The 57,030-nt window shown below is 73.8% G+C and carries 50 protein-coding genes, 2 tRNA genes and 1 pseudogene (2 of these 53 only partly in view); 21 read left to right on the forward strand and 32 right to left on the reverse strand.

Annotated features, from left to right (window positions below):
* Positions 1-138 carry the 5' end (the start) of a formate/nitrite transporter family protein gene (locus ACWIYF_RS20790; protein WP_448624721.1) on the reverse strand. Its footprint begins 711 nt before the window's first position, so only the first 138 of its 849 coding nucleotides appear in the window; it begins with the start codon at positions 136-138; its stop codon lies beyond the left edge, outside the window.
* A 221-nt stretch (positions 139-359) separates the two neighbouring features.
* On the opposite strand from ACWIYF_RS20790, the gene ACWIYF_RS20795 reads away from it, so the two are divergent.
* Complete coding sequence (locus ACWIYF_RS20795) at positions 360-665, forward strand: hypothetical protein (protein WP_448624722.1); 306 nt, start codon at positions 360-362, stop codon at positions 663-665.
* A 43-nt stretch (positions 666-708) separates the two neighbouring features.
* Here ACWIYF_RS20795 and ACWIYF_RS20800 read toward each other — a convergent pair whose 3' ends face one another.
* The 7 genes from ACWIYF_RS20800 to ACWIYF_RS20830 are packed head-to-tail and all read right to left on the reverse strand — an operon-like array spanning position 709 to position 9,708.
* Complete coding sequence (locus ACWIYF_RS20800; RefSeq protein ID WP_448624723.1) at positions 709-1,539, reverse strand: HAD-IIA family hydrolase; 831 nt, start codon at positions 1,537-1,539, stop codon at positions 709-711.
* On the reverse strand, positions 1,532-2,989 hold the full coding sequence (locus ACWIYF_RS20805) for a biotin carboxyl carrier protein (RefSeq protein ID WP_448624724.1): 1,458 nt from the start codon (positions 2,987-2,989) through the stop codon (positions 1,532-1,534). Before ACWIYF_RS20805 ends, ACWIYF_RS20800 begins: the two co-directional genes overlap by 8 nt.
* Entirely contained in the window at positions 2,989-4,338 is a 1,350-nt protein-coding gene (locus tag ACWIYF_RS20810) for an acetyl-CoA carboxylase biotin carboxylase subunit (protein ID WP_448624725.1), read from the reverse strand. Before ACWIYF_RS20810 ends, ACWIYF_RS20805 begins: the two co-directional genes overlap by 1 nt.
* On the reverse strand, positions 4,335-4,802 hold the full coding sequence (locus ACWIYF_RS20815) for an acetyl-CoA carboxylase biotin carboxyl carrier protein (protein ID WP_448624726.1): 468 nt from the start codon (positions 4,800-4,802) through the stop codon (positions 4,335-4,337). The genes ACWIYF_RS20810 and ACWIYF_RS20815 overlap by 4 nt, the downstream gene beginning before the upstream one ends.
* 1 nt (position 4,803) lies before the next feature.
* Positions 4,804-5,886, reverse strand: a complete 1,083-nt coding sequence (locus ACWIYF_RS20820) for a PEP/pyruvate-binding domain-containing protein (RefSeq protein ID WP_448624727.1) — start codon at positions 5,884-5,886, stop codon at positions 4,804-4,806.
* A complete protein-coding gene (locus ACWIYF_RS20825; RefSeq protein WP_448624728.1) occupies positions 5,886-7,694 on the reverse strand; it encodes a PEP-utilizing enzyme in 1,809 nt (602 codons plus the stop codon). The genes ACWIYF_RS20820 and ACWIYF_RS20825 overlap by 1 nt, the downstream gene beginning before the upstream one ends.
* A 13-nt stretch (positions 7,695-7,707) precedes the next feature.
* Entirely contained in the window at positions 7,708-9,708 is a 2,001-nt protein-coding gene (locus tag ACWIYF_RS20830) for an acetoacetate--CoA ligase (protein WP_448624729.1), read from the reverse strand.
* Positions 9,709-9,931: 223 nt separating this feature from the next.
* On the opposite strand from ACWIYF_RS20830, the gene ACWIYF_RS20835 reads away from it, so the two are divergent.
* Positions 9,932-11,827: a hypothetical protein gene (locus ACWIYF_RS20835; RefSeq protein WP_448624730.1), complete on the forward strand. Its 1,896-nt coding sequence runs from the start codon at positions 9,932-9,934 to the stop codon at positions 11,825-11,827.
* Positions 11,828-11,932: 105 nt separating this feature from the next.
* Entirely contained in the window at positions 11,933-12,751 is an 819-nt protein-coding gene (locus ACWIYF_RS20840) for a helix-turn-helix domain-containing protein (protein ID WP_448624731.1), read from the forward strand.
* Positions 12,752-12,757: 6 nt separating this feature from the next.
* On the opposite strand, the gene ACWIYF_RS20845 is transcribed toward ACWIYF_RS20840, so the two are convergent.
* Both ACWIYF_RS20845 and ACWIYF_RS20850 read right to left on the reverse strand, forming a co-directional pair.
* The gene (locus ACWIYF_RS20845) at positions 12,758-13,081 is read right to left on the reverse strand and encodes a DMT family transporter (protein ID WP_448624732.1); all 324 of its coding nucleotides are present in this window, start codon (positions 13,079-13,081) and stop codon (positions 12,758-12,760) included.
* A gap of 36 nt (positions 13,082-13,117) precedes the next feature.
* Entirely contained in the window at positions 13,118-14,428 is a 1,311-nt protein-coding gene (locus tag ACWIYF_RS20850) for a hypothetical protein (RefSeq protein WP_448624733.1), read from the reverse strand.
* 100 nt (positions 14,429-14,528) lie between these two features.
* Between ACWIYF_RS20850 and ACWIYF_RS20855 the strand changes: the two genes are divergently transcribed.
* Positions 14,529-15,176: a haloacid dehalogenase-like hydrolase gene (locus ACWIYF_RS20855; protein ID WP_448624734.1), complete on the forward strand. Its 648-nt coding sequence runs from the start codon at positions 14,529-14,531 to the stop codon at positions 15,174-15,176.
* Positions 15,177-15,179: 3 nt separating this feature from the next.
* Here the strand turns inward: ACWIYF_RS20855 and ACWIYF_RS20860 are convergent, their stop codons facing one another.
* Complete coding sequence (locus tag ACWIYF_RS20860; RefSeq protein ID WP_448624735.1) at positions 15,180-15,665, reverse strand: SRPBCC family protein; 486 nt, start codon at positions 15,663-15,665, stop codon at positions 15,180-15,182.
* Positions 15,662-16,024, reverse strand: coding sequence for an ArsR/SmtB family transcription factor (locus tag ACWIYF_RS20865; protein WP_448624736.1), 363 nt, complete (start codon positions 16,022-16,024; stop codon positions 15,662-15,664). Before ACWIYF_RS20865 ends, ACWIYF_RS20860 begins: the two co-directional genes overlap by 4 nt.
* 102 nt (positions 16,025-16,126) lie before the next feature.
* On the opposite strand from ACWIYF_RS20865, the gene ACWIYF_RS20870 reads away from it, so the two are divergent.
* Genes ACWIYF_RS20870 through ACWIYF_RS20880 form a run of 3 tightly spaced genes read left to right on the forward strand, consistent with a single transcriptional unit; the run spans position 16,127 to position 19,201 of the window.
* The gene (locus ACWIYF_RS20870; protein WP_448624737.1) at positions 16,127-17,803 is read left to right on the forward strand and encodes a DUF885 domain-containing protein; all 1,677 of its coding nucleotides are present in this window, start codon (positions 16,127-16,129) and stop codon (positions 17,801-17,803) included.
* Positions 17,804-17,823: 20 nt separating this feature from the next.
* Entirely contained in the window at positions 17,824-18,177 is a 354-nt protein-coding gene (locus ACWIYF_RS20875; protein ID WP_448624738.1) for a LuxR family transcriptional regulator, read from the forward strand.
* 10 nt (positions 18,178-18,187) lie between these two features.
* Complete coding sequence (locus tag ACWIYF_RS20880) at positions 18,188-19,201, forward strand: NADPH:quinone reductase (protein ID WP_448624739.1); 1,014 nt, start codon at positions 18,188-18,190, stop codon at positions 19,199-19,201.
* A gap of 42 nt (positions 19,202-19,243) precedes the next feature.
* Here ACWIYF_RS20880 and ACWIYF_RS20885 read toward each other — a convergent pair whose 3' ends face one another.
* From ACWIYF_RS20885 to ACWIYF_RS20895, 3 genes are read right to left on the reverse strand one after another with little or no spacing between them, the layout of a single operon-like run.
* The gene (locus ACWIYF_RS20885; protein ID WP_448624740.1) at positions 19,244-20,395 is read right to left on the reverse strand and encodes an acyl-CoA dehydrogenase family protein; all 1,152 of its coding nucleotides are present in this window, start codon (positions 20,393-20,395) and stop codon (positions 19,244-19,246) included.
* Between the two features lie 4 nt (positions 20,396-20,399).
* Entirely contained in the window at positions 20,400-22,403 is a 2,004-nt protein-coding gene (locus tag ACWIYF_RS20890) for an ATP-binding protein (protein WP_448624741.1), read from the reverse strand.
* Positions 22,404-22,414: 11 nt separating this feature from the next.
* Positions 22,415-24,028: a carboxyl transferase domain-containing protein gene (locus ACWIYF_RS20895; RefSeq protein WP_448624742.1), complete on the reverse strand. Its 1,614-nt coding sequence runs from the start codon at positions 24,026-24,028 to the stop codon at positions 22,415-22,417.
* A 90-nt stretch (positions 24,029-24,118) separates the two neighbouring features.
* On the opposite strand from ACWIYF_RS20895, the gene ACWIYF_RS20900 reads away from it, so the two are divergent.
* Positions 24,119-24,721, forward strand: coding sequence for an SACE_7040 family transcriptional regulator (locus ACWIYF_RS20900; protein ID WP_448624743.1), 603 nt, complete (start codon positions 24,119-24,121; stop codon positions 24,719-24,721).
* Between the two features lie 25 nt (positions 24,722-24,746).
* Here ACWIYF_RS20900 and ACWIYF_RS20905 read toward each other — a convergent pair whose 3' ends face one another.
* Together ACWIYF_RS20905 and ACWIYF_RS20910 are read right to left on the reverse strand one after the other, a co-directional pair.
* Positions 24,747-26,582 (reverse strand): hypothetical protein, encoded by a 1,836-nt coding sequence (locus ACWIYF_RS20905; protein ID WP_448624744.1) that lies wholly within the window; start codon positions 26,580-26,582, stop codon positions 24,747-24,749.
* 140 nt (positions 26,583-26,722) lie between these two features.
* The gene (locus ACWIYF_RS20910) at positions 26,723-27,934 is read right to left on the reverse strand and encodes a hypothetical protein (RefSeq protein WP_448624745.1); all 1,212 of its coding nucleotides are present in this window, start codon (positions 27,932-27,934) and stop codon (positions 26,723-26,725) included.
* Between the two features lie 152 nt (positions 27,935-28,086).
* On the opposite strand from ACWIYF_RS20910, the gene orn reads away from it, so the two are divergent.
* Both orn and ACWIYF_RS20920 read left to right on the forward strand, forming a co-directional pair.
* Entirely contained in the window at positions 28,087-28,755 is a 669-nt protein-coding gene (gene orn, locus ACWIYF_RS20915) for an oligoribonuclease (RefSeq protein WP_448624746.1), read from the forward strand.
* Positions 28,756-28,814: 59 nt separating this feature from the next.
* Positions 28,815-28,890, forward strand: a tRNA-His gene (locus ACWIYF_RS20920).
* A gap of 112 nt (positions 28,891-29,002) precedes the next feature.
* Here the strand turns inward: ACWIYF_RS20920 and ACWIYF_RS20925 are convergent.
* Positions 29,003-30,181 carry a heparan-alpha-glucosaminide N-acetyltransferase domain-containing protein gene (locus tag ACWIYF_RS20925; RefSeq protein ID WP_448624747.1) on the reverse strand — a complete coding sequence of 393 codons (1,179 nt, stop codon included), beginning with the start codon at positions 30,179-30,181 and terminating at the stop codon, positions 29,003-29,005.
* 136 nt (positions 30,182-30,317) lie between these two features.
* Complete coding sequence (locus ACWIYF_RS20930; protein ID WP_448624748.1) at positions 30,318-33,035, reverse strand: AAA family ATPase; 2,718 nt, start codon at positions 33,033-33,035, stop codon at positions 30,318-30,320.
* Between the two features lie 325 nt (positions 33,036-33,360).
* On the opposite strand from ACWIYF_RS20930, the gene ACWIYF_RS20935 reads away from it, so the two are divergent.
* The 3 genes from ACWIYF_RS20935 (at position 33,361) to ACWIYF_RS20945 (ending at position 35,834) form a co-directional block, all read left to right on the forward strand.
* Complete coding sequence (locus ACWIYF_RS20935) at positions 33,361-34,029, forward strand: response regulator (RefSeq protein ID WP_448624749.1); 669 nt, start codon at positions 33,361-33,363, stop codon at positions 34,027-34,029.
* Positions 34,026-35,153: a sensor histidine kinase gene (locus tag ACWIYF_RS20940; protein WP_448624750.1), complete on the forward strand. Its 1,128-nt coding sequence runs from the start codon at positions 34,026-34,028 to the stop codon at positions 35,151-35,153. Before ACWIYF_RS20935 ends, ACWIYF_RS20940 begins: the two co-directional genes overlap by 4 nt.
* 165 nt (positions 35,154-35,318) lie before the next feature.
* A complete protein-coding gene (locus tag ACWIYF_RS20945; RefSeq protein ID WP_448624751.1) occupies positions 35,319-35,834 on the forward strand; it encodes a hypothetical protein in 516 nt (171 codons plus the stop codon).
* A gap of 10 nt (positions 35,835-35,844) precedes the next feature.
* On the opposite strand, the gene ACWIYF_RS20950 is transcribed toward ACWIYF_RS20945, so the two are convergent.
* The 7 genes from ACWIYF_RS20950 to ACWIYF_RS20980 all read right to left on the reverse strand — a co-directional run bounded on the left by ACWIYF_RS20950 (position 35,845) and on the right by ACWIYF_RS20980 (position 45,714).
* Positions 35,845-39,219, reverse strand: coding sequence for a pyruvate carboxylase (locus tag ACWIYF_RS20950; RefSeq protein WP_448624752.1), 3,375 nt, complete (start codon positions 39,217-39,219; stop codon positions 35,845-35,847).
* Between the two features lie 106 nt (positions 39,220-39,325).
* Entirely contained in the window at positions 39,326-40,087 is a 762-nt protein-coding gene (locus ACWIYF_RS20955) for an SDR family NAD(P)-dependent oxidoreductase (RefSeq protein ID WP_448624753.1), read from the reverse strand.
* Between the two features lie 32 nt (positions 40,088-40,119).
* Positions 40,120-41,163 (reverse strand): transketolase family protein, encoded by a 1,044-nt coding sequence (locus ACWIYF_RS20960; RefSeq protein ID WP_448624754.1) that lies wholly within the window; start codon positions 41,161-41,163, stop codon positions 40,120-40,122.
* Entirely contained in the window at positions 41,160-42,038 is an 879-nt protein-coding gene (locus ACWIYF_RS20965) for a transketolase (protein ID WP_448624755.1), read from the reverse strand. The genes ACWIYF_RS20960 and ACWIYF_RS20965 overlap by 4 nt, the downstream gene beginning before the upstream one ends.
* Positions 42,039-42,059: 21 nt before the next feature.
* Positions 42,060-43,490, reverse strand: a complete 1,431-nt coding sequence (locus ACWIYF_RS20970; protein ID WP_448624756.1) for an MFS transporter — start codon at positions 43,488-43,490, stop codon at positions 42,060-42,062.
* A gap of 169 nt (positions 43,491-43,659) precedes the next feature.
* Positions 43,660-44,322, reverse strand: a complete 663-nt coding sequence (locus ACWIYF_RS20975; RefSeq protein WP_448624757.1) for a GntR family transcriptional regulator — start codon at positions 44,320-44,322, stop codon at positions 43,660-43,662.
* A 78-nt stretch (positions 44,323-44,400) separates the two neighbouring features.
* A complete protein-coding gene (locus tag ACWIYF_RS20980; RefSeq protein ID WP_448624758.1) occupies positions 44,401-45,714 on the reverse strand; it encodes a methyl-accepting chemotaxis protein in 1,314 nt (437 codons plus the stop codon).
* A 219-nt stretch (positions 45,715-45,933) separates the two neighbouring features.
* Between ACWIYF_RS20980 and ACWIYF_RS20985 the strand changes: the two genes are divergently transcribed.
* The gene (locus ACWIYF_RS20985; protein WP_448624759.1) at positions 45,934-46,176 is read left to right on the forward strand and encodes a hypothetical protein; all 243 of its coding nucleotides are present in this window, start codon (positions 45,934-45,936) and stop codon (positions 46,174-46,176) included.
* 6 nt (positions 46,177-46,182) lie between these two features.
* On the opposite strand, the gene ACWIYF_RS20990 is transcribed toward ACWIYF_RS20985, so the two are convergent.
* The 5 genes from ACWIYF_RS20990 to ACWIYF_RS21010 form a co-directional block, all read right to left on the reverse strand.
* Positions 46,183-46,464: a ubiquitin-like small modifier protein 1 gene (locus tag ACWIYF_RS20990; protein ID WP_448624760.1), complete on the reverse strand. Its 282-nt coding sequence runs from the start codon at positions 46,462-46,464 to the stop codon at positions 46,183-46,185.
* Positions 46,461-47,540, reverse strand: coding sequence for an exo-alpha-sialidase (locus ACWIYF_RS20995; RefSeq protein WP_448624761.1), 1,080 nt, complete (start codon positions 47,538-47,540; stop codon positions 46,461-46,463). The genes ACWIYF_RS20990 and ACWIYF_RS20995 overlap by 4 nt, the downstream gene beginning before the upstream one ends.
* 118 nt (positions 47,541-47,658) lie before the next feature.
* On the reverse strand, positions 47,659-48,123 hold the full coding sequence (locus ACWIYF_RS21000) for a hypothetical protein (protein WP_448624762.1): 465 nt from the start codon (positions 48,121-48,123) through the stop codon (positions 47,659-47,661).
* Positions 48,124-48,180: 57 nt separating this feature from the next.
* Positions 48,181-49,002 (reverse strand): N-acyl homoserine lactonase family protein, encoded by an 822-nt coding sequence (locus ACWIYF_RS21005; protein WP_448624763.1) that lies wholly within the window; start codon positions 49,000-49,002, stop codon positions 48,181-48,183.
* On the reverse strand, positions 48,999-50,201 hold the full coding sequence (locus ACWIYF_RS21010) for an Ig-like domain-containing protein (protein ID WP_448624764.1): 1,203 nt from the start codon (positions 50,199-50,201) through the stop codon (positions 48,999-49,001). The genes ACWIYF_RS21005 and ACWIYF_RS21010 overlap by 4 nt, the downstream gene beginning before the upstream one ends.
* A gap of 181 nt (positions 50,202-50,382) precedes the next feature.
* Here ACWIYF_RS21010 and ACWIYF_RS21015 point away from each other — a divergent pair.
* Positions 50,383-50,455 (forward strand) — tRNA-Lys (locus ACWIYF_RS21015).
* 142 nt (positions 50,456-50,597) lie between these two features.
* A complete protein-coding gene (locus ACWIYF_RS21020) occupies positions 50,598-50,822 on the forward strand; it encodes a hypothetical protein (RefSeq protein ID WP_448624765.1) in 225 nt (74 codons plus the stop codon).
* 71 nt (positions 50,823-50,893) lie between these two features.
* Here ACWIYF_RS21020 and ACWIYF_RS21025 read toward each other — a convergent pair whose 3' ends face one another.
* The gene (locus tag ACWIYF_RS21025) at positions 50,894-51,109 is read right to left on the reverse strand and encodes a helix-turn-helix domain-containing protein (RefSeq protein WP_448624766.1); all 216 of its coding nucleotides are present in this window, start codon (positions 51,107-51,109) and stop codon (positions 50,894-50,896) included.
* An 899-nt stretch (positions 51,110-52,008) separates the two neighbouring features.
* On the opposite strand from ACWIYF_RS21025, the gene ACWIYF_RS21030 reads away from it, so the two are divergent.
* The 5 genes and pseudogenes from ACWIYF_RS21030 to ACWIYF_RS21050 all read left to right on the forward strand — a co-directional run.
* On the forward strand, positions 52,009-52,773 hold the full coding sequence (locus tag ACWIYF_RS21030) for an ATP-binding protein (RefSeq protein ID WP_448624767.1): 765 nt from the start codon (positions 52,009-52,011) through the stop codon (positions 52,771-52,773).
* 58 nt (positions 52,774-52,831) lie between these two features.
* Positions 52,832-53,536, forward strand: a complete 705-nt coding sequence (locus ACWIYF_RS21035; RefSeq protein WP_448624768.1) for a GAF and ANTAR domain-containing protein — start codon at positions 52,832-52,834, stop codon at positions 53,534-53,536.
* 61 nt (positions 53,537-53,597) lie between these two features.
* Positions 53,598-54,329 (forward strand): GAF and ANTAR domain-containing protein, encoded by a 732-nt coding sequence (locus ACWIYF_RS21040; protein WP_448624769.1) that lies wholly within the window; start codon positions 53,598-53,600, stop codon positions 54,327-54,329.
* Positions 54,330-54,888: 559 nt separating this feature from the next.
* Positions 54,889-55,752 (forward strand): annotated as a pseudogene (gene istA, locus ACWIYF_RS21045) (IS21 family transposase); the annotation flags it as partial.
* 766 nt (positions 55,753-56,518) lie between these two features.
* Positions 56,519-57,030 carry the 5' end (the start) of a PP2C family protein-serine/threonine phosphatase gene (locus ACWIYF_RS21050; protein WP_448624770.1) on the forward strand. Its footprint extends 583 nt past the window's final position, so the window shows 512 of its 1,095 coding nt (coding positions 1-512); the start codon lies at positions 56,519-56,521; its stop codon lies beyond the right edge, outside the window.

A 57,030-nucleotide genomic window follows, 5' to 3' on the forward strand; every position in this document is an offset into this window, starting at 1 on the left:
CGCGACCAGCCCCCCGAAGGAGATGTACGCGCCGGCCAGGAAGGAGCTGACCAGCACCCGGTCCCACGTGCGGTGGACCTTCTTGGCCCCGACATCGGTGGCGACCTGCGCCATCTCCTGCGGTTCCCGAGCGGTCATCGACGCCTCCCCGGCCTCGGCGGCAGCGCCAGTATGGGTGGCCGGTCCGGTTCCGGCTCGGCGACGGGCTCCCCACCCCTGACGCCTTCGCCGCGGCTACATGACGCGGCGGTGCGGGCATTCCGGGCACGGGCGCCGCACCTGCGCCACGTCATCCCCGTCGCCGTCCGTCGTCTTCATCTGCGAAAGGCCCGAGAACCCCCTGCGAAAGGGCGCCCACGGTGATTCCCACCCGCCTCGTCGAGCTGACGCCGCACGCGCGGGACCACGGCGCACCCCCGCCGCCCGAGGTTGCGTCCGCGAGGCACCTCGGACCGGCGCGCCACGAGATCCTCGACAACCTGCGGCGCCTCGCCGTGCACCTCGAGACGGCGGCCCTGCTGGACCGCCGCGCGGACCGCTCGCCCAACCCGGCGCTGGCCGCGGTGTTCCGCGAACGAGCGGAGCACCGCCGCAGGATCGCCGCGCAACTGCGCGAGCACCTGGCCGGCAACGGCCTCCCCACGTCCCTCAGGCCCGGGGACTGAGGCTGCGCCCGTGGCGGTTTCCCCCGACACCGCCACGGGCGCCCTACCGGGCGCGGACCAGCTCGGCGAGGGCCCCCACGTCGGGCAGGTCGAGGTGCGGGCGCACGTCCGCGGGCAGGTCGGCGAAGGACTCCGCGTGCCCGATCCCGGTGTGGACGGCGACGGCGAACGCCCCGCCCTCGTGCGCCATCGGCACCTCGAGCTCGGGGTCGTCACCCACCACCGCCAGCTCCCCCGCCGGCACACCCAGGTGCCGCGACGCCGCGCGCAGCGCCTGCAGCGACGGCTTGCCGACGACGGTGACCCGCGCCCCGGTGAGGTCCTTGACCACCGCGCTGATCGCCCGGGAGGAGCCGAGGGTGCGACCCTCCGACGTGGCGAAGTACGGCGACTGGGAGGCGCTGTAGTACGGGGCCCCGCCCTCGACGGCGTCGATGGCGGCCTCCAGCGCCTCCATCGTCAGCTCCTGGCGGTACCAACCGGCGAACACGGCGTCGCACGCCGTCCCGCGCAGCGGCGGCAGCGCCTCGATCCCGGCCTGCTCCAGCACTTCCGTGATGCCCTTGACCCCGAGCACCATGACCCGTCGATAGCCGCGCTCGTGGAAGACCTCGACCGCAGAGGAGGCCGGGGTGAGCACGGCGTCCGACGGCACCGGCAGGCCCGCCTCCTGCAGCGCGTCGGCGCACTGCGCCGGCGTCTTCACCGTGCCGTTGGTGAAGACGCAGTACGGGAGGCCGAGGTCGGTCAGCGTGGTGAGGAACTCCAGCGCCCCCGGCAGCGGGGTGAGCCCCTTGTTGTTGCGGTCTCCCAGCACCAGCGTGCCGTCCATGTCGAGCACGAAGCCGCGCACCTGGGCCAGCGATTCAGCCACGGCGCACCGCCAGCGAGAAGCCCGGCTTCGACACCGCCAGGTCGTGGACCGAGGTCCGCGACCCCAGCCCCGACAGCAGCGACAGCACCGGCGCGAGCGACGCGTTGTAGTGCCGCGGCGCGGGGCCGGCGGCGACCATCGCGTCCACCTGCTCGGCCGGCATGTGCGCCCGCAGCAGCAGCTCCTCGTCGGAGACGCCGGGGAACCGGCGACGCAGCTCCTCCGGCGAGGGCGGCGGCGGTTCCGACGCCAGCTCGCGGGCCCTCGGCCGGTCGAGGATCCGGTCCAGCACCTCCGGCTCGATCGGCGCCGTCGGGCGACCGAAGCTGCCCAGCGCGTAGCGGATCACCTGGTCGGGCACGTTCGCGTACCGCTCCCCCATGACGTTGAACAGCGCCTGCGAGACGACCATCTGCGGGAACGGCGTGACCATGATCGGGTAGCCCAGCTCCGCCCGGACCCGGCCGACCTCCTCGATGAGGCTCTCGAACCGGTCCTCCATGCCGATCTCGCGCAGCTGCCGCCGCGTCGTCGTCATGACCCCGCCGGCGATCTGGTGGTGCAGGAACGCCGCGTCGAAGTCCTGCGGCCGGCCCACCGGCAGCTGCTCGGCGGCCGCGTGCTCGTCGAAGAACCGGCAGGCGAGCTCCAGCGCCCGGTCGTCGATGTCGACCGTGTGCCCCATCTCGCGCAGGTTGGCCACCGTCCGCTGCGCCTCCGGCAGCGACGAGCCGTTGCCCAGCGCCCCGCAGCCGACCTGCACCACCTCGACGCCGAGATCCGGCGCGATCGAGTAGGTCTGCGGGGAGAGCCCGATGGTCGCGTGGGAGTGCAGCTCCAGCGGGGTGCCGTGCAGCTCCGCGACGATCGCGGGGATCAGCGTGCGCGCCCGGTCGGCGGACAGAATCCCGGCCGGGTCCTTGACGTAGACCCGGTCGATGTCGGGGCACTCGCGCATCTGCCGGGCCAGGTCGGCGTAGAAGGCGTCGTCGTGCACCGCGCTGATCGTGAACGTGAGCGCCCCGACCACCTCGTCGATGCCGGCCTTCTTCAGCCGGCGGGCGGTCTCGCGGGCGGCGTCCATGTCGTGCATGGGGTCGAGGACGACGACCCGGTCGATGCCGTTGACCGCCAGCCGGTCGTAGACCAGCTGCATCGTCTCCGGGTGCGAGTTCTCCCAGGAGATGAACCGGAACCCGGTGCCGATCAGCTGCAGCTTCGTCGTCGGCATCAGCGCGCGGGTCAGCCGGATCCGCTCCCACGGGTCCTGGCGGTGGTTGCGCACCGAGACCCCCATCGCCGTGCTCGACGTGAAGTCCAGCGCACGGAAGCCGACCCGCTCCAGCACCGGCGCGATCTGCAGCACGTGCTCGGTGCGCAGCCCGGTCGCGCCCCAGAGGCTCTGGTTGCCGTCGCGGATCGAGACGTCGACGAGGCCCACATCTGCCATCAGGCCACCCCCGCCAGGAACCGCTCGAAGTACGCGGTGTCCACCCCGCCGGCCGAGAACTCCGGGTCCGCGAGCAGCGCCTGGTGCACCGGCACCGTCGTCGTCACCCCGTCGATGCGCATCAGTTCCAGCGCTGCCCGCGCCCGGGCCAGCGCGTCGGCGCGGTCGGCCCCGTGGACGATCAGCTTGGCGAGCAGCGAGTCGTAGTACGGCGGGACGACGGAGCCGCCCTGCACGTGCGTGTCGACGCGGATCCCGTCGCCGACGGGCAGCACCACCCGGTCGATCCGCCCCGGCGAGGGCCGGAAGCCGTGCGCCCAGTCCTCGGCGTTGATCCGGCACTCCACCGCGTGCCCGGTGAGGACGACGTCCTCCTGGCGCAGCCGCAGCGGCAGCCCCTCGGCGACGGCGAGCTGCTCGGCGACCAGGTCCAGGCCGGTGACCAGCTCGGTGACCGGGTGCTCGACCTGGATGCGGGCGTTCATCTCGAGGAAGTAGAAGGTCTCCCGCTCCCGGTCGTAGAGCAGCTCGACCGTGCCCAGCCCGCGGTAGCCCAGGTGGACGGCGAGGGCGAGCGCGGCGTCGGCCATCTCGGCGCGCACGCGCTCGGGGATCTGCGGCGCCGGCGCCTCCTCGAACAGCTTCTGGTAGCGGCGCTGCACCGAGCAGTCGCGGTCCCCCAGGGCCACGGCGGACACCCCGTCGCCGAGCACCTGCACCTCGACGTGCCGGCCGGACTCCACGAACCGCTCCAGGTACACCCGCGGATCGCCGAAGGCGGCGGCCGCCTCGCTCACCGCCAGGTCGAGCGTGTGCGGCAGCTCGGCCGCCGAGCGCACCCGCTTCATGCCGCGCCCGCCGCCCCCGCCGACGGCCTTGACCAGCAGCGGGAAGCCGACCTCGGCCGCGACCGCCTGCGCCGCGGCCAGGTCGGCGGCCTCCCCGCCCGGCACGACCGGCAGCCCGGCGGCCAGGGCGTGCTCGCGGGCGGTGAGCTTGTCGCCGACGGCGTGCAGCGACTCGATGCTCGGCCCGACGAAGATCACGCCTGCGTCCGCGCAGGCCTGCGCGAGCGCCGGGTTCTCGGAGAGGAACCCGTACCCGGGGTGCACGGCGTCGGCGCCGACCGACACCGCGGCGCGCACCACCGCCGCCGGGTCGAGGTAGGACTGCGCGGCCGGCGCCGGGCCCAGCCGCACGACGCGGTCGGCCAGCCGGGCCGGCAGCGAGTCGAGGTCGGCGTCGGAGGCGGCGAGCACCGACTCGATGCCCAGCCGGGCGCAGGTGCGGATCACCCGCGCGGCGATCTCCCCGCGGTTGGCGACCAGCAGCCGGTGGATGCGCCTCATGCGGGCTTCACCACCAGGAGCACGGCGTCCTTCTCCGCGAACTCGCCGTTCCCGAGACGGAACTCCACGACCGTCCCCCGGACGCCGGCGTGCACCGGCGTCATCATCTTCATGGTCTCGACGATCCCGACGACCGTGTCCTCGTCGACCTCGTCGCCGACGTCGACGAACGGCGGCGCGCCCGGCTGCGGCGCGCGGTAGAAGGTGCCGAGCAGCGGCGGGTGGACGGCGATCAGCCCCTGGGGGATCTCCGCTCCGGCCGAGGAGGTCTCGTCGACGTCCACCACCGGCTCGGCCCGCTCCACCACCGGCGCCCGCCGCACCTGCTGCTCCGCCGTCCACCCGGTCGCGCCCTCGCGGCGCACGGTCAGCGTGAGGTCCGCCGTCTCCAGGTGCAGCTCGGCCAGTTCGCTGGAGTCCAGCACCCGCAGGACGTCGCGGACGTCGTCCGGTGTCAGGTCCACCTCATGCCCCCGGCTTCTTGCCGCCGAGCAGGTTGAAGACGTGGTCGAACGGCCGCGCGGTCGGGGCGGTGACCTTCGCCGCGGCGTCCTTCTCGGCCCACACCGTCTCCGGCCGGCTCTGCAGCAGGTAGACCAGGCCGTCGGACTCGGCGACCGCCCACTCGATGTCCTGCGGGCAGCCGTAGTGCGCCTCGACCCGGCGGGCCGTCGCCACCAGCTCGGCGAGCTCCGCGTCGGAGATCGACGGGCGGTCCTGCAGCTCGGCCGGCACGTCGATCTCGACCACGCCGTAGCCGGACGGGTCGGGCCGGTGCCAGCGGGTCTTGGTCGCGATCGTGCGCTTGGCCACCTCACCGGTCACCTTGCTGACGACGAACGAGTCGGGCGTGACGTCGCCGCTGACCACGGCCGAGCCCAGCCCCCAGCTGGCGTCGACGGCGACGACCGACCGGTCGCCGGTGAGCGGGCTGCGGGTGAACATCACGCCGGAGCTGCGGGCACCGACCATCCGCTGGACGACGACGGCCATGCCGAGGTCGGTCTCCGGGATGCCGCGCCGCCGCCGGTAGGTCACCGACTCGACGCTGTACAGGCTGGCCCAGCAGCGGCGCACGTGCGCGACCACCGAGTCGGCGCCGCGGACCCACAGGTAGGTGTCCTGCAACCCGGCGAAGCTGTCCTCGGCGCGGTCCTCGCTGGTCGCGCTGGAGCGGACGGCGACCGGCTGGTCCGGGTCGCCGCACTCCTCGCCCAGCGCGGTGTAGGCGGCGCGGATCGCGTCGGCGACGTCCACGGGCAGCGGCGCGGACTCCACCACCGCACGCACCCGGGCGGTGGTCGCGGCCAGCGCCTCGGGCTCGGCCGGGTCGAGCGCCGCGACGAGGTCGGCGATCGGGGCGCCGTCCAGCTCGAGGTGCTCGACGGTCCGGGCGAACGCCGCCGTCGTCACCGCGTAGCCGGTGGGCACCCGGATCCCGGCGCGGAGCAGCTCGCCGAGGCTGGCGCCCTTCCCGCCGACGCGCGGGACGTCGTCCATGCCGACCTCGGAGAAGTGCAGGACGGGACGGGTGTCGGTCGTGATCATCACCGCAGCACCGTCACGATGCCGCGGTCGCCGTCCACCCGGACGCGGTCGCCGGTGCGGATCTTCGCCGTGGCCTGGCCGGTGCCGACGACCGCCGGCATGCCGTACTCGCGGGCGACGATCGCCGCGTGCGACATCGTGCCCCCGATGTCGGACACCGCCGCGGCGATCTTGCCGAACACCGGGCCCCAGCTGGGCGCGGTCACCGGGCAGACGAGGACCTCACCCTCGCGGATCGAGCCGATCTCGTTGACGTTCATCAGCACCCGGGCGACGCCCTCGACGACGCCCGGCGAGGCGGCGTAGCCGCGGACGACGTTCTCGTCGAGCTCCTCGTCGCCGAGCCAGGTCTCGATCGTCTCGTCGGTGATGCCCCAGAGCATCTTCACCGCGGGGTCGTTGAGCGCCGGGGGCACCGGGCCCAGCGCCGGCGGCGGCGACCAGGCCGACAGCGCCTCGACGATCTCCTTGCGGCGGGCCACGATCGGCTGCCAGTGGCGGGCGCCGAGCTCCGTGCCGCCGCCGGCCCAGGCCAGCATCACGTCGGCGAGGGCGTCCTCGACCTCGACGTGCCGCAGGTGGAACACGTCGTCGGCCTCGCCCAGCACGCCCCGGTCGGCCAGCAGCTGACCGAACGCGCGGATCTTCTGGAAGAACCGGGTGGTGAACCAGTGCTCGCAGTAGAACTTGTGCGACTCGATGTAGGGGAAGACCTGCCGGCACAGGGCGAGCATCTGGTCGAAGGCGGCCTTCTCGTCGTCGCTGCCGAGCAGCCCGCGGTACTCGTTCGCGATCCGGTCGCGCTCCTCGGCGAGCCGCTCGGTGGGCCGGGTGAGGTCCTCGCCGGCGCGGATCTGCTCGACGTAACGGGGCAGCGCCGCGAACGGGACGGTCAGGTCGTCGGCCCAGGACAGGTGGTGGTGGTAGAAGCCGTCACCGACCGAGACGTTGAACCAGGGGTCCTTGGCCTCCTCGAACGCGGCCAGCCAGCGGGCGCCGTTCTGGCCCCGCTCACCCAGCGCGGCGAGGACCTTGTTCGGCTCGGCGCCCTCCACGAACAGGTCGGCGAGGTCGAGCTCGACGGCGAGGGCGGCCAGCTTCTTCAGCTCGTCGTCCGGCCGGTACATGGTGACGTCCATGCCGGCGACCATCCGGGCGACCATCTGGTCGCCCATCTCCGGGAAGGCCTGCTTGCAGAACTCGAAGAAGACGACGTAGGCGCCGTAGCCGAGCTGCAGCATCTCGGTGTGGTAGTGCCACATCTTCGAGTACAGGTCGATGCAGCGGTGGTAGTTCTCGCGGAGGTAGTGGTTGGACGCGATGCCGCGGCCACTGGTGACCACCGAGAGGTCGTCGAGGTCGCCGAGCACGGGCACTTCGACCGCCTCGATCTCGGCGATCAGCGCGTCCATCCGCTGCTGCCACTCGCCGTAGATGCGGTCCCAGTTCGCGTAGTAGTGGCCGGCGCGCTCCTGGAAGTGCGGCAGCCGCTGCTCCACCTGCGCCGGGTCCAGCACCGGGTTGGCGGTGATGTAGACCCGGCCGTTGAGGATGCGGTACTCGATGCCGAGCGTGGTCGGGAAGGAGAACAGGCGGGCGAGATTGGCGCCGATCGCCGTGTAGGGGATCTCCGAGGTGATGCCGTCGAAGGCCGGGATCACCTCGGGGAAGTGCATCGAGTTGTAGAACCAGAACCGCTGGTCGTCCTCCGGCTGGAACCGGGTGAAGTACGGGTACATCTGCTCCCAGCCCTCGGCGCCGGGGACGTCGGCGATCTGGGACGGCAGCGGGAACGAGCGCTCGGTCATGGCTCTCTTCTCCTCAGAGGGTGTAGTCCCGCTGCGTGCGGGCGTACTCGACGAAGTCGGCCAGGGCCTCGGGATCGGCCATGGCGCTGGGGTCGGCGACGGACGCCGCGTCGGCGCCGAGGAGGAGCCGGCGGACCGGGACCTCCATCTTCTTGCCGCTGCGGGTCAGCGGGACGGCGCGGACGGCGATGATCCGGTCCGGCACGTGCCGGGGGCTGTACTCCTGTCGCAGGCTGCGGCGCAGCCGCGCCTCCAACTCCTCGGTGAGTTCCTGCCCCTCGGCCAGGACGACGAACAGCGGCATGAAGAACCCGCCGCCCGGCAGGTCGAGGTTGACCACGAGCGAGGTGAGGACGGCGGGGTCGTCCTCGACCACGCGGTAGATCTCTGCGGTGCCGATCCGCACCCCCTGCCGGTTGAGCACGGCGTCGGAGCGGCCCCGGACGAAGCAGCCGCCGCGCTCGTTGACCTCGAAGAAGTCGCCGTGCCGCCAGACGCCGGGGAACGTCTCGAAGTAGCTGGCACGGTAGCGGGCGCCGTCCTCGTCGCCCCAGAAGAACAGCGGCATCGAGGGCATCGGCTGCGTGATGACCAGCTCCCCCACCTGGCCGACGACCGGCTGCCCGGCGTCGTCCCACGCCTCGGCGGCCACGCCGAGCGAGCGGCCCTGGATCTCCCCGGCCCGCACCGGCAGCGTCGGCACGCCGCCGACCAGGCCGGTGCAGACGTCGGTGCCGCCGGATCCGGTGGCGATCCAGAGGTCGGCCTTGACGTCGCTGTAGAACCACGCGGTGATCGCCGGCGCCACCGGGGAGCCGGCCGGCATGATCGTGTCCAGGGCGGAGAGGTCGAAGCGCTCCCGCGGGACGACCCCGGCCTTCTGCATGAGCTCGACGAACGTGGGGCTGGCTCCGAACAGGCGGGCGCGGGTGTCCTGGGCGACCCGCCAGAGGACGTCGACGTCCGGGTGGCTGGGGTTGCCGTCGTAGAGCACCGGCGCGACCCCGGAGAGCAGGGTGGCGACCAGGAAATTCCACATCATCCAGCCGGTGGTGGTGAAGAAGAACGCCCGGTCGCCGGCGTGCAGGTCCATGTGGAAGGCCTGCGCCTTGAGCTGCTCGAGCAGGATCCCGCCGTGACCGTGCACGATCGCCTTCGGCAGCCCGGTCGTGCCCGAGGAGAACAGCACCCACAGCGGGTGGTCGAAGGGCACCTGCTCGCAGGCGAAGTCGTCGACGTCCGGGCCGGCCTGGATCTGCGCCCACGGCGTCCCGGTGCTCTCCAGGCCGAGGACGGGGACGGCGACGACCTCCCGCAGGCTCGGCAGGCCCGCGACGATCTCGGCCACCTCTGACCGCCGGTCGAACTCGCGCCCGCCGTAGCGGTAGCCGTCGGCGGCGAGCAGCACCGTGGGGGCCAGCTGGCCGAGCCGGTCCAGGGCACCGCGAGCGCCGAAGTCGGGCGAGCAGGCCGCCCACACCGCGCCGACGCTCGCGCTCGCCACCATCGCGACGATGGCTTCGGGCACGTTGGGCAGGTAGGCGACCACGCGGTCACCGGGCCGGACCCCGGCCGCGCGCAGGTGGGCGGCGAACCGGCGGACCTGGCCGGCGAACTCCTCCCACGGCAGCTCGCGCACCGGCGAGGTCTCGTCGACGAACAGCAGCGCGGGCTCCCCTGGGCGCTCCTGCCGCAGCACGTGCTCGGCGAAGTTCAGCCGCGCGCCGGGGAACCACCGCGCGCCCGGCATGGCCCGCTCGGCCAGGACGGCGGTCGGCGGCTCGGAGGCCTGCACGCCGAAGAAGTCCCAGATCGCCGACCAGAACTCCTCCAGCTCGGTGGTGGACCACCGCCACAGCGCCTCGTAGTCGCCGAAGTCGCGCCCGGTGCGCGCGGCGGCGAAGCGCGTGAACTCGGTCAACCGGGTCCGCTCGATCCGCTCGGCCGAGGGCGTCCACAGCAGGTCGCCCTCCCGGACCGCGAGCCCGCTCCCCTGCGACGCCGTCGTCCCCATGGCCGGAAACCCTGACTCCCGGCGGGTGTGATCGGCAACACTCTTCGGCCGAGATTTCACTGTGCGAAAAGCGGCATCCCGCGAGTAGGGCCTAACGACTCCGTCCCACTTTGGGGACTCTCCAACCCCCCAACGCGGCTCATAGCGTCTCCGCCCATCGAGCGCAACCCCATCCCGCGCGGGGTGCGCCGATCCGACACTGCACCGCCACTGCGGAGGAATCATGCCTAGGTATCTGATTGCGGCAGGCGCGTTCGCCGCCCTGCTGGGAAGCGCGACGGCCGCGCACGCCCACGACGATCCATCCGACCGGAACGACATCGGCGCCCGGGTCGTCGCGGACCACCTGGACAACCCGCGCCAGCTCGCCTGGGCGGGGGACACCCTCCTGGTGGCCGAGGCGGGCTCGGGCGGCGACGACTGCGCAGCCGCGTCGCCCGGTACCGCCACCGCGCCGACCACCGCCGGGTCCGACGACGGCACCGCCGACCAGGGCAGCGGCGACGTGGCCACGGCTCCCGACTCCGGCTCCACGCCGGAGCAGACCGCAGCGGCGGACCAGTCCTGCAGTGGGGACACCGGTGCGGTCACCGCGATCCGCGACGGTGGCCGAGGTTCCGACCGAGGCGCCGAGGAGGTCGTCACCGGCCTGTTCTCCGTCGCCGGAACGGACGGCGCCGAGGCGACCGGCCCCGGGGGCGTCGCGGCCACCGAGTCCGGCGCCCTGATCATCGCCCAGGGCGCCCCTGCGACCGACCCGCTCGCCGCCGATTCCGGCACCCCGGGGACGGATACGGCGGGGCAGCTGCTGGTCAGCGCCGACGGCGTCACCGTCCCGTGGGTGGACCTCGCCGCCCAGTCGACCACCAGCACGTCGGACGACGGCACCGCTGACCAGGGCAGCGGCGACGTCCTCACCACACCCACGGACGGCACCGCGTCGGACGACGGCACCGCCGACCAGGGCAACGGCGACGTCACCACCACGCCCACCGACGGCACCACGCCCACCGACGGCACCGCGCCCACCGACAGCACCACGTCGGACGACGGCACCGCCGACCAGGGCAACGGCGACGTCACCACCACGCCCACCGACGGCACCGCGCCCACCGACGGCACCGTGCCCAGCTACGGCGCCGCGCCCAGCGGTACGTCCGAGAGCAACCCGACATCCGTCCTCCTCGTCGACCCCACGCCGGGCGAGGAGCCTGGGAGCGACGAGTACGTGCTCGTGACCGACTCCGGCTCCGGGACGGTCTGGAAGGTGACCCCCGACTTCTCCGCGGCCCTGCCGGAGGACTGCGCCGACGGCCGCGTGGCGGCCGAGTGCCTGCCGCCGGCGACGGTGGCGGCCTTCACGCCCTCCGTGGCGGAGGCGGGGCCTGCCGAGTCCACGCCCAGCGCGCTGGCCGAGGACGGCCAGGGCAACGTCTACGTGGCCGACGGCACGTCGCTCGTGCGCTTCGACGAGACCGGCCAGGAGACCGGTCGGTGGAAGGGCCTCGGGGAGGCCAACGGTCTGGCCGTGGACTCCGACGGCCGGTACGCCTACGTCTCGCTGGCCACGGGCGGCAGCGAGGGTCCGGGGGCCGGCACGGGCAGCGTCGTCCGCATCGACCTCGAGCACAGCACCTGGACGGCGGTGGCCGTGCCGGCGCCCGGCGGTGTCACGCTCGGGCACAACGACCGGGTCTTCGTCTCGGCCTACAGCACGTCGCCAGCCGAGGGACGCAGTGATGACCCGGCCACGACCGACGTCGACGAGAGCAGCCCCGGCGGGCAGGTGTGGCGGTTCCGCTTCGACCGCCACGCGGTGGAGTCGCCGCTCCCGGAGGTGCCGACGTCGTCCACCAGTGATGACGGCACGGCCGACCAGGGCAGCGGCGACGTCGGCACCACGACGGACCCGGCGACCACCGGTTCCGACGACGGCACGATCGACCAGGGCACCGGGGACGTCGGCGTCACGACGGACCCGGCGACCACCGGTTCCGACGACGGCACGATCGACCAGGGCACCGGGGACGTCGGCGTCACCACGGACCCGGCGACCACCGGTTCCGACGACGGCACGATCGACCAGGGCAGCGGCGACGCGAGCACGCCCGCCGCGTAACGGGACAGGTGCGGTGCCGCCGGCCACGGGACGGCGGCACCGCACCACCCTCCCGTGGCACGCTCCGGAGGACCCGGTGGGTGCGGCGGCTGTCGGAGGTGGGGCGTGCGCGAGTACCGCGTCAAGCCGATCGACTCCCTGTCGCGCGGCCTGCAGGTGCTGGAGGTGCTGCAGGAGGTGCGCGCCGCGAGCCTGCACGACCTGCATCTCGCGACCGGCATCCCCAAGCCGACGCTGACCCGGATCCTCAAGACCGTCCACCAGCACGGCCTGGTCTGGCAGCGGATGGTCGACGGCGCCTTCCTCCCGAGCCACACCCTGCAGCGGCGGGCCGAGAGCGACGACGACGCGTGGCTGGTGGAGATCGCCTCGCCGGTGCTGGAGGAGCTCTCCTCGCGGGTGCGCTGGCCGTCGGTGCTGTCGGTGCCGCGGCTGGACCACATGGTGACGCTGGAGACCAACAGCTCACGGACGTACTTCGACGGGCTGCCGCCGCGGCCGCACGGGTACCGGGTGAACATGCTCGGGTCGGCGTCCGGGCGGGCCTATCTCTCGTTCTGCCCCGAGCCGGAGCTCGAGGCGGTGCTGGCCCGGCTCCGGCTCAAGGAGGGTCCGGCGTACCGGCTGGCGAGGGACGACGCCGCGGTGCGCAAGCTGGTCGCGACCACGCGGCGGCGCGGCTACGCCGTCCGCGCGCCCGACTTCGGCGGCGACCACGACCGCCCGCGCTCGGAGGTGGACGACGGACGCGAGTCGATCGCGATGCCGATCCGGCTGGGCGACCGGGTCGTCGGTTGCATCAATCTGACCTGGCGGCGGCAGATCATGTCGCTCACCGGGATGGTGCAGCTGCACCTGGCGGACCTGGAGACCGCCGTCCGCACCGTCGAGGAGCGTGCCCGGGCGGCCGGGTTCGCGGCCTGAGCGAGGTCAGTGGACGGGACCGCCGACGTTGATGAGGACGACGCCGGCGACGACCAGCGCCACCCCGACGCCCTGCCACACCGTCAGCGGCTGGCCGAGCAGGGTGACGCCGATGCCGACGACGGCCAGCGTGCCCACCCCCGACCAGATCGCGTACGCGATGCCCACGGACATCGTCTTCACGACGATCGAGAGCAGGAAGAACGAGATCGCGTACCCGGCCAGGACGACGACGCTGGGCAGCAGGACCGTGAAGCCGTTCGTGCGACCGAGCAGCGAGGTGGCCAGCACCTCCGTCGCGATGGCGCAGGCGAGCAGCAGGTAGGCCACCGTCGGAATCCTAGGAACGGCGCCGGCCGTCGACGCTCAGCCGCCGGCCTGCCCGGGGCCGCGGATCCGGTCCAGCGGTTGCTCCCTCCTCGTGCTCGTCCGCCACGCCCAGCCGAAGAAGATCCATGCGAGGGCTGCAGCCACCAGCGTCACCAGGGCGCTGAGCCATTGGAAAGGGTCGAAGCTCTTCTGGGTGAAATCCCAGACGGTCAGGACGAACGTGGCGAGGCTGAGGCAGGTCACCCCGAGCACCACCCGGTTGAGGAACCGGGCCTGCCGCGCCGACATGGCCGTCGTCAGGTGGCCGTAGACGTGTTCGATCGCGGTGAGCTTCGTGTCCATCGCCATGAGCTGCTGCCCGAGTCCCCACACGGTGCTGACCCACTCCCAGACCGCTCTGTCCGGCGCTCCGAGGTGCAGCGGCAACATCTCGACGCCGGCCCGGAACTGCTGGACTTGCTCGAACTCGACCAGCAGCTCGGTCGACCGGGCCTCGAGTGCGTCGAGAGAACAGCGACGCGCCTCCTGACCACCTCTGCTCAGCAGGCCGCCGAGGTTCCGATCCATGTCGATGGCCGCCGCCCACGCGGCCGACTGGGTCGCGAGCACGCGCCCGACCGCGTCGGCCAACTCCGGCTCCGTCGCCGTCGACACGGTGCACGCCGCGGTGCCCAGCCGCACCGCGTCCTGCGGCCAGTCACCGCGCGGCTGGAGGCAGTCGCCTCGCTCGCTCAATTCGCAGGCCACGGTATCGAGCGCCGCGCCGTCGGATCCCCGGTCGGCCTGCACCACGAAGTACGCCTGGACCCACAGCGACGTCCATGGCGCACCTGCCGCCGCGGGACACCCCTCAGCGAAGAGGCGCTCGGTGGCGCTCAGGAGACCGGACTTCTCGCTCGTTCCCATCACGCTGTCCCGGATCTCCGCCCACGTCACCTGCCCGCAGTCCACCAGCCGGTAGATCAACGCAACCATGCCGACCTCCGCGGTCCAGGTCTCGACCGTGCCGCCGACCGGCTCCCACCGGCCGCGGCCGAGCGGCAGGGCCGGGAGCAGGCCCGGGGCGAGATCGTCACTGCTGAGGCGATGCGGCAGGAACTCGCGGAGCGTCTCGTTGACGTGCTCGGAGTACCCCCACAGCCGGAGATGGTCGAGAAGTCCCCGGAACGGCTGGAGTCCGGGGGTCGGGCCGTCCTGCGCGTGCGTGGCGTCGTCGAGAGCGGGCTCCTGCCGTTCCGTCCTCACCGGCGGTGAATCGGCAGGACGGTCCTCTCGGAGCAACGGCACGAACACGACCACGGAGACCGCGCAGTCGCGGGGCGCGAGAACCGCCGACGGCGTCAGCACGGCAGCGTTGCTACTCATGGCGGAACGGTCCCAGGGTCGCCTGGCGCGGTCCACCAGTCGGCGAGCGCATCGTTTTCCCCGCCGGCGGTATGTAGCTCCCATGCCGCCGACCGTTGTCTTCGACCTCGACAAGGTGCTGCTCGGCGGCGACGCGTCGACGCTGTTCCTGCACGGCCGGCTGCGCCGGGCCCCGGTCCGCCTGCTGCCGCTGCTGCTCGCCGCGCCGCTGCTCCTGCCGGGCTCCGCGGTGCCGCAGCTGCGCCCGCTGGCCGCACGGGCGATGACCCGGCTGGCGGTCGGCGGCCGCGCGGAGTCCGACGTCGAGGCGGTCGCCGAGGCCTACGGCGAGGCCCTCATCGGAAAGCCCGAGGCCGCGGTCGCCGACGCGATCGCCTGCGTGCGCCGGCATCAGGCCGAGGGCGACCGGGTCGTCGTCGCCACCGGCTGCGAGGAGGTGCTGGCCCGCGGGTTCCTGCGCGCCATCGGGCTCGGCGAGCTCGACGTCGTCGGGTCGACCGGCTCGGTGCGCCCGCCGCGGGTGCGCCGGGCGATGGGCGAGGAGAAGGTGCGGATGCTCACCGAGCGCGGCTATCCCCCGCCGTGGCGCGCCGTGTACAGCGACAGCACCTCCGACGTGCCGCTGTTCGCCGGCACGCCACGCCCGGTGCTGGTGAACGCCGGCGAGAAGGACGCCCGGAAGGTCGAGCGGCTCCTCGGCCGGCGTCCCGAGACGGTCACCTGGCGCTGAGGGTCAGGACCCGGCCAGCACCTCGTCCAGCTGCTCGTAGCCCTCGATGACGCCGGTCTCCATGCCGGTCGCGACGAAGGCGTCCCGGTCCTCGAACGAGTCGACCAGCGAGGTGGCGACCAGCCGGGTGCGGCCGTCGCCGAGGTCCTCGAAGGCGATCTTCTCCAGCGCGACCCCGTCGGGCATGCCCTCGAAGGTGAACGTCTGCACGATGAGCTCGTTCGGCCGCAGCTCGTGGAAGGTGCCGCGGAAGCGGTACTCCTCGTCGCCCCGCCGGTGGACGAAGCGGTACTCGCCCCCGGTCCGGGCGTCCCAGGTCTCGACCGTCATCTGCAGGTCGCGGGGGCCGTTCCAGCGGACGACCAGCTCCGGGTCGACGTGTGCGCGGTAGACCTTCTCCGGAGGCGCATCGAACTCGCGGGTGATGCGCACGAGCGGGACCTTCTGGTCGACCTCGATCTGCGTCTCGTGCGTGCGGGCGGCGGTCATGACGGTGCTCCTCTCTCGGGTGGTGCGCTGGTGGTCTCCTCGTCCGGCAGGGCGGCGAGGACGTCGTCGAGGCGGCGGTAGCGCTCCTCGGCCTCGCGGCGGTAGCGCTCGATCCACTTGGTCATCAGGTCGAACACCTCCGCCTCGAGGTGCACGGGGCGGCGCTGGGCCTCCCGGCTGCGGCTGACCAGTCCGGCGTCCTCGAGCACCTTGAGGTGCTTGGAGACCGCCTGGACGGTGACGTCGTAGGGCGCGGCGAGCTCGTTGACCGTGGCGTCGCCGGAGGCCAGCCGGGCGACCATGTCGCGCCGGATCGGATCGGCGAGCGCCGAGAACACCCGGGACAGCGGATCGGCCATTCCGGTCTCCTTTCTCAACCGCTCGGTTGAAAATGACCGTAGACCTCCGCCACCGCTTCGTCAACCGTTCGGTTGAAGACGATCGCGGGCTACGTTGCGCCGGTGACCGCACCCCGTCCGCCGTCCGCCCTCGACCGGCTGGCCGACCGGTTCGTCGACGAGTACGCCGCCGCGCAGCCGACGGTGGCCACCTACATCGGCGTCCCCGGCCACGAGGACCGCTGGCCGGACCTCTCCCCCGACGGGCACGCGGCCGTCGCCGAGCTGCTGCGCCGCACCCGGGCGGAGATCGCGACGGTGACGCCGGTCGACCGGCGGGACGACGTCGCCCGGGCCGCGATGCTGGAGCGGCTCGGCGCGGAGCTGGACCGCTACGAGGCGGGGCTGGCGCAGTCGGAGCTCAACAGCTCGATCAGCCCTCTGCAGCAGTTCCGGATGATGTTCGACCTGATGCCCACCGACACCGCCGAGCAGTGGGCGACGATCGGCCGCCGCCTGGCCGCCCTCCCCGCGGCTCTGGCCGGCTACGCCACGGGGCTCGAGACCGCCGCCGCCGGCGGGCACGCCCCGGCCGCGCGCCAGGTCCGGCTGGCCGCCGGCCTGGCCCGGCACTGGGCCGGCACGCCCGACCGGCCGGGCGTCTTCGCCGAGCTGGTCGCGGGCGCACCGGACGGCGACGCGCTGCGGAGGGACCTGGACCGCGCCGCCGGCGAGGCGGCCGCGGCGCTGCGCACCTTCGCCGACCGCCTGGAGCGCGACCTGCTGCCGCGCGCGCCCGAGCGCGACGCCGCGGGCCGGGAGCGCTACGCCGTCGAGTCGCGCTGGTTCACCGGCGTGGACCTCGACCTCGAGGAGACCTACGCGTGGGGCTGGGAGGAACTGGCCCGCATCGTGGCGGAGAAGGAGGCGGTCGCCGAGCTGATCGCGCCGGGCCAGGGGGTCGCCGGCGCGATGGCGGCGCTCGACGCGGACCCCACCCGGCTGGTGCGCGGCCGCCCGGCCCTGCAGGCGTGGCTGCAGGAGACCGCCGACCGCGCGCTGGACGCCCTGCACGGCGTGCACTTCGACATCCCCGAGCCGGTGCGGCGGATCGAGGGACGGGTCATCGGCGCCTCCGGCCTGGGCGTCTACTACAGCGGCCCGACCGAGGACTTCAGCCGGCCGGGCCGGATGTGGTGGTCGCTGCCCGACGGCGTCGACGGCATGACGACCTGGCGGGAGACGACGACGGTGTACCACGAGGGCGCGCCCGGCCATCACCTGCAGATCGGGCAGACCGTCGCCAACGCGGCCGCGCTCAACCGCTGGCAGCGGCTGCTGGTCGACTGTTCCGCCCACGGCGAGGGCTGGGCGCTCTACGCCGAGCGGCTCATGGACGAGCTGGGCTTCCTCGAGGACCCCGGCGACCGCCTGGGCATGCTCGACGCGCAGGAGCTGCGGGCGGCCCGCGTCGTCCTCGACATCGGGGTGCACCTCGATCTGCCGATCAAGCCGGCCGCCGGCTTCGGTCCGCGGTGGACCTACGCGGTGGCGGCGGCGTTCCTGCGGCGGCACGTGTCGATGGACGACGCCATGCGCACCGACGAGCTGCACCGCTACCTGGGCTGGCCCGGGCAGGCGCCGTCCTACAAGGTCGGCGAGCGCGTGTTCCTCACCGGCCGTGAGGAGGCGCGGGCGCGGGCGGGCGCGGCCTTCGACCTCAAGGCGTGGCACCGGGCGGTGCTCGACCTCGGTCCGCTCGGCCTGGGGCCGCTGCGCGACGAGCTGGCGCGGCTGTAGCGGACGTGGAGGATCGACCCGTGGACGAGCCCCAGCCCGTGGACCTCGCGGACCTGGCCGGGGACCTGCTGGCGCAGGCCGCGACGACGAGCGCCCGGCGCGCCGCGCGCACCTTCGCGCACCCGGCCGGCGGCCTGCGCCAGACCGTGATCGCGCTCCTGGGCGGCACCGAGCTCAGCGAGCACGAGAGCCCCGGCCCGGCAACCCTGCAACTGCTGCGGGGACGAGCGCGGCTGGTCGCCGGGGACCGGGAGATCGCCCTGACCGCCGGAGCGCTCGTGCCGGTCCCGTCGGCGCGGCACAGCCTGCATGCCGACGAGGACACCGTCGCCGTGCTCACGATCGCCGTCGCGGAGCAGGCCTCCGCCGAGTAGGAAAGGCCGCGTGCGAGCCATCTCCTATCGCCGCGCCGGCGGCACCGACGTCCTCGAGTTGGTCGACCGCCCCGAGCCGGAGCCGGGCCCGGGCGAGGTGCGGGTCCGCGTCGCCTTCTCCGGGGTCAACCCGACCGACTGGAAGTCACGCACCAACACCGAGCCGGGGCCGGACGGGCAGATCCCGAACCAGGACGGCAGCGGCACCGTCGAGGCGGTCGGCGAGGGCGTCGACCCGGTGCTCGTCGGTGAGCGGGTGTGGATCTGGGAGGCGGCCTGGCAGCGCCCGTGGGGGACGGCGGCCGAGTGCACCGTCGTCCCGGCCCGGCACGTCGTCCTGCTGGGGCCCGGCCCGTCCTTCGAGCTCGGCGCCGCGCTCGGGATCCCGTTCCTCACCGCGCACCGCTGCCTGACCGTCGCCGAGTCGCTGCCCGACCGGCTCGGCCCGGGCGCGCTGACCGGCCACACCGTGCTGGTGCAGGGCGGCGCGGGCGCGGTCGGCAACGCCGCGATCCAGCTGGCCCGCTGGGCGGACGCCACGGTGATCGCCACGGTGAGCAGCGCGCGCAAGGCCCAGCTCGCCGCGGCCGCCGGGGCCACGCACGTCGTCGACTACCGGCAGCAGGACGTCGCCGCCGAGGTGCGCAAGATCGCGCGGAAGGGCGTCGCCGCCGTGGTCGAGGTGGCCGCGGCGCAGAACGCCGCGGTCGACGCCCAGGTGCTCGCCCCGCACGGCGCCGTCGCGATCTACGCCGGGACCGGGGACGAGACGGCGACCATCCCGATCCGGCCCCAGATGCAGGCCAACGCCCGCTGGCAGTTCGTGTTCGTCTACACCGAGCCGGAGCGCGCCAAGGCGATCGGCGTCGAGGACGTCAACGCCGCCGTGCTCGACGGCGCCGTCCGGGTGGGCGAGGAGGCCGGCCTGCCGCTGCACGTCTACCCGCTGGAGCAGACCGCCGAGGCGCACCGGGCCGTCCAGGACGGCGTCGTCGGCAAGGTCATGATCGACGTCACCGCGTGAGCGGAGGAGATCCGTGCGCGTCACGCGCACGGATCTCCTCCGCTACAACCCCAGCGAGCGGGCGATGAGCATCCGCTGCACCTCGCTGGTGCCCTCGCCGATTTCGAGGATCTTGGCGTCGCGGTAGAAGCGGCCGACCGGGAACTCGTTCATGAACCCGTAGCCCCCGTGCACCTGGGTGGCCCAGCGGGCGTTCTCCATGGCGATCTCGGAGCTGTAGAGCTTGGCGACGGCGGCCTCGTGCTTGAACGGCTCGCCGCGCAGCATCTTCTCCGCGGCGCGGTAGTACGCCAGCCGCGCGGTGGAGGCCCGCACCTCCATGTCGGCGATCATGAACTGGATCGCCTGGTTCTTCCCGATGACCTGGCCGAACGCCTCCCGCTGGCCGGCGTACTTCACCGACTCGTCGACGCAGCCCTGCGCCAGCCCGGTGGCCAGCGCCGAGATGGCGATCCGCCCCTCGTCGAGGATGGAGAGGAACTGCGCGTAGCCGCGCCCCCGCTCCCCCACCAGGTTCTCCTCGGGCACCCGGCAGTCGGCGAACGACAGCTCCCGGGTGTCGGAGGCGTTCCAGCCGACCTTCGAGTACCGCTGGCCGACCGTGAAGCCGGGGGTGCCGCTCGGCACGAGGATCGCCGAGATCTCCTTGCCGCCGTCGGGCCGGGTGCCGGTGACCGCCGTGACGGTGACCAGCTCGGTCAGCTCGGTGCCGGAGTTGGTGATGAACGCCTTCGACCCGTTGATCACCCACTGGCCGTCCTCGAGCCGGGCCGTTGTCTTCGTCGCGCCGGCGTCGGAGCCGCCGCCGGGCTCGGTCAGGCCGAACGCGCCGAGCGCCTCACCGGCGCACAGCCGCGGCAGCCAGCGCTGCTTCTGCTCCTCGGTGCCGAACCGGTAGATCGGCATCGCGCCGAGCGACACCCCGGCCTCCAGCGTGATCGCGATCGAGGAGTCGACGCGGGCCAGCTCCTCCAGGGCCACGCAGAGGTGGAAGTAGTCGCCGCCCGAGCCGCCGTACTCCTCGGGGAAGGGCAGCCCGAACAGGCCGAGCTCGCCCATCTGCCGCACGATCGCGGCCGGGAACTCGTCGCGCTCGTAGAACTCGCCGATCTGCGGGGCGACCACTTCCAGGGCGAACTCCCGGACGGTCTTGCGCAGCGCCTCGGTCTCCTCGTCGAGCCGGTAGTCCAGCATCGGGTCACTCCCCCACTGAATCGTCGGCAGTAGCCGCCGGGGTCACCACGGCCACCTGCTCGTCCAGCCGGACCTGCTGGCCGGCGGTCACGGAGAGCGCAGCGACCGTCCCGTCGACCGGGGCGGTCAGCACGTGCTCCATCTTCATCGCCTCGACGACGAGCAGCGGGGTCCCCGCGCTCACCTCGTCGCCGACGGACACCTGCACCACGGTCACCGTGCCCGGCATGGGCGAGGTGACGACGCCGCCGCCTCCGGCCCCCTCGGCCGCGGAGTGCAGCCGCTCGTGCTCGCGCAGCGCGGTCACGGCCCCCTCGGCGGCCAGCCACAGCGTGCCGCCGGTGTGCACGACAGCGAAGCGGTGCGTCACGCCGCCCAGGGTCACGGTCAGCCGGTCGCCGTCCCGGTGCGCCGAGGCGGCCAGCGGGACGCCGTCGCCCACGCAGACCTGCGCGTCGGCGGCCCGGCCGCGCACCCGCACGGTCACCGGCTCGCCGCCGGCCGCCTGCAGCCGCCGGACGGTCCACGCGGGCTCGCCGAGACGCCAGCCGTCGGGCACGTCCCACGGGTCGACCACCGGGCCCGCGGGCTCGGCCTCGAACAGCTCGAACAGCGCGGCCGCCGCGTACACCGCCGCGGCCGGCGGGGCGACCACGGTGAGCGCCTCGCCGCGGCGCTCGATGAGCCCGGTGTCCAGCCGCCCGGCGACCACGTCGGGATCGGCGAGCAGCGCCCGCAGGAACGGGGTGTTGGTGGTGATCCCGAGGACGGCGGTGTGCCCGAGCGCGCCGACGAGGCGGGCACGGGCGGTGTCGCGGTCCCGGCCCCACGCGATGACCTTGGCCAGCATCGGGTCGTAGTCGGTGCCGACGACGCTGCCGACGGCCAGCGAGCTGTCCACGCGGATGCCGGCGCCGTCCGGTTCGGCCAGGCCGAGGACGGTGCCCGCCTGGGGCAGGAAGCCGCGGGAGGGGTCCTCGGCGTAGACCCGCGCCTCGATGGCGTGCCCGTCGAGGACGACGTCGCTCTGCTCGATCGGCAGCGGTTCGCCGGCCGCGATGCGCACTTGCAGCTCGACCAGGTCCAGGCCGGTGACGCACTCGGTGACCGGGTGCTCGACCTGCAGCCGGGTGTTCATCTCGAGGAAGAAGAAGTCGCTCGGCCGGTCGGCGTCCACGATGAACTCCACCGTGCCGGCGCCGGTGTAGCCGACCGCTCTCGCCGCCTCGACGGCGGCGGTGCCCATGGCCGCGCGCATCGCCGGGTCGAGCAGCGGCGAGGGGGCCTCCTCGATCACCTTCTGGTGTCGGCGCTGCAGGCTGCACTCCCGCTCGCCGAGGTGGATCACGTTCCCGTGGGTGTCGCCGAGGACCTGCACCTCGATGTGCCGGGAGTTGCCGACGTAGCGCTCGACGAGCAGCGTGTCGTCGCCGAAGGAGCCCCGCGCCTCGCGGCGGGCGGCGGCGATCGCGTCGCGCAGCTCGTCCTCGCCGCGCACCACCCGCATGCCCTTGCCGCCGCCGCCCGCGGACGGCTTGAGCAGCACCGGGAAGCCGGCCTCGACCGCCGCGGCGGCGACCTCGTCGTCGTCCATGCCCGGCTCGGTGCGCCCCGGGACCACCGGGACGCCGGCGGCGCTGACCGTCTGCTTGGCGCGGATCTTGTCGCCCATCGCCTCGATCGCGGCGACCGGCGGGCCGATGAAGGTGATGCCGGCCTTCTCGCAGGCCCGGGCGAACTCGACGTTCTCCGACAGGAAGCCGTAGCCCGGATGGATCGCCTGCGCGCCGGTGCGGGCCGCGGCGTCGAGCACCCGCTCGATCGACAGGTAGCTCTCCCCCGCCGGCGCCGGCCCGATGGGGACGGCGACGTCGGCGACGCGGGTGTGCAGCGCGCCGGCGTCCGCCGCGCTGTAGACGGCGACCGAGCGGATGCCCATCGCCCGCAGGGTGCGGATCACCCGGACGGCGATCTCGCCGCGGTTGGCGACCAGGACGGTGTCGAACATCGAGGAGGTCCTCACATCCGGAAGACGCCGTAGCCGAGCTCGCCGAGCGGCGCGTTGGCGCACGCCGAGAGGGCGAGACCGAGCACGGTGCGGGTCTGCGCGGGGTCGATGACGCCGTCGTCCCACAGTCGGGCGGTGGCGTAGTAGGGGTGGCCCTGGTGCTCGTACTGCTCGCGGATCGGCGCCTTGAACGCCTCCTCGTCCTCGGCCGGCCACTGCTCGCCGCGCGCCTCGAAGCCGTCGCGACGGACCTGCGCGAGCACGCTGGCCGCCTGCTCGCCGCCCATCACCGAGATGCGGGCGTTGGGCCAGGTGAACAGGAACCGCGGCGAGTACGCCCGGCCGCACATCGAGTAGTTGCCGGCGCCGAACGAGCCGCCGATCACCACGGTCAGCTTCGGCACCCGGGCGCAGGCCACGGCGGTGACCATCTTGGCGCCGTGCTTGGCGATGCCGCCGGCCTCGTAGTCGCGGCCGACCATGAACCCGGAGATGTTCTGCAGGAACAGCAGCGGGATGGACCGCCGGTCGCACAGCTCGATGAAGTGCGCGCCCTTGAGCGCCGACTCGCTGAACAGCACGCCGTTGTTGGCGATGATGCCGACCGGGTGGCCGTGCAGCCGGGCGAAGCCGGTCACCAGCGTCTGCCCGTACAGCGGCTTGAACTCGGCGAACCGGCTGCCGTCGACCAGCCGGGCGATCACGTCCCGGACGTCGTACGGGGTGCGCGAGTCCGGCGGGACCACCTCGTAGATCGACTCCGGGTCGAACAACGGCTCCTCGGCCGGCTCGACGTCCCACGGGCGGGGGGCACGCGGGCCCAGCGTCCCGACGATCTGGCGGACCAGCTGCAGCGCGTGGGCGTCGTCCTCGGCCAGGTGGTCGGTGACCCCGCTGACCCTGCTGTGCAGGTCGCCGCCGCCGAGTTCCTCGGCGGTGACGACCTCGCCGGTCGCCGCCTTCACCAGCGGCGGGCCGCCCAGGAAGATCGTGCCCTGCTCCCGGACGATGACCGCCTCGTCGCTCATCGCCGGCACGTACGCCCCGCCGGCGGTGCAGGACCCCAGCACGGCGGCGATCTGCGGGATGCCGGCCTTCGACATGGTCGCCTGGTTGTAGAAGATCCGGCCGAAGTGCTCGCGGTCGGGGAAGACGTCGTCCTGCATGGGCAGGAACGCGCCGCCGGAGTCGACCAGGTAGATGCACGGCAGCCGGTTGTGCAGGGCCACCTCCTGCGCGCGCAGGTGCTTCTTCACCGTCATCGGGTAGTAGGTGCCGCCCTTGACGGTGGCGTCGTTGGCCACGACGACGCACTCGCGGCCGGAGACGCGGCCGACGCCGGTGATGATCCCGGCGGAGGGGGCGTCGCCGTCGTAGAGGCCGTGCGCGGCCAGCGGGGAGAGCTCGAGGAACCGGCTGCCCGGATCGAGCAGGGAGTCGACCCGCTCCCGGGGCAGCAGCTTGCCGCGCTCGACGTGCCGCTGCCGCGCCCGCTCCCCGCCACCCTCGGCGACGCGGTGCAGCTGCCCGACCAGGTCGGCGACCAGCTCCCGGTGCGCGGCGGCGTTGCGCGAGGCGGCGTCGAGGTCGGGCGAGGCGGGTCGGGGAAGCACCGGTGCATCCACGGCGCCCAGGTTAACGGTCGTTCACCACACGGTCTAGAGGGAGGATGGCGTTTTGTTAACGGCGGTTCACGATCGGCTAGCATGCGGCGCATGGGCGAGAGCGTCAGGGACGCCGCGCTGCACGCCGACGCGGACAACCCGTCGCGCCGCGAGCAGATCCTGCGCGCGGCCGCCCAGCTGTTCGCCGAGCGCGGCTCCCGGTCGGTGGGGGTCGACGACATCGGCGCGGCCGTGGGGGTCACCGGTCCCGCGATCTACCGGCACTTCGCCGGCAAGGACGCGATGCTCGCCGAGATGCTGCTGCGGATCAGCCAGCGGCTGCTGGCCGGCGGCAGCCAGTGCGTGGCCGCGGCGGGCGCCGACCCGGAGGCGCAGCTGCGCGCGCTGATCGAGTTCCAGGTCGACTTCGCCCTCGACAACCCGGCGCTGATCACCGTGCAGGACCGCGACCTGGGCTCGCTGCCCGACGCCGACGCCGCCGAGGTGCGCCGGCTGCAGCGCCGCTACGTCGAGGTCTGGGTGACCGTCCTGGCCCGGCTGCACCCGGCGGCGGACGCGGCGACCTGCCGCGCCCGCGCGCACGCCGTCTTCGGGCTGATCAACTCCACCCCGCACAGCGCCGGCCGGCTGGGCCGCCCCGCGATGGCGGCGTTGCTCACCGAGATGGCCTGGTCCGCCGCGACGTCCTCGTAGCGGCCGAAGTGGCCACTTCGGCCCCTCAGGCGGAGGGCGGGTCGGGGAGCTCGAGGACCAGGCCGCTGCTGGCCGCGGTGTTGAGCGCCGTCGGGTCGCCGCCGGCCTCGGGCACCGCCCAGGAGCTCTCGACGATGGTCACCGTCGACGCGCTCACCGCGCTGGCGTACTCCGCATCGCGCAGCCCGTCCGGCGCCCCCTCGTAGGTGACGCCGTCGCGCAGCAGGTCGTTGACGTTGCCGGTGCCGGTGGTGTCGGCCAGGGCCCGCAGCCTGCGCGCCGCCTCGCTGTCCGGCATCCGCACGTGCGACACCGCGAGCACGACCGGCAGACCGCCGACCTCCGCCGAGTACAGCCCCCGGGAGAGGCCGACGCAGTCGGTCGTCCCGAAGGACGCGCCGACGTCGCCGTACCCGTGGCCGACGCAGGTGTCGTCCACGTCCACGGCCTCCAGCGTGTAGGTCACGCCGCCGACGGTCTGGACGGCGCCGGCCTGCGGACCGGCGGGGGTGCTCTGCGCGGCGGGGCGGGACGTGCCGGCGGGATCGCCGCCGCCGTCGCCGTCGCCGCCGAGCAGCAGCGCGCCGCCGAGCGCGACCAGGACGACGACCAGCACCGCGGCACCGATGAGCAGCGCCGTGCGGCGGCGGGACCCCGGGTCCTCGGCGGGTCGGGGGCCCGCGGGGACGGCGGGCGGCGGCACCGGCGGCAGCGCCGGGGCAGCGGGCGCGTTCTCCGGCACGCCGCCGGCGAACAGGCCGCCGATGCCGCCGGTCTCGTCGACGGGCGGCTCGGGCGGCGCGCCCACGGCGATGGTGTCGCGGAAGGGGACGCCGGCGTACGGGTCGCGGGAGCCCGCCGGGGGCGTGAACGCCGGCGTGGTGGCCGTGACCGACATCGGCGGAGCGGGCGGCGCGGCCGGCGGAGCCTGGGGTACGGCCGCCTGGGTCGGAGGCGCCGCGGCCTGGGCGGACGTCTGCGCGGCCACCGCCGCGGCGATCGGCGACGGCGCCTCGGCCGGCGTGGGCTGCGGCGGGATCGACTGCGGCGGGATCGGCTGCGGCGGCATCGGCTGCGGCGGCGCGGGAGCCGGGGCGGGCTGCGCGGCACCGGCGGCCGCGGCCACCGCGGCGGCCACCGGCGACGGAGCCGGCGGCGCGGTCGAGGCGGCGGTCATCGAGGCGGGCGCCAGCAGCTCCGGCCGGCGCAGCACGTACGGCGAGTACGGGAACCCCTCGCCGTTGAGTTCCTCGACGGTGGGTCCGCGGCCCTCCAGGCCGAGCGCCTCGAGCGCCGCCCGGACGTCGGCGGTGGTCCACAGCCGCGGGTTGTCGACGCCGGAGTAGCGGCCGGCCCGCGCGATGCCGAGCAGCAGCGACCGCGGCTCGAGCAGCGCGACCTGGTCGCCCTCGCCGAGGTCGCCGTCCTCCGGGACGAGGCCGGAGAGCTCGCCGACAAGCACGGTGAGCCGGGCGATCCGCCCGGGCTCCAGGCCGGCGCGACGCAGCCGCATGGCGGCCTCCATGCCGGCGCGCATGAGCCCGTCGAGCGGGGTCGAGCCCCCGCCGGCGAGCTGCAGCACGTCGCCGGGCCCGGCGCCGGGCCCGATCGTCCAGGCGCCGTCCGGGCGGGCGGTGACCACGCCGCTCTGGCGGACGACCTCGACGATGCGGACGACGGCCAGCCCCTCCGGGACCAGCAGGACGGCGTCGGAGAGCCGACGGTCGAGCGCGCCGTCGGTGAACGGCAGCGACGCCACGACCGCGGCGCGCACCGCGCCGCCGGTGTCCCAGCGGGCCAGTTCGGCGAAGAGCGCTCGCTCCCCCGCCGTCTGCAACGGCGTCGGGGTGAGTGCCAGCACGTGGTCCTCCGGCAGGTCGGGTCTGGGTGAGGGCGGCGGGTGCACGGGCACCGGGCCGCCGCGCCCGGATCGCGGGGGTCGACCCTCGCCAGGCGTCCGTGTGCCCTCGACGTTACGTCATGTGACGGGTCGGTCCCGCCCTACACGCCGGAGGCGCCCGCTGCGATCGGCTCGACCTCGGCGGTCCGCTCGGACTCCACCGGCTGCTTCCAGCGCTCGAGCCAGGCACTGCCGGCGACGAGGTCGACGGCCGTCCAGAGGACGCCGAAGCCGACCGCGACCGGGATCGCCGACCACCAGTTCCACGGCGGCAGCAGGTCCAGCGCCTCCTGGCCCGCGCCTGCGGCGTACACGACGCCGGTCACGAGCGGGCCGGCCAGCCAGCCCGGCACCCGGGCCAGGACGGCGAGGTCGATCAGCACCGCGCCGACGAGCAGCACGAACGGGACCGTCGAGGGCGGGAACCCGCCGCCGACCAGCGCCAGCCAGGCGATGCAGCGGTAGGCGAGGTAGGCGCCGGCGAGGATCGTCGCCGTCCAGCGCAGGCCGACCACCTTGCGGGCCACCACCAGGGTGAGCAGGCCGGCGAGGACCAGCCAGGTCGGGTGCACCCAGGACGGCACCGGCAGCATGAACGTCGTCGGCGTCTGGCCCTGCGAGACGGCGAAGTCCAGCAGCGAGGGCTCGGCCGTGGTGTGCCCGGCCAGGTAGTCGCGCAGCGAGAGGACGCCGTACTCCTGGTGCTGGTTGGGGAAGAGCACGTTCTCCAGGAAGAACAGCCACAGTCCCAGCGAGATCAGGTTCCGGGTGCGACCCGGCTGCGCGTAGAGCCACCAGCCGCGGATGGCGCCGGCGAGCATGACCGCCGTCCCCAGGTAGAGGACGGCGTGCGTCGCGCTCCAGCTGGTGATGTCCAGGCCGTAGAGCCGGTGGTTGATGATGTCCAGCGGGATGGCGATGAGGAACAGCGCGATCCCCCACTGCATGAGCCGCAGCGCCCGCCGGTCGACCGCGTAGCCGCTGTAGCTGTGCGCCACGACCAGGGCGATGACGACCGCCGTGCCCACTGAGTTGAGCAGGTGCGGCGGGGCGAGGTCGTCGCGCAGCCACTTGAAGTGCCAGGAGACGTCCCAGGACGAGCCGAGCATCTTCAGCAGGAAGGCAACCAGCCAGCCGGTGTACATCCAGCGCAGCTCGGTCTGGCTCACCGGTCGCCCGGGCCGGCCCGGCGTCATGTACGCCAGCCACAGCCAGCGCACCGTCGCGATCGGATGCGCCAGCGCCCGGCCGAGGGAGCCGGGCGCCGGCGGGACCACGCGCGCGGTCGCGGCAGCTGCGGATGGTGCGGGCACGGCGGAACTCCCCAGGCCTGGAAACGAGATGCCGCCGACCCTAGCGTCGGATCGGTCCGATTCGGAGACTCTCGAGTCGCGCGGCGGCGGCTGATGCGCTAGGGGCGCGCCCCCGGGGCGGCCGGGACACCCGATGCGTACTGTCGGAGCACGTGGCGGAGAGCGCGGGACACCTGGTCTGGATCGACTGCGAGATGACCGGTCTGGATCTGACCAGGGACAAGCTGATCGAGGTGGCCGTCCTCGTCACCGACTCCGAGCTCAACGCGCTGGACCCGGGTCTGGACCTGGTCATCTCCGCGCCCGGCGACGAACTGGATGCGATGACCACGGTCGTGGCCGACATGCACGCCAAGTCCGGGCTCACGGACGCCGTCCGCGCGTCGACCCTGAGCCTCGCCGAGGCCGAGCAGCAGCTGCTGGCCTACATCAAGCAGTTCGTGCCCGAGCGGCGCAGCGCCCCGCTGTGCGGCAACTCGATCGGCACCGACCGCGGCTTCCTCTCCCGGGACATGCCCGAGCTCGACGACCACCTGCACTACCGGATGGTCGACGTCTCCTCCCTCAAGGAGCTGGCCCGCCGCTGGTTCCCGCGGGTCTACTTCGCCCAGCCGCCCAAGGGCCTGGCGCACCGGGCGCTGGCCGACATCATCGAGTCGGTCCGCGAGCTGGCGTACTACCGCAAGACGCTGTTCGTCCCCGTGCCCGGACCGAGCAGCGACCAGGCGCAGGGCGCCGCCGCCGAGGTGATCGACTCGTACGCGGACCTGCTCGCCGCGGGTGATGCCGGCGCCGACAGGACGGCCGCGTCGGAGGGCTGAACGGCTCCGGTATCGTTGTCCCGGTTCCCCGCACGGCCGACGGCCGGACGGCGGACACGGTGGGTGTAGCTCAGCTGGTAGAGCACCAGGTTGTGATCCTGGGTGTCGCGGGTTCGAGCCCCGTCACTCACCCCACGGAGAGAGGCCCTGGTCAGTTCGCTGACCAGGGCCTCTCGCCTTCTCGAGCGCGGTCCAGCGCGCCTCCGACCGGCGGCGCGCTCCGCCTCTGCAGCGAGGTCTCCAGGGCCTATAGCGGGTGGCGGTCGGAGATCGCCGCCCGGTTGGAGCTCCAGGTGAGCAGCCGTTCGATCGGGCCGCGGCCGGCCAGCAGCCGCCAGGCGACGGCGAAGACGACCGCACCGGCGATGTAGAGCAGCCACACGGCGCCTCCGTAGGTGCCGTCGGGGGGGAACATCCGCAGGACCACGATGTGCGCTGCGTACACCGTCAGCGCCATCGCCCCCACCGCCGCGAGCGGGAAGGCCAGGCGGGGCAGCGCGTCAGCGGCCAGCAGGCACACGGCGATGACGGCGGCCGCGAAGCCGGCCGAGGCCAGCAGCCAGGACGGCGTGCCGCTGTGCGGCTGCGCCCCGGCCAGCCACGCCCAGTCCCACTGCCCGACGCTCTCCTCGTCCCACCCCGGCATGCGGCCGAAGGCGTCGGTGGGCTCGGGGAACGCCCGGCCACCTGCGAGGAGCTCGGTGCTCAGCCACCCCAGTGCGTAGCCCACGACCGCGGTCGCCGCGCCGGCCGCCAGCAGGACAGCACGGGTCCGGCGCGCGGTCAGATCGAGCCGGCCCAGCGCCAGGCCGACCAGGACGAACACCGACCACCACAGGGCGGGGTAGGCGCCGGTGAACGCCAGAGAGGCGAACGCCTCCTCGGAGTCGGAGGCGATCACCACCTGCGACAGCAGCAGCGACGCCGGTGGGGCGAGCAGGGCGAGACCCCCGGCCAGCAGCAGCAAGCGGCGCGGCGACCACCGCAGGAACGGCACCGCGAGCACGAACAGCACCGCGTAGACGCCGAGGATGACCAGCACCGACCCGCCCAGCAGCTCGAGCAGGCCGCCGATGACGAACACCCACGCGGCGCGGACGAGGATCCGCATCCGGGCGCGGCGCAGGTCGTCGCCGGAGGCCGGCCGGACGCCGCCGGACAGGAGAGCGATGGACACCCCGGCCAGCACCGCGAAGAGGGCCGCGGAGCGGCCGTAGACCAGCGCCTGCCAGGTCGACGGCGACCACGACAGGTTCTCGGTCAGATCCAGGTGTGCACCCATCATCCCGACCACGGCCAGGCCGCGGGCCAGGTCCAGCCCGACGATGCGCGCCGTCCCACCCGAGCCCGGCAGGATCGCCCGGGCACGCAGCGCCTCGACCGGCCGAGCAGCCGGTGCCGGAGCGGACACCTCAGCGGAAGGCATGGGCCGACGATGCCTCGGAACAGGTCCGGTTCACATCCCGCCGACCGGCGGGTGCTGGCCCGCCGACCGGTGGGACGAGCCGCGTCCAGCCCCGGCGACGGCCGCCTGATCCGTGACTCGGGAGCGGCCGAGGCAGCTAGATGTCCAGCGGGAGCGCGGTGAGCTCGGCGCGGGAGGCGATACCCAACTTGCTGAACAGGCCGCGCATGTGGAAGTCGACGGTGCGGGGGCTGAGGAACAGCTGCGCGGCGACGTCCCGGTTGGACAACCCCTGCCGGACCAGTGCCGCGACCTGCCGCTCCTGGGCGGTGAGGTCGGTGGCAGTGGAGACGTCGCGGCGGCGGGCGGTCTCCCCGGAGGCCCGCAGCTCGGCCGCGGCGCGGTCGGCCCACGCCGCGGCGCCGAGCTCCTCGAAGAGGGTGAGGGCTGCGCGCAGGTGCTCACGGGCGTCGAGCCGGCGGCGGGCTCGACGCAGGTGCTCACCGAAGGCCAGCTCGGTGCGAGCCCGATCGGGCAGGCGCGGCGACTGGGCGTGCGCGGTCAGGGCGCGCCGGAAGTGGTCCTCGACGGCGCTGCCCTGCGCCAGCAGGGCGCGGCCGTGCTCGACGACGGCGACCGCGGCCGGCGCGCCGGTGCCGGCGGCGAACGCCGCCAGCTCCTCCAGCCACGCACGGGCAAGGTCGTCGCGGCCGGCCCGGACGGCGGTCTCCAGGCGGTCGATCGCCCCGAGCCGACCCATCCCGGGCTCGCTGATCTGCTCCAGATGGTGCAGTGCGGTCGCCGGCTGCCGGGCGGCCCGCACGCCTCGCGCCCAGTGCAGCAGGTCGACCACGACGATGTCGGTGACCCCGCCCGGGTGCGCCTGCCGAATGGTCGCCGCTTCGGCGAGGTGGCGCTCGGCGGCATCGTCCCCGTGGAGGGCAGCCAGCACGGCGAGTTGCGCCGTCGGCAGCGCCGTCATGCCCGGACGGCCCGTGCTGGCGGCCAGGGACCTCGCCTCGGCCGCGGCAGTCGCCGCCCTCGCCCAGGCGCCCACGGCGATCTGGAACTGAGCACCGCGGGTCAGGGCGTACTCCACCAGGTCCAGCGCTCCGCCGCGGCGAGCGGTGATCAGCAGCTGCTCGTGCCACCGCAGCCCGCGGGCGTCGTCGCCGATCAGCAGCGCGGCGATGCCCAGGTTGCGCTGCACGTGATCGTGGACGACCTCGGCGTCGGTGAGCGTGAACGCGTCGCGGAAGGCGCCGGCGGCCGGAGTCCAGTCCCGGCGGGCCGCGGCGACGAACCCGCGCAGCAGGGCCGCCGCGGCCCGCGTCCGGACCGGGGCGTCCGGCGCCGGTGCGGGCACCACCGCGGCCGGGTCCGCCGCGCGCGGTGAGCGGGCGCCGTACACGGCGAGGGCCGCGGCGACCACTGCCAGCTGCCGCGCCAGCGACGGGTCGATCCCGGCGGCGAGCTGCGCGGCCTGCAGGACGAGGTCGTAGCCGTCGTCGAGGGACCCGGTGTTCCACTGGATCTGGCCCTGCAGGGCCATCAGTTGCGCCCGCAGGAGCGGGTCGGTCACCTCTGCGGCCGCGGCGGTCGCCAGCGCCGCCGCGCGCGAGGGGTGCGCACCCGACCAGGCCGAGCACGCGGCCAGGTACAGCCGGCGGCCGCGGGCGTGGCCACCGGTGGTGAGCTCGGCGGCGCGGGCCCAGGCGGCAGCCGCGGCCTCGTGGCCGCCGCGGCCGGCGGCTCGTTCGGCGACGGTCTCCAGCGCGGCCACGACGTCCTCGTCGGGTCGGTCGACGGCGGCCGCCAGGTGCCACGCGCGACGGTCGGCGTCGGCCGGCAGCACAGCAGCCAGTGCGCCGTGGGCGGCGCGCCGCTGGGCGCTGGTCGCCGCGGCGTAGACCGCCGAGCGGACCAGCGGGTGGTAGAGGGTGACCGCGTCCCCGTCGACCCGGAGCAGCCCGGCCCGTTCGGCCTCGTCGAGGGCGTCAACGCCGGCGCCGAGGTGGTCGGCGGCGTTCCGGATCACGGTCAGCCGGCCGGTGTCGTCGGCCGCGGCGAGGAGCAGCAGCCGCTGAGCCGGCTCGCCGAGTCGCCGACAGCGGTCGAGGAAGCTCCGTTCCACTCCGCCGGTCAGCGGCAGCTGCGCCGGGAGCGGCGCACGGCCTACCAGTTGGTCGCCGGTGAGGGTGTCGACGAGCTCGCCGAGGGCGAGCGGGTTGCCGCCGGTCGCCTCGACCAGCTGGTCGCGGACCGCCGGATCGACGGGACCGCCCGCGCGGGCGGCCAGCAGCGCGCCGGCCGCCTCGCCGGTCACCTCACGCAGCACCACGGCGGGCAGCTCCCCGGCCTGGAAGTCGTGGGCATCGCCGTCGCGGGCGGCGAACAGCAGAGCGACCCGTTCGGCCTGCAGCCGGCGGGCGGCGAACAGCAACGCCGAGGCCGAGGCGTCATCGAGCCAGTGCGCGTCGTCGACCAGGGCCAACGTCGGGGACTCCTCGGCGGCGTCGGCAAGCAGGCTCAGCGTGCCCAGAAAGGCCAGGAACCGGTCCCCCTCGCCCTCCGCCTCACCGAGCGCCGCGCCCAGCGCCGCGCGCTGCGGAGCGGGGAGCGCCTGGAGGCGGGTGCGCAGCGGCCACAGCAGTCGCTGCAACGCGGCGAACGCCAGCGGCGACTCCGACTCCACGCCGGAGGTCCGCAGGACCCGCATACCGGACGGGCCGGCGGTGCGGACGGCGTCGGCCAGCAACGCCGACTTGCCCGATCCCGCCACGCCTCGCACCACGAGGGCGCCGCCGGCGCCGGCGCGGGCGGCGTCGAGCAGCGCGGCGACCGCTGCGCGTTCGGTGTCCCGGCCGGCCAGCACGAGCGGACGGTACCGATCTCCCGCGGCGGGTCGGTCCCGACCGATCCCGGCGGACGACCCGTGGTGCTGGACGAGACCGGCACCCTGACGAAGGGCAGCCGGAGGTCACCGACGTCGTCGACGGGGGAGCCGACGCCGTCCTGGCGCTGGTCACCTCACCCGGGCCCCGCAGCCGCAGCCGCCGGAGCGCTGAAGCCGGCACAGGCGGACTTCGGGAACCCGGCTCCATCCGCATCCCGGCACGAAGTCCTCGGCAGATGCGCCGTCGCCGGGCTACCTTGGCGTGCCACTGATGCGGTGTGCTGCCGTCGCGGGAGGGAACCGCATGGTCCGGCTGATGATCGTCGACGACGAGGCGCTGATCCGCTCGGGCCTCAAGCTGATCCTGGAGTCCGCTCCTGACATAGAGGTCGTCGCCACCTGCGACGGCGTCCGGGCGCTCGACGAGGCCCGGCACCACCGGCCCGACGTCCTGCTGCTGGATCTGCGGATGCCCGAGGTCGACGGCCTGACGATCCTGCGCGAGCTGCGGACCTGGCCGCAGCGACCCGCCGTGGCGGTGCTCACCACCTTCGACGCCGACCAGTTCGTCGCCGAGGCCCTGGGCGCCGGAGCGGTCGGCTTCCTGCTCAAGGACACCGAGCCCGAGCAGCTGATCCAGGCCGTGCGCTCGGTCGCCGCCGGGGGCAGCGTGCTGTCGCCGGCGGTCACCCGCACCGTCATCGACGGCTACCTCGGCGCCGCCTCCCGGGCCGACCTCGCTCGGGTGGGGGCGCTGAGCCCGCGGGAGCGGGAGGTGCTCGGGCTGCTCTGCGAGGGACTGTCGAACGCCGACATCGGACGACGGCTGCACCTGTCCACCGCCACGGTCAAGGACTACGTCAGCGCGGTGCTCGACCGCCTCGGCGTGGCCAACCGGGTGCAGGCCGCCGTCCTGGCCCGCGCGGCCGGGATCGCCGCCCCCGCGACGGCCGAGACCGGGGGGACCCGGTGAGGGGCCGCTCGACGGTGGTGCTGGTCGACGCCGCCGTCGTCGCCCTGGCCCTGACCGACTCCTGGTTGCGGGCGCTCGACGAGGAAAGCGGGCTGGTCGTCTCGCTGATCGCCGCCCTGGCCCTCGTGCTCCGCCGGCGCTGGCCCTACGTCGCGTTCGCCCTCACGCTCCCGGCGCTGTACACCGCCGACGTGCTGGTGGCACCCCTCGTCGCCCTGTACACAGTCGCCGTCTCCTCGCGGTCGCGGGGAGCGGTGCTGCTGTGCGCGCTCGTCGCGGGTGTCGGCAAGTTCCTCCCGTGGCCGCCCTACCCGGGCGACGTCTCCGAAGGGCTCGGGGACGTCCCCAGTGTCATCTTCGCCGGGCTGTTCGCTGCCGGGCCGGTGGCGCTGGGGTGGCTCGTCCAGGCCCGGCGTGAGCTGTCGGCCCGGCTGACCGAGCTCACCGCCGGCCGCGAGCGGGAACAGCACCTCGTCACCGAGACCGTGCTGGCCCAGGAACGGACGCACCTGGCACGCGAGATGCACGACGTCGTCTCGCACAAGGTCAGCCTGATCGCCGTGCAGGCCGGCGCGCTGCGGGTCACCACCGCGGACCCCACCGTGCGCGAGATCGCGGAGGCGATCCGCTCGCTCAGCGTCCAGACGCTGGAAGAGCTGCGCCAGATGGTCGCGGTGCTGCGTGCCGACGGCGGGCACGTGCCCGATCTCGCCCCGCAGCCGGGGCTCCGGGACCTCCCCCGGCTCGTCCAGGACAGCGGCCTCGACGCGTCGCTGACCTGGGACGGGCCCGATGACCGCCGCTGGCCGGAGTCGGTCGAGCGAGCCGTCTACCGCACCGTGCAGGAGGCACTCACGAACGTCAGCAAGCACGCTCCGGGCGCTCCGGTCACCGTGCTGGTCACGCCGTGGAAGGACGGGTTGTCCGTGGCCGTGCGCAACGGACGACCCTCGGGCGCCGGCTCGCCCTCGTCCGCCCTCCCGGGTGGGCGCCACGGTCTGCTCGGCCTCCAGGAGCGGGCGGAGCTGCTCGGCGGCGTGGTGCGCGCCGTCCCGACGGAGGACGGCGGCTTCCTCGTCGAGGCACTCTTCCCGGATCCGTCCCGCCCCGTCGCGGTGATCTGACCCGCCGGTCGGCGGAAAGGAAAGCAGCCGGTCGGCGGGATGCGGTTCTCCCGGCGCGGCGGCATCGTCACTCTCGTGACCACCTCCGTGCGCCGACCGCCTGCCGGAGTCGCCGGTCGCCACCACCGTCGCGCTCCTCACGGGCAGCCCCGGGGTGGGGCGGTCGTGACCGTCACCGGCCCGCATCGGCCGGAGGTCGTCGAGCAGCTGTTCACCGCCCTCGCCGGCCGCGACGGCACCGGCGCCGCCGGAGAGCTCACGGAGGTCGCGCAGGCGATCCTGCGCGGACGGCTCGTGCTCGTCGCCGCCGTGCGTCCCCTGCGAACCGGGCCCGGCGAGCAGGATGCACTTCTGGCCCGGTTGGTCCGGACGGCGGCCGCGCTGTCGGCCGCCACGGGCGTGCAGGTGGACGTCGAGGCCACCGAGACCGCGCCGTCCACGGCAGTGGACCGCGGCCGAGCCCGGGTGACCATCCTCGGGTCGCCGGTCCCGCTGGAGGCGGTGGCGGGGGCCGTCCAGGCGGTTCGCGCGGCCGGCGGGTGGGTCGACACCATCGCCACCTCGTCGAACGACCCGGTCACCGGGGTCGAGCTGGTCGCCTGCGGCGCGCCCCGATCGCTCCTCTGCCCCGCGCTCGCGCGGGTCGCCGCGGCGACCGACGTCGACGTCGCCGTGAGCTAGCGCGGCCGGCTCACCGCAGGACGACGAGGAGGTCGCCGCCCTCGACCTGCTGCACCGTCCCGATGGCCAGCCGCGCGACCGTCCCGGCGACGGGGGCGGTGATGGCGGCCTCCATCTTCATGGCCTCGATCGTCGCCACGGTCTGCCCGGCCTCGACGGCATCGCCCTCGGCGACGGTGAGGGTCACCACGCCGGCGAAGGGCGCCGCGACCTGGCCGGGATCGGCGCGGTCGGCCTTCTCGGCGGCCTTGACCTGGGCGTCGACGGTGCGGTCCCGGACCACGACCGGGCGCAGCTGGCCGTTGAGGGTGCACATGACGGTGCGCATGCCGCGCTCGTCCGGGTCGGAGATCGCCTCGATGCCCATCAGCAGCCGCACGCCCGGCTCGAGGTCGATCGCGTGCTCCACGCCGGACCGCAGCCCGTAGAGGAACTCCTTGGTCGGCAGGACCGAGGTGTCGCCGAACTGCTCGCGGTGCGCGGTGAACTCCCGGGCCGGGCCGGGGAAGAGCAGTCGGTTCAGCGTGGGCCGCGGCGCCTCGGCCAGGCCGCGGACGTCGTCCTCGGTCAGCTCGGCGGGCGGCTCGGCCGGGCGGCGGCCCTCCAGCGCCCGGGTGCGGAACGGCTCAGGCCAGCCGCCGGGCGGGTCCCCGAGCTCGCCGCGCAGGAACCCGATCACCGAGTCCGGCAGGTCGTACTTGCCGGGGTCGCTGGCGAAGTCCTCCACGGCCACGCCGGAGCCGACCAGTTGCAGCGCCAGGTCACCGACGACCTTGGACGACGGGGTGACCTTGACCAGGCGGCCGAGCAGCCGGTCGGCCGCCGCGTAGGCGTCCTCGACCTCCTCGAACCGCTGGCCGAGACCCAGGGCGATCGCCTGCTGGCGCAGGTTGGACAGCTGCCCGCCGGGGATCTCGTGGGTGTACACGCGGCCGGTCGGCGAGGGCAGGCCGGACTCGAACGGGGCGTAGAGCCGCCGGACCGCCTCCCAGTACGGCTCGAGCGCGTTGACCGCGGCCAGGTCGAGCCCCGTCGCCCGGTCCGTGGCGTCGGTGGCGGCGACGATCGCCGACAACGGCGGCTGCGACGTCGTCCCGGCCATGGAGGCGACCGCCCCGTCGACGGCGTCCACCCCGGCCTGCCACGCGGCCATCAGAGTGGCGAGCTGGCCGCCGGCGGTGTCGTGGGTGTGCAGGTGCACGGGCAGGTCGAACCGCTCACGCAGCGCGGCGACCAGCCGGGCGGCGGCGGGCGGCCGGAGCAGCCCTGCCATGTCCTTGATCGCGAGCACGTGCGCGCCGGCGGCCACGATCCGCTCGGCGAGGCGCAGGTAGTAGTCCAGCGTGTACAACCGCTCGCCGGGGTCGGCCAGGTCGCCGGTGTAGCACAGCGCCACCTCGGCGACCGCCGTGCCGGTCGCGCGGACGGCGTCGATCGCGGGGCGCATCTGGTCGACGTCGTTGAGCGCGTCGAAGATCCGGAAGACGTCCAGCCCGGTCGCCGCGGCCTCGGCGACGAACGCGTCGGTCACCTCGACCGGGTAGGGCGTGTAGCCGACGGTGTTGCGGCCGCGCAGCAGCATCTGCAGGCAGACGTTGGGCACCGCCGCGCGCAGCGCGGCCAGCCGCTCCCAGGGGTCCTCGTGCAGGAACCGCAGCGCCACGTCGTAGGTGGCCCCGCCCCAGCACTCCAGCGACAGCAACTGCGGCGTGGTGCGCGCGACGTGCCCGGCGACGGCGAGCAGGTCCTTGGTGCGGACCCGGGTGGCCAGCAGCGACTGGTGCGCGTCGCGGAAGGTGGTGTCGGTGACCGCCACCGCGGTCTGCGCCCGCAGCTGCGCCGCGAAGGCCTCGGGGCCGAGCGCGAGCAGCCGCTGCCGGGAGCCCTCCGGCGGCGCCGCGGCCGGATCGACCGGCGGCAGCTTCTCCACCGGGTCGACCAGCTGCGGCCGGCCGCCGTGCGGCTCGTTCACCGTGACGTCGGCCAGGTAGGTCAGCAGCTTGGTGCCGCGGTCGGCCGAGGTGCGGGCGGTGAGCAGGTGCGGCCGCTCGTCGATGAACGACGTCGTCACCCGGCCGCTGCGGAAGTCCGGGTCGTCGAGCAGGGCGGCCAGGAAGGGGATGTTGGTGGCCACGCCGCGGATGCGGAACTCCGCGACCGCGCGCCGGGCCCGGGCGACGGCGATGTCGAACGTGCGGCCCCGGCAGGTCAGTTTCACCAGCATGGAGTCGAAGTGCGCCTCGACCTCCGCGCCCAGCGACGCCCCGCCGTCCAGCCGGATGCCCGCACCGCCCGGCGAGCGGTAGGTGGTGATCCGGCCGGTGTCCGGCCGGAAGCCGTTGGCCGGGTCCTCCGTGGTGATCCGGCACTGCAGCGCCGCGCCGCGCAGCACGATCGTCTCCTGCGCCAGGCCGAGGTCGTCCAGGGTCTCCCCCGCCGCGATCCGCAGCTGGGAATGCACCAGGTCGACGTCGGTGACCTCCTCGGTCACCGTGTGCTCGACCTGGATCCGCGGGTTCATCTCGATGAACACGTGCCGGCCGGCGGCGTCGAGCAGGAACTCGACGGTGCCGGCGTTGGCGTAGCCGATGGCCCGCGCGAAGCGCACCGCGTCGGCGCAGATCCGCTCGCGCAGCGCGGGGTCCAGGTTCGGTGCCGGCGCGAGCTCCACCACCTTCTGGTGCCGGCGCTGCACCGAGCAGTCCCGCTCGAACAGGTGGATCACGTTCCCCTGCCCGTCGGCGAGGATCTGCACCTCGATGTGCCGCGGGTCAACCACCGCCTGCTCGCAGAACACCGTCGGGTCCCCGAACGCCGACTCCGCCTCGCGCATCGCCGCCTGCACCGCCGCGCGCAGCTCCGCAGGGTCCTCCACCCGGCGCATCCCCCGCCCGCCGCCTCCGGCGACCGCCTTGACGAACACCGGGAACGGGATCGCCGCGGCCGCGGCCAGCAGCGCGTCGACGTCGGCGCTCGGCTCGGTCGAGGCCAGCACGGGCAGCCCCGCCTCGCGGGCCGCGGCGATCGCCCGCGCCTTGTTGCCGGTCAGCCGCAGCACCTCCGCCGAGGGGCCGACGAAGGTGATGCCGGCCCGGGCGCAGGCCTCGGCCAGGTCGGGGTTCTCCGAGAGGAAGCCGTAGCCGGGGTAGACGGCGTCCGCTCCTGCCCGGCGGGCGGCGCCGACGATCTCGTCCACGGACAGGTAGGCCCGCACCGGGTGCCCGACCTCGCCGATCTGGTAGCTCTCGTCGGCCTTCAGCCGGTGCACCGAGTTGCGGTCCTCCCACGGGAAGACCGCCACCGTCCCGATGCCCAGTTCGTACGCGGCACGGAACGCCCGGACCGCGATCTCGCCTCGGTTGGCCACGAGCACCTTGCGGAACATCACGCTTCTCCTTCGTCGGTGGGGAAGCCTTGCACCCGGACCCGGTGGGGGAACACCCTCGCCGGCCGGCCGCTCCCGGGACGGGCGAGCGGCCGGCCGGGCGTGGTCAGTGGATGTGCGATCCGCCGTTCACGTCGTAGGTGGCGCCGGTGATGTAGCCGGTCTTCTCCCGGCAGAGATACGTGATCAGATCGGCCACGTCGGCGACCTTCCCGTTGCGCCCCACGGGGATCCCGGCGACGAGCTGGGCCTTGCGCTCGCCCTCCAGCGCCCCGCCGGTGATGTCGGTGTCGATGAGCCCCGGCGCCACGGCGTTGACCGTCACGCCCTGCGGGCCGAGCTCGCGGGCGAGCGCGCGGGTGAAGCCCAGCTCGGCGGCCTTGGCCGCGGAGTACGCCACCCCGCCGAACACGCCGCCGCCGCGCTGGGCGGAGACCGACGACAGGAACACGATGCGGCCGAAGCCGCGCTCGGCCATGCCGGGTGCCAGCCGGCGGGTGACGTTGAAGGCGCCGCGCACGTTGACGGCGAAGATGCGGTCCCACTCCTCGCCGGTGACCTCCAGGAACGGGGTGGGCGAGGTGATGCCGGCGTTGTTGACGAGGGCGCCGACCGGGGGCAGCTCGGTGTCGAGCACGGCCAGCGCGTTCTCGACCGACGCCTCGTCGGTGATGTCGCAGCGGATGCCGACGGCCTGCACGCCGTGCCGTTCGGCGATCTCGTGGGCGGCCTCCTTGGCGCTGGCCTCGTCGAGGTCGAGGACGGCGACGTTCCAGCCGGCGGCGGCGAGGGTGTGGGCGGTGGCACGGCCGATGCCGCGCGCGGACGCGGCGCCGGTGACGACGGCGGTCTTGTCGGTGACGGACACGGGATTCCTCCAGGGGTGGGTGGGGTGGCCGGTCAGGCGGTGGCGGGGGCGGGGTCGGCGGCCCAGGGGGCGGGGGTCGCGCCGTCGAGCTCGGACCTGACCCGGGCGACGACGGCGTCGGTCGACAGGCCGTAGCGGTCGTGCAGGGTGGGCAGGGCGCCGGCCGCGAGGAAGGCGTCGGGCAGCGCGATCGGCACCACCCGGGTGCCGGCCCCGGCGAAGGCCAGCGTGGCGGCGACCGACTCGGCCAGCCCGCCGATCACGGTGTGGTTCTCCAGCGTGACCACGAGCCGGTCGGTCCGCGCGGCCCGAAGGATCGCCGCGGTGTCCAGCGGCTTGATCGTCGGCACGTGCAGGACGGCGACGTCGACGTGATCGGCTTCGAGCCGGGCGGCGGCCTGCAGCGCCCGCATGGTCATCAGCCCGGTGGAGATGAGGACGACGTCCCGGCCCGTGCGCAGCTCGGCGGCCTTGCCCAGCTCGAAGCGGTAGTCGTACTCGTCCAGCACCGTGGGCACCGCTCCCCGCAGCAGCCGCAGGTAGGTGGGCCCGGGCGCCGCCGCGAGCGCGGGGACGGCCTGCTCGATGTCGACGGCGTCGCAGGGGTCGACGATCGTCAGGTTCGGGCAGCCGCGGAGGATCGCGAGGTCCTCGGTGGCCTGGTGGCTGGGGCCGTACCCGGTGGTGAGGCCGGGCAGCGCGCCGACGACGTTCACGTTGAGCCCCGGCTCGGCGATGTCGAGGCAGAGGAAGTCGTAGGCCCGCCGGGTGGCGAACACCGAGTAGGTGGACGCGAACGGCACCAGGCCCACCTCGGCCATGCCCGCCGCCGCGCCGAGCAGCGTCTGCTCGGCCATGCCCATCTGGAAGAAGCGGTCGGGGTGGGCGTCGCGGAAGACGTGCATGTCGGTGTACTTGGCGAGGTCGGCCGACAGCCCGACGATCTCGGGTCGCTCCTCGGCCAGGCGGACCAGCGCGTGCCCGAAGGGGGCGCTGGTCGTGCGCTGACCGGGGTCGGCGAACGAGGCGATCATCGCCGAGGTGGTGAGCTTCCTGGCGGGGGCGGTGCTGGTCATCGGGCCAGTCCTGCCTGGAGCTGGTCGCGGGCGATCTGCCACTCGTGGGCCTCGACCCGCATGAAGTGGGCTTTCTCCCGCGTCTCGAGCAGGGGCACACCCCGGCCGATGCGGGTGTCGCAGATGAGCACCGTCGGGGAGCCGCGGTGCTCGCGGAGTTCGTCCAACGCGGTCACGAGCGCGGCCACGTCGTTGCCGTCGACCCGCCGGGCGTGCCAGCCGAAGGCCTGCCACTTCTCGGTGACCGGTTCCGTGCGCAGCACGCCGGCCGTGGGGCCGTCGGCCTGCAGGGCGTTGACGTCGACGATCGCGGTGACGTTGTCCAGCCCGTGGTGGGCACAGGCCATCGCCGCCTCCCAGGTGGAGCCCTCGTCCAGCTCGCCGTCGGAGAGCAGGTTGAAGACGCGGGCCGGGTTGCCGAGGCGGCGCAGCCCCAGCGCCATCCCGGTGGCGACCCCCAGGCCGTGGCCGAGCGAGCCGCCGGAGATCTCCATGCCGGGGGTGTAGGACGCCATCCCCGACATGGGCAGCCGGGAGTCGTCGGAGCCGTAGGTCTGCAGCTCCTCCACCGGGATGATCCCGGCCTCGGCCAACGCCGCGTACAGCGCGATCGCGTAGTGGCCGATGGAGAGCAGGAACCGGTCCCGGTCGGGCCAGTGCGGGTACTGGGGGCGGTGGCGCAGCTGGTCGGTGTAGACGACCGCGAGGACGTCGGCGATACCGAGCGCCTGGCCGATGTAGCCCTGGCCCTGCACCTCCCCCATGTCGAGGGCGTTGCGGCGGATCCGGTAGGCGGCCTGCCGGATGCGCTCGACCCGTTCCGTCTGGTCGGCGGTGCGCTCGCCCGCCGTGTGCGGCGTCGTCAGTGAGGTCATGACGGGTTGCTCCTCGTCGGGTCAGTCGGTGGTGGAGTCGGCCGTCGGCCGCTGGTGGACGGCGGTGCGGGGGGCGGGCACCCCGCCCGGGGCGGCGGACCCGATGACGCTGCGCTCGAGAGCGGCGACGTCCTCGCGCTCGGCCGGGCCCCACGTCTCGCGGGTGATCAGCGCGGCGAGCAGGCCGAGCAGGCCGTATCCGCTGAAGAGCAGCGCCGGGCCGATCCAGCCGAAGCCGGCGTACAGCGCGGTCGCCACCAGCGGCGTGAATCCGGAGACCACCGCCGAGAGCTGGTAGGCCAGCGAGGCCCCGGTGGTGCGGGTCTTGGTCGCGAACAGCTCGGAGAACCACGCACCCTGCACGCCGGCCAGCGAGTTCTGGCAGACGGCGTAGCTGACGATGAAGGCCAGCACGATCGCCGCGGCCGCGCCGGTGTTGAGGACGAGGAACAGCGGGACGCCCCAGAGCACGGTCACCGCGGTGCCGAACAGGTACACGGGGCGCCGGCCGATCCGGTCGGTCAGGGCGCCCCAGCCGGTCGTGGCGAGGATGCCGATGCCGGCCGCGACCATGAGGGCGGTGAGGATGACCGGCCGGTCGGCGAGCTCCTCGCCGGCCAGGTAGGACAGCACGAAGGTCACGGACACGGCGTATCCGGCGGTCTCGGCGATGCGCAGGCAGAAGGCACGGAGCACGTTGCGCCAGTCGTCGCGGAGCACCTCGAGGAGCGGGTTCTTGGAGAGCTCGCCCTCCTCCTTGAGCTCCTCGAACTCCGGGGACTCGTCGACCTTGAGCCGGATGACGATGCCCACCGCGATCAGGACGGCGCTGAGCAGGAACGGCACCCGCCACGCCCACGTGCCACCGAGCGGCACGCTGATCAGGAAGGCCAGGTTGGCCAGCAGCAGGCCGACCGGGAACCCGGCCTGGGTGATGCCGGTGTAGAGGCCCTTCTTGCGCCAGGGCGCGTGCTCGAAGCACATCAGGATGGCGCCGCCCCATTCGGCGCCGAACGCCAGGCCCTGCACCACCCGGACGGCGACGAGCAGGATCCCGGCCCAGATGCCGACCTGCCCGTACGTGGGCAGCAGGCCGATGAGCACGGTCGCGATCCCCATGAGCAGCAGGGAGCCGACGAGCACCGGCTTGCGGCCGATCCGGTCGCCGAGGAAGCCGCCGATGATCCCGCCGAGCGGGCGCACCGCGAAACCGATGCCCAGCGTCGCGAAGGACAGCAGGGTGCCCGAGAGGGGGTCGTCGGCCGGGAAGAAGGCGTCGTTGAAGTACAGGGCCGCGGCGGTGCCGAAGCCGATGAAGTCGTAGGTCTCGATGGTCGCGCCGACCGAGCAGCCGATCGCGACCTTCTTCTTGGCCGGCGTGCCGGACACGGGGTGCCACTCCGCGACCGCCTCGAGGGAGGGGTCGTGGAGCGTGGGGTGCCGTTCGGTCATGGTGACCTCCGGGAGCGGATGTGGGCGGGGATCCAGTGGCCGCTGGCAGTTGACTGTTAACAGTCAACTGGCGACGAAGTCTGGATGGCCGCGGTCACAGTGTCAAGGGTCACTTCGTCGCCGCAGGTGAGCGGCACGAACGCCCGGAGATGCCCGGCCGGCGGAAGGGTCAGGCGGTGGCGGCCGACTCGGCGAAGTGCTCCGCGGCCGAGGACATGTGCTCCTCGACGATCCGCACCGCCTCGGCCGCGTCGGCCCGGTCGATGGCGTCCACGATCGGGGCGTGCCGGTCGCGCGCCATCATCGGCACCTGCCAGGCGGCGCCGTTGAGGATCGCGACGCGCATCCGCCCCTCGAGCCGCTGCCAGGCCTCGACGAGCATGGAGTTGCCGGCCAGCCGGCACAGCTGCAGGTGGAACTCGAGGTCGACGTCCATGCGCGCCGCCGGGTCCAGGTCCTCCTCGGCCATCTTGTCCAGCGCCGTCCGCAGCGCCTCGACGGCGGCCGCGCGCCGCGGGGAGGCGATGAGCTCCCGGACGGCCAGCCCCTCGAGCGCCGCACGCACGCGGAAGAGCTCGCGGACCTCAGCGGAGGTCAGGCTGTTGACCCGCAGCATGCCGCGGTTGCCCGGGCTGACCAGGCCCTCCTGCTGGAGATGCCGCAGCGCCTCGCGCACCGTGCCCCGGCTGACCCCGAGGGACGTCGCCAGCTCCACCTCGCCGAGGTGGTCACCGGGACGGTACTGGCCCGACAGGATCGCCGAGCGGACCGCCTCGAGCGCCCGCTCGCGCAGCGTGCTGCGGTCCAGGCTGGCCAAGGGCTCGATGCTCATGCGCACCTCCGGTCGGTCGTTCCCCATGCTAGCCAGGAGCTGTCGACATCCGGATGAAGACTGTCGACAGCTTCTGGCTCAGTCGGTGGCGACGATGCGGCGCAGCTCCGCCGCCATCGCGGCCGCCTCGCGGGAGGCCCCGCTGATCGCGTCCTGGGCCTGGGCGGTCGATGCGCTCTGGTGCTCCACCGCCGCGGCGATGGTGCCCTGCGCCTCGACGACGCCCTCGATGATCTGCTGCACGCCGGAGAGCGCCTCGCCCGCCGCGCCGACGTCCCCACGGACCGTCTCGACGACCCGGCGGATCCGCTCGGTGGCCTGGGCGGTCTCCGACGCGAGGTCCTTGACCTCGCCGGCCACCACGGCGAAGCCCTTGCCGGCCTCCCCTGCGCGGGCCGACTCGATGGTCGCGTTGAGGGCGAGCAGGTTGGTCTGGTCGGCGATCGCCGAGATGCTCCCGGCGATCTGGTCGATCTCGGCCATGGTCGCGGCGAGGCGCTCGACGGTCTCGGCGCTGTTCCGCGACCGGTCGCTGGCCTCCGAGGCGGTGGCGCTGGCGACACTGGCCGCCGAGGCGATCTCGGCGATCGCCGACCGCAGCGCCTCCATGACGTCGGTCGCGGTGCCGACGTTCACGTCGAGCCGCTGCCCCGCCTGCATCAGCTCGGCCAGTTGCCCTTCCAGGCCGGCCGCGCGCCGCTCGCGCTCCTCCAGCCGGGCCGCCGCCTCCTCCGCGGCGCGGGCGCGCTCGGTCGCCAGCTCCTCGACGGCCCGCGCCTGGGCGGCCGCCTGGTCCTCGGCCCGCTGCTGCTCGGCGCGCCGGGCGCGGTCGGCCTGCTCGCTGAATTTCCAGCCGTAGGCCAGGAACGTCGCCTCCGCCAGCAGGAAGACCGCGTGCAGGAGCGCGAAGAGGATCGGGTGCTCCTGCGCCTGGTGGGTGGAGAACACCGAGTGCGGCATCCAGAGGCTCATCGCCGCGTGGTGGACGGCGACGAAGACGACGGCGAGCAGGAACGGCGTCCACGCCTGGTACAGGGCGACCAGCGCCAGCAGCGCGTAGAACCAGATGTGCAGGTCGGTGAGCCCGCCGCCGACGTGCACCAGCACGTCGGCGCCGACCATCAGGCCGAGGCTGACCGCGCCGGCCCGCGCGACCTGACTGCGCAGCGCCTGACCGGCGACGAGCAGGATCACGATCACGGCGAGCTGGCCCCACAGCAGGAAGCCGCCCACCCCGCGGGAGAGCCCGATCGCGGCCAGGACCGGCGGGTGCAGCGCCAGGACAGCGGAGATGATCCGGTGGCGGGTGAGGAAGCTCTTGCCGTCGAGCCGGGCACCCCGCGGGATCGAGGCCCAGAACCCGGAGGCCGGCTGCGCTGCCGCCTCCTCCACCGTGTGCATCGTCGTCACAGCAGGTAGATCGACCGTTCCCGCCCTTGGATGAAGTCCAACGTCGGGGTGATCGTTTCCCACCCCGCGGCCGACCGCGGGGTCACGGAAGGGTCACGGCGGGCCGTGCGCACGTGACCACTGGGGCGGCTGTGCCGATCCGGGGGAACACGCCGGGCGCGGTACTGGCCGGGCGCGCGGGCCGCTCGGACCCTGTCCGGTATGACGAGCACGTACGCCTACGGCACCGCCCATGCGGTGGTGATGGTCGGCTCCTTCGGCTCGGAAGGCTTGACCCCCCGGCAGATCGGCCCCGCCCACGCCACCATCGGCCGGGTGAACGGGCAGAGCCGCAAGGCCCTCTGTGGCGCCTACGTGGCCCACGACGAGCAGCTGCCCTGGCCGCCGGACGGCTACGAGCCCGACCAGCTCTGCCCGACCTGCGCCCAGCTCGCCACCCTGTAGCTGCCCTCAGCCGCCGGCGATCGACGGCAGCACGTGCACCTGGGTCCCGTCCCGCAGCACCGTCGCCAGCCCCTGCTCGAAGCGGACGTCGTCCCCGTCCACGTACACGTTCACGAACCGCCGCAGCTGCCCTGCCTCGTCCCGGATCCGGCGGCCCAGCAGCGGATGCTGGGCCGCCAGCGTGTCGAGCAGGTCGGCCAGCGTGCGCCCGTCGACGTCGACGTCGAGCTCCCGGCTGCCGCCGGCGAGGTCCGCCAGGACCCCGGGCAGCAGCACCTGCACCGTCATGGCAGCCGCGCCGCGCGGACGGTGAGGACGTCGGGCAGGTGCTCGGCCACGGTCGTGAAGGTCTCCCCCTCGTCGGCGCTGGCGTAGACGCAGCCGTCCCGGGTGCCGAGGTAGATGCCGGTCGGGTCGCCGGCGTCGGCGCAGAACGCGTCCCGCAGCACGGAGGTCCACGACCCGTCGGGCAGGCCGGCGCCGCACTCCGTCCACGTCTCCCCCGCGTCCCGGGTGCGGTGCACCCGCAGTCGGCCGTCCGGCGGGACGCGCTGCATGTCGGCGACCAGCGGGATCACCCAGGCCGTCCCCGGCGTGGTCGGCGAGGACACGATCGGGAAGCCGAAGTCGGCCGGCAGGCCCGCGGCGATCGACGTCCACTTCCGGCCGCCGTCGTCGCTGCGGTAGACGCCGCCGTGGTTCTGCGCGTACATGCGCTCGGGGTCGCCGGCGTCGATCGCCACCTTGTGCACGCACTGGCCGTACTCGGGCTCCTCGGGCAGGAAGCCGGCGGCGATACCGCGGTTGCGCGGCTCCCAGGCGCCGCCGCCGTCCTCGCTGACGTAGACACCGCCGGCGCTCATCGCGACGACGACCCGGTCGGACGCGGGATCGGGCAGGACCGTGTGGACCGTCGCGCCGCCGCCCCCGGGCTGCCAGGTCGGGCGGTGCGGGTGGTCCCACAGGCCACGGACGAGCTCGAAGCTGCAGCCGCCGTCGGTGCTGCGCCACAGCGAGTGCGGCTCGCAGCCCGCCCACACGACGTCCGGCCGCTCCGGCGAGTCGGGCCGCAGCTGCCAGACGCGGGCCAGGGCGGCGCCGGTGTCCTCGGGGAAGCGGATGGCGCCGTGCTCGGTCTCCTGCCAGCTGCCGCCGAGGTCGTCGGACCACATGACCGTCGGCCCCCAGTGGCCGTACTGGATGCCGGCCAGCACCCGCGGCTGCGGACGGCGGGTGTCGATCGACACCGCCGCCACCTCCTGGGCGAGCAGGTGCGGCCCGTCGAGCGTCCAGCTGCGGCGGTCGTCGTCGCTGCGCGCGAGCCACAGCCCCTTGCGCGTGCCGATGGCGAGCAGGTCTGTCATGGCGGCCTCCGGGGTCGACGTCCTCGTCGTGGGGGCGACCGTAGCGCCGGGCACCGACCGCCGGTGCCGTGCGCGAGACCGCCCCTACGATGACTCCGACTCCCCGGGCCGCGGGAACTCAGCGGCGGGTCGAACCGCCGTCGCCGCGCTGCTCCGGCGGCACGGTGCTCTCCGCCGTCCGCTGGTCGGCCTGCATCCGCTCGTCGGCCGGACCGGCGTGCCGGCCGGACGTGCCGTCCGAGGAGAGCCCCGGCGCCAGCTTCTCCGCCTTGGCGCGCAGCTGCTCGGCCGCGGTCCGGTCCTCGTGCGCCTGCGACCGGATCTCCTGCGCCTCCTGCTCGGCCCGCATGGCGCGTTCCTGGGCCTCGGCCTGCTCGCGGCGGGCGCGGGCGGCCTGCTCCTCGGCCAGGGCGTGCTGCTGATCGGCACGGGCCTGCCGGACCTGGGCCTCTTGCAGGTGTTCGCGCGCCTGCTCACGCTTCTTGGTGTTCGCGATCTTGTTCCGTTTCGCAGCCATCAGCGCGAGCAGCGCCAGCAGCACGACGGCGACCACGACGATGAGCACGATCAGCCAGGTGTCCACGACCGTCTCCTCTCTGAGCGGTACGCGAGGTGTTCCCCCAGGCGGACGGCGGAAAACTCAGCGTGCGGGCGCGCGGCCGAACCGGTCGGCCATCTCCCGCGTCAGCGCCGGCCACACCTCGGGGTCGTGGCCGGGCACCAGCGGGTAGCCGCGGGCACCGGCGAGCCCCTTGAGCCGGCGGACCTGCTCGACGCACTCCTCGGGGCCGGCGTGCACGCGGCCACCGATCGGCAGCTCCTGGTCGATGTTCTCGGCCAGCAGGTCGGCCGCGTCGAAGGCGAGCACCAGCCCGCCGCCACCGACACGGTCGTCGAAGTCCACGACGAAGCTCTGGTGGCCGGGGGTGTGCCCGGCGGTGAGCACCGCGGTCACGCCCGGTGCGATCTCGACGTCGCCGTCGGCCAGCCGCCAGTCGTGCCGCGGGTCGTCGAAGTCGATGCGGTAGATCCCGTGCTGCTCGGCCTCGGGGGTCAGCCCGAACTCCAGCTCCCGGCGCTGGCAGTGCACCGGCCGGCCGGTGAAGTGCCGCAGCCCGCCGACGTGGTCGAGATGCAGGTGGGACAGCCCGACCGCATGGACGTCGGCCAGGTCGATGCCGGCGTGCGCCAGCGCCTCCTCCAGCGGCTCACCGGGCCCGGGCAGGATCGCCCGCTGCGCCGGGTCGCCGTGGAAGCGGCGGCGCAGCGCGGGGTCGTGCAGCAGGGCGGTGTTGAACCCGGTGTCCAGCAGCAGCCAGCCGCCGTCGGTGAGCAGCAGGACGCCGGGCACCGGCTCGCGCAGCCGCTGCTCCGGCGGGGCGCCCTCGACCGACACGTCCTTGGGCAGGTCCTCCCACCCGAGGGTCAGCAGGACGACGTCGCGGACGCCCGTGCGGGTCACTTCAGCGCGCTGCCGGCCTGCCACTCCTCCCAGGGAATCGTCCAGTCGTTGATGTTCGAGCGCAGCGTGCCCGCGCTGGAGCCCCGGATCTCCACGACGTCGCCCGGCTGGGAGAAGTTGAAGAACCAGGCCGCCCGGTCGGTGGACATGTTGATGCAGCCGTGCGAGACGTTCTCCCGCCCCTGCTGCGCCACTGACCACGGCGCCGCGTGCACGAACTCGCCGCTGTCGGAGATGCGGACCGCGTACTCGACCGGCGTCCGGTAGCCCTCGGGGCTGTCGACCGGCACGCCGTAGGTGCTCGAGTCCATGATCATGTCGCGGTTCATCTCGGTGACCACGTGCGGGCCGTTGTAGCTCGGGTTGTCCGGACTGCCGGCGCTGATCGGGAAGGTCTGCACCAGCTGGTCGCCGTCGAAGACCTGCATCTGGTGCGTCGCCGCGTCGGCGATGGAGACGTGCTTGGCACCGACGTGGAAGGACACCGTGCGGTTCTTCTCTCCCCAGATGCCGTTGCCGAAGTCGACGCCGTAGAGGTTGGCGTTGAGCGTGACGTCGGTGTTCGCCGGCCAGTACGTCGACGGGCGGAAGTGCACCTCGGAGTCGTTCAGCCAGCTCCACACGCCGTCGGTGGGCGTCGAGCTGACCACCTCGAGGTGGCTCTCGACGGCGGCCTTGTCGACGACCGGGTCGTCGAAGTAGACGCGGATCGGCAGGCCCACGCCGACGGTCATGCCGTCGAGCGGGCCGATCGACGGCGTCGACAGGGTGCCGGGGGTGACCGTGGTGAACGTGGTCGACGCCGTCGCCTCGTCGTCGTCCTCCGCGCCGGTGGCCGTGGCGGTCAGCGTGTAGGTGGTGCCGTACGCCAGCTGCGTGTCGGGGACCCACACCTCGGTCGTGGGCTGCCCGGCGGGGGCCTCGCCCTCGGCCGGCGCGTCGCCCAGCGTGCCGGTCACCGCGGCGCCGGCGGCGTCGACCAGGGTCACGTCGCCGATCTCGCCGTCGGTGACACTGATCTCCAGGGGGACGACGGGCGAGACGTCGGCGGCTCCGTCGGCCGGGGAGACCGCCAGCTGCACCGGCGGGGCGTCGGGGGTGGAGGACGATCCGGCCGACGAACCGCTGCTCTCGGCGCCCTCGTTGCACCCGGTGAGGAGCAGCAGAGCTCCGGCGATCACTGCGGCTGTGCGTCGCACTACCCGACCTCTCTCGTTCCGCCCTGTCCTGGGCATGCGGACGTGCTGGTCCGGACCCCAGTGTCCACGTTCGGGCGACAGGATGGGGATCCCAGTGACCAGTCCCACCCGCCCGGCCGCTCTCCGGCCTGCACGCGCTGGTATCGTCGTCCCCCGGTCGCCCCGGCACGCCGGTCGACACGCGCCATTAGCTCAATTGGCAGAGCAGCTGACTCTTAATCAGCGGGTTCGGGGTTCGAGTCCCTGATGGCGCACTCCCTAGCAAGCCGCTGACGTGGCTCACCACCGGCGTGGCCCCCGCCGTGTGGTCGCCACCCCCCGCCTGAGTCTCCGGGTCGCGTTCCGTCTCCAGACGGAACCGCCGGCGCTGCGGCACGGGGACCCGTGTCGGCCGCGGTGACCCGTGACCGTCCGGTGGGCGCCCTGCCCGCGGCCGGCCTCCGGCCGGCGGGCAAACTGCTCGGAGCCAGCCTGGACGAGACCGCGGCCACCACGCGGCGCCGGTTCGCCGACGCGGGCGCGGTCTCCGCCGAGCCCGACCTGGCCGAGCGGTCCGAGGACATCCTGCGAAGCGACGAGGACGCGGACGCCGCCGGAGGGCGCGACGATCCCAGCGTGTGATCGTCGTCGGCACCTGACCGGTCATCACGCTGCTCAACGACCGCGACGACCACCACGAGCGGCTGCAGTCGTCAAACTCGACCCGGTCCCGCCCGCTCGTGCTGGACGTCGATCCAGCTCTGCAGGTCGTCGCGGCGGTAGAGGACGCGGCGGCCGAGGCGGGAGCTGGCGGGGCCGGTGCCGACGTGCCGCCAGTACCGGAGGGTGGCGACGGGGGTGCGGAGGAGTTCGGCGGCCTCGCCGATGGTGAGCAGGTCGGGACGGCGGTCGTCAGTGCGCTCAGGCATGGCTGGCTCCTGGCTGGTGGGGTCGCGGGTGCACGGGTGGAAGGCGCCGTTTCGTGGCCGTCGCTGACAGTCCACGGCCCACTTCTCCTGTTCTTTGTGCAGTCCTTCTCCAGTCCTGCTGCCCCCCTCGTCGGTGCTCGCGGCACGGCGGAGCCGAGGACGCCCGGGATCACCGGCCGACGCCGACACCGGCGCCGGGTCGGGGCGTCCGGTTCACGACGGGCTCCGGCGGCCGGACGCTGCCGGCGGGTCGCGGCGAGGACGCCGGTGCCGGCGCTGCCCGGCCGGCGCGCCATCGGTCGCGCTCCTCGACCAACCGACCGGCCGGCAGGGCGAGCGGTGCCGGCTCGGCGCTCTGCCCGGCCCACGCTCCACCCAGCCGCACGCACCGTGACGGCGGCTGCCGGGAGGTCACTCGACGCGTAGGCTCCCATCTTGGGAGCGGCTGCAGCCGCTCATGGGTGGCCCCGGACCCGGCGACCTCACCGGTTTCCTGGGGAGAACTCCGTGCCTGCATCCGTTACTACCGCCGTCGCAGGTTCTGCGTCAAGTCCACCGGTCCGCGCCGGAATCTCCCGCCCGTCGTCGCCACTGGATCGCCGCACCCGTTCGCAGGAACCGCGCAGGGGCTTGCGCGCTCACCGGCTCGCCGCCCGCGGCGCCGAGCGGACCAGCGCCGCCGGGAGGACATGGTGATCACCCGGCAGCAGATCCGCGCCGTGTTGGCCGACGGAGGGCAGGTGGTCGACGGCGCCGGTCATTCCGTGGGTCGCATCGTGCACGTGCTCCTGGATGTGCGGACGGTCCAACCTGGCTACCTGACCGTTGCCTGCGTTCTGTGCGACGGGGTCGCGGTCCTTCCACTCACGCGGGCACGATTGCTCAATGGGTGCGTTCAGGTGCCCTACACCGCGGCCGACGTGTGCGGCGCTCCCCGCGCGGACGGGTCCACCGGGCGCCTTGACCCGCGGCAGGTGGAGGAACTCGACCGGTACTACGCCCGCCTGAACGACGGCGCCCCGGTGGCGCCGAACGAGAACGGCGAAGGGGGCCGGGGCGAGGGCTTCGCGCTTGCACCGGCCGATGCGGGGACACCGGCGGCGGCCGGCAACGGTCATCGGCGGGTGAACGGCACCATACCGGGATCCCTCACCGTCCACGCCCGGCTCAGCGTCCACACCGGCTCCGACGGCCTCCCGGCCTACGACGGCTACCCCGCCTACCCGGCCAGCCCCGTCGGGCCCTGGCCGCCGGTGGCCACGTACTCGGCCGGACCGCCGTGGTGGCAGCGCCGGCAGTGGCGCTGGCCGTCCGTCCTCATGGCCGTCCAGGCCATGAGGCTGGAGCTGCGCCCGCTGTTGGACCTGACCGGCCTGCCCGACGGGGAGCTCCAGGACCTCATCCTGGCCGCCAGTGAGGCCGCCAACAACGCCGTCGAGCACGCCCGCCTCCCCACCCCGCCGTGCTTAGACGTCCTCACCGAGGTCGGTGACGCCTGGGCCCGCATCGTGATCCAGGACCACGGTCGCTGGCGTGCACCCACCGCCGGGGGCCACCGCGGCCGCGGGCTGCAGATGATCGGCCTTCTGGCCGACGCCACGCTCACCGTCGGGCCACGGGGCACGACGGTGGTCCTGCGCAACCGTCCGGGGTTGTCCGGCTGACCGGGGAGCCCCCGCCGTCGGCACGTAGCCCGGCGACAACGCGAGTGAGGGGGCGGACATGGCGTCGACACGGGTGGCCGAGATCGTCTGCGCGGCCTGGGCCGAGTCCCCCGACGGCACCGGCGTGCCGGCGAACCTGGCAGCCGCCTGCGTCCGATCCCTCCCGGTGACCGGGGTGGGTCTCGCGCTGATGACTGATGACGGCCCGGCGGGGATCGTCGCCGCGACCGACGGTGCCGCGAGGGAGCTGGAGGAGCTGCAGTTCGCCCTAGGCGAGGGCCCGTGCGTGGACGCCTCCGGGACCGGGCGTCCGGTGCTGCAGCCGGACCTCGCCGCCACGGCGCCACGGCGCTGGCCGGCCTTCGCGGGAGGAGCCCTGGAGGCCGGCGTCCGCGCCGTCTTCGCATTCCCGCTCCGGATCGGCGCCATCCGGGTCGGCGTGCTCGATCTCTACCGGGACCGGGCCGGACCGCTGTCCACCGACGAGCTCACCGAGGCGTGGTCGTACGCCGACGCGGCGACGTTGGTCGTGCTGGACGCGCAAGCCGGGTCTCCGGTGTTGGTGCCGGTCCCGGTCCTCGACGACCGAGCCGAGGTGCACCAGGCGACGGGCGTGGTCTCCGTGCAGGCCGCGGTCGGCCTGGCCGAGGCTCTGGTCATGCTCCGTGCGCGGGCCTTCGCCGACCCCCAGCCCCTCGGGGACCTGGCGCGGAAAGTCCTCGCTGGGACGGTGGACTTCCGGGATGTCCGCGGCAGTGGTTGACGGCACAGCGCGGTGGCGGGACACAGGATCGGACGGGGTCGCCCGGGGCGGGAGGGCATGGATGGTGCGGGAACAACGCCTGGCGGAGGTCTTCGTCGAGCTCGCGGACACCTTGGTCGAGGAGTTCGACGTGGTGGACTTCCTGCAGACCCTGACCGAGCGCTGCGTCGAACTGGTCGACACCGACGCCGCCGGGCTGATGCTCGACGACCAGCGGGGCAACCTCCGGCTGGTCGCCTACACCGACGAGTCCGCACGACTGCTCGAGCTCTTCGAGCTGCAGAAGGCGGAGGGCCCCTGCCTGCACTGCTTCGCCACCGGCCAGGTCATCGCGAACGTCGACCTGACCGCCTCCGGGAGTCGGTGGCCGGTGTTCACCGAGGCGGCGCTGGGGTCCGGGTTCGCCTACAGCCACGCTCTGCCGCTGCGCCTGCGGCGGCAGGTGGTGGGCGCGCTGAACCTGTTCACCGTCGAACGGCGAGCGCTCACCGACGACCACCTCGCCGTCGCCCAGGGCATGGCCGACATCGCCACGATCAGCCTGCTCCACGAGCGGGCCCTGCGCGACCAGGTCGTGCTGGCCGAACAGCTGCAGACCGCGCTGCACAGCCGGATCCTGATCGAGCAAGCCAAAGGCGTGCTGTCGGCGCGGGCCGCCATCAGCGTGGGCGAGGCGTTCAGCCGTATGCGGACCCACGCCCGGAGGACCGGCGAACCGCTGACCACCGTCGCCGAGGCGGTCGTGGTCGGCGCGCTGCGAGACGACCTCCGGCCAGAGATCGACTCTGCCTGAGTGGAACCGGTCCCGCTGGCGGCTCTGCGGGAGTGGCCGGCGGTACGGTCGCCCGCTGCACAACGCCCTCGTCCAGGCCCTCAACGAGTGCCTGTGGGGCCTCGGTCACTCGAGCCTGGCCCCCTACCGGGACCTGTCGGACGAGCGGGACTCAGTGACATCGGAAGACCAGGAGGGGGTGCGCGGCAGCTCGGCGCCGCCTCCGCCGGTGAGCACCGAATGCAACGACGCGGACGCGGCCCGATCCCGCGACGGAGAGCGCCCGCACGCCAGGTCCCCCACGGTGGACCCGGAGGCACCGGCATGAGCTCCTCGACGCGGGCGCAACGGCCGCGGCCGGAACCAGGCAGCGCTAGGCGACAGCTTCTTCGGAAGATGGGGCGGCCCGCCGGCGTCTGTAGGTGATCGGCCCGGGACGGCACCGCGGAGCCCCGGCATGTGAGCGGTGCCGCAGCGGAATCGGCGACTGTCGACGGCGCCTGAAAACTGACCCCCTGGCGGCAGCCGAAAACTGACCCCTCCCGAGACCCTGGCTCGAGCCGAGCCGGGGAGGGAGCGGGTGCTGACCGTGGAGGACTGGGCGGAGATCCGCCGGCTGCACCGGGCCGAGGGGATGCCGATCAAGGTGATCGCGCGGGTCATGGGGATCAGCAAGAACACCGTGAAGGCCGCGCTGCGCAGCGACGGCCCGCCGCGATACGAGCGGCCGCTGCGGGGCTCGGCGGTCGACGAGGTGGAGCCGCGGATCCGCGAGCTGCTGCAGGCGTTTCCGACGATGCCGGCGACGGTGATCGCCGAGCGGATCGGCTGGGATCGCTCGATTCGGGTGCTGCGGGACCGGGTGAGCGAGCTGCGCCCGGTCTACCTGCCCCCGGATCCGGCCTCGCGCACCACCTATGTGGCCGGCGAGATCGCCCAGTGTGACCTGTGGTTTCCGCCGATCACGCTGCCGGTCGGCTTCGGGCAGAGCCGCCCGCCGACGCAGCTACCGGTGCTGACCATGGTCTGCGGCTACTCCCGCTGGGCGGCTGCGGTGCTGATCCCCTCTCGCGCCGCGGAGGACCTGTTCGCCGGCTGGTGGCAGCTGATCGCCGGCCTGGGGGCGGTGCCGCGCGTGCTGGTCTGGGACGGCGAGGGCGCGGTCGGCCGCTGGCGCGCCGGGCGCAGCGAGCTCACCGCCGCCTGTCAGGGCTTCCGCGGCACCCTGGCCACGAGGGTGCTGATCTGCCGGCCGGCCGATCCGGAGGCCAAGGGCCTGGTCGAGCGGCTGCACGACTACCTGGAGCGCTCCTTCCTGCCCGGCCGGATCTTCACCGGCCCGGCCGACTTCAACGCCCAGCTTGCTACCGTCAACGGTCGGCACCTCTCTACCAGGCGCGGGTCGTTGTCCAGGACCCCGCGAGTCGGTCCCGTCAGATCGAGCTCTCACGGAGGATCGTGAGGTTCGGGCCCACCGGCTGGCTCACTGTCAGGGCAAGTGTGACCGAGGACTCCGAGATCGAGCTCTACCCCACCAGCCGCGTCCTTGCGGTCACCGATCTCCGTGAGGTCGCACGGTCCGGCCATCAGGAGAGTGGGGATCGTTGATCACGACTGCACCAGCCCGAGGGTGGCCACGCCGGTCACCACCTAAGCGGGTCGCTCTCTCCACGAGGTCGCCGCCTACCTCGCCGCCACCGGGGTTCTCACCACCGAACGCAGGTCAAGCAACCACCCCTGAGCCGCCTCACGAAGGCTCGCACAACCGCAGGAAGGGCCGGCGGGGCGCCACCGCCACCAGCCTCCCAGGCCCCGCCGAGGTGTAGGCGGTCCGGGAGCAGCCGGTCCTGGGCGGGCCATACTTCGGGAACGCACCGACCAACGGTGCCTCACTGCCGGTGGCGGTTGCTGACCCGGACCGCTCCGGTGTCGCTGAGCTCGCCTGCGATGTCGGTCAGCCTGCGTTCCGCTCCTGCGCGACACGGGTCAACCCTGAGCTCGTACCGCTCCAGCACGATGCCCTTCGCTGCCCGATGACATCCCGGTGACGACGACGAAGGTCGGGCGCCGATCCGGGACTAGCGTGGCCGCATGACCGCCAGACGCACCGCGCCCGCTCGGTGACTGATGCCCTGAGTTCGCTGCTGCGCGCGTCCCATCTGCTCGCACCGGACGATTTGGCGGCCGTAGCGGCGGCCGAGGCTCGGCGGATGGGAGTCCGCGAGACGGTGCTCTACCTGGCCGACTACGAGCAGGCGATGCTGCTGCCGTTGAGCGGTGCCGGGGTCCCCGGACGCCAAGAGCTGCCAATCGAGGGCACGATGGCCGGGCGCGCGTTCCGCCGGGTGGACGTGGTCACCAGCACGGCCAAGGCGGGCAAGCACCGGCTGTGGGTGCCGCTGCTCGACGGGGTGGAGCGCCTCGGCGTGGCCGAGATGGAACTGCCGGCCGCGCCGAGCCCGGAGCTGGAGCGGGATCTGCGCGTTTTTGTCACCTTGGTGGCGGAGCTGATCGTGGTCAACGACGCCTACAGCGACGTCTTCTCCCGGCTACGCCGCCGCAAAACTCTCAGCCTGGCCGCCGAGATGCAGTGGGAACTGCTCCCACCGATGAGCTTCGGCACCCACCGGCTGGTCATCACCGGCGGCCTGGAACCGGCCTACGACATCGGCGGCGACTCCTTCGACTACGCGATCAACGGCAGCACCGCGGATCTGCTGGT

This window comes from Geodermatophilus sp. URMC 64 (assembly GCF_053502555.1).

What these genes read in the sequence shown, in the direction of transcription:
- ACWIYF_RS20865 (WP_448624736.1), bottom strand. Translation starts at nt 16,024, where the DNA reads ATGGCCGATCCGCTGTCCCGGGTGTTCTCGGCGCTCGCCGATCCGATC.
- ACWIYF_RS20820 (WP_448624727.1), bottom strand. Translation starts at nt 5,886, where the DNA reads ATGATCACGACCGACACCCGTCCCGTCCTGCACTTCTCCGAGGTCGGC.
- ACWIYF_RS20885 (WP_448624740.1), bottom strand. Translation starts at nt 20,395, where the DNA reads ATGCTGGACTACCGGCTCGACGAGGAGACCGAGGCGCTGCGCAAGACC.
- ACWIYF_RS21040 (WP_448624769.1), top strand. Translation starts at nt 53,598, where the DNA reads ATGGTGCGGGAACAACGCCTGGCGGAGGTCTTCGTCGAGCTCGCGGAC.
- ACWIYF_RS20825 (WP_448624728.1), bottom strand. Translation starts at nt 7,694, where the DNA reads ATGACCGAGCGCTCGTTCCCGCTGCCGTCCCAGATCGCCGACGTCCCC.
- ACWIYF_RS20950 (WP_448624752.1), bottom strand. Translation starts at nt 39,219, where the DNA reads ATGTTCCGCAAGGTGCTCGTGGCCAACCGAGGCGAGATCGCGGTCCGG.
- ACWIYF_RS20830 (WP_448624729.1), bottom strand. Translation starts at nt 9,708, where the DNA reads ATGGGGACGACGGCGTCGCAGGGGAGCGGGCTCGCGGTCCGGGAGGGC.
- ACWIYF_RS20985 (WP_448624759.1), top strand. Translation starts at nt 45,934, where the DNA reads ATGACGAGCACGTACGCCTACGGCACCGCCCATGCGGTGGTGATGGTC.
- ACWIYF_RS20890 (WP_448624741.1), bottom strand. Translation starts at nt 22,403, where the DNA reads ATGTTCGACACCGTCCTGGTCGCCAACCGCGGCGAGATCGCCGTCCGG.
- ACWIYF_RS20975 (WP_448624757.1), bottom strand. Translation starts at nt 44,322, where the DNA reads ATGAGCATCGAGCCCTTGGCCAGCCTGGACCGCAGCACGCTGCGCGAG.
- ACWIYF_RS20855 (WP_448624734.1), top strand. Translation starts at nt 14,529, where the DNA reads ATGCCGCCGACCGTTGTCTTCGACCTCGACAAGGTGCTGCTCGGCGGC.
- ACWIYF_RS20935 (WP_448624749.1), top strand. Translation starts at nt 33,361, where the DNA reads ATGGTCCGGCTGATGATCGTCGACGACGAGGCGCTGATCCGCTCGGGC.
- ACWIYF_RS21025 (WP_448624766.1), bottom strand. Translation starts at nt 51,109, where the DNA reads ATGCCTGAGCGCACTGACGACCGCCGTCCCGACCTGCTCACCATCGGC.
- ACWIYF_RS20860 (WP_448624735.1), bottom strand. Translation starts at nt 15,665, where the DNA reads ATGACCGCCGCCCGCACGCACGAGACGCAGATCGAGGTCGACCAGAAG.
- ACWIYF_RS20960 (WP_448624754.1), bottom strand. Translation starts at nt 41,163, where the DNA reads ATGACCAGCACCGCCCCCGCCAGGAAGCTCACCACCTCGGCGATGATC.
- ACWIYF_RS20990 (WP_448624760.1), bottom strand. Translation starts at nt 46,464, where the DNA reads ATGACGGTGCAGGTGCTGCTGCCCGGGGTCCTGGCGGACCTCGCCGGC.
- ACWIYF_RS20805 (WP_448624724.1), bottom strand. Translation starts at nt 2,989, where the DNA reads ATGGCAGATGTGGGCCTCGTCGACGTCTCGATCCGCGACGGCAACCAG.
- ACWIYF_RS20900 (WP_448624743.1), top strand. Translation starts at nt 24,119, where the DNA reads ATGGGCGAGAGCGTCAGGGACGCCGCGCTGCACGCCGACGCGGACAAC.
- ACWIYF_RS20835 (WP_448624730.1), top strand. Translation starts at nt 9,932, where the DNA reads ATGCCTAGGTATCTGATTGCGGCAGGCGCGTTCGCCGCCCTGCTGGGA.
- ACWIYF_RS20965 (WP_448624755.1), bottom strand. Translation starts at nt 42,038, where the DNA reads ATGACCTCACTGACGACGCCGCACACGGCGGGCGAGCGCACCGCCGAC.
- ACWIYF_RS20970 (WP_448624756.1), bottom strand. Translation starts at nt 43,490, where the DNA reads ATGACCGAACGGCACCCCACGCTCCACGACCCCTCCCTCGAGGCGGTC.
- ACWIYF_RS20995 (WP_448624761.1), bottom strand. Translation starts at nt 47,540, where the DNA reads ATGACAGACCTGCTCGCCATCGGCACGCGCAAGGGGCTGTGGCTCGCG.
- ACWIYF_RS21035 (WP_448624768.1), top strand. Translation starts at nt 52,832, where the DNA reads ATGGCGTCGACACGGGTGGCCGAGATCGTCTGCGCGGCCTGGGCCGAG.
- ACWIYF_RS20810 (WP_448624725.1), bottom strand. Translation starts at nt 4,338, where the DNA reads ATGAGGCGCATCCACCGGCTGCTGGTCGCCAACCGCGGGGAGATCGCC.
- ACWIYF_RS20925 (WP_448624747.1), bottom strand. Translation starts at nt 30,181, where the DNA reads ATGCCTTCCGCTGAGGTGTCCGCTCCGGCACCGGCTGCTCGGCCGGTC.